At 64.7% G+C, this 55,103-nt stretch carries 58 protein-coding genes, 1 pseudogene and 1 riboswitch (1 of these 60 running past the window's edge); of the genes and pseudogenes, 27 read left to right on the plus strand and 32 right to left on the minus strand.

Going from position 1 to position 55,103, the window contains the following annotated elements; all coding sequences use genetic code 11:
* From B5M41_RS22535 to B5M41_RS22580, 10 genes are all read right to left on the minus strand, one after another.
* The coding region (locus tag B5M41_RS22535; RefSeq protein ID WP_230640298.1) for an FAD-dependent oxidoreductase at positions 1-261 on the minus strand (261 nt) is incomplete at its 3' end.
* 83 nt (positions 262-344) lie between these two features.
* On the minus strand, positions 345-605 hold the full coding sequence (locus B5M41_RS22540; protein ID WP_134652154.1) for a YdcH family protein: 261 nt from the start codon (positions 603-605) through the stop codon (positions 345-347).
* 85 nt (positions 606-690) lie between these two features.
* Entirely contained in the window at positions 691-1,332 is a 642-nt protein-coding gene (locus B5M41_RS22545; protein ID WP_134652156.1) for an SGNH/GDSL hydrolase family protein, read from the minus strand.
* A 16-nt stretch (positions 1,333-1,348) separates the two neighbouring features.
* Complete coding sequence (locus B5M41_RS22550) at positions 1,349-2,698, minus strand: pyruvate dehydrogenase complex dihydrolipoamide acetyltransferase (RefSeq protein ID WP_134652158.1); 1,350 nt, start codon at positions 2,696-2,698, stop codon at positions 1,349-1,351.
* A gap of 14 nt (positions 2,699-2,712) precedes the next feature.
* Positions 2,713-4,134 (minus strand): pyruvate dehydrogenase complex E1 component subunit beta, encoded by a 1,422-nt coding sequence (locus B5M41_RS22555; protein WP_134652160.1) that lies wholly within the window; start codon positions 4,132-4,134, stop codon positions 2,713-2,715.
* A 16-nt stretch (positions 4,135-4,150) separates the two neighbouring features.
* Entirely contained in the window at positions 4,151-5,197 is a 1,047-nt protein-coding gene (gene pdhA / locus B5M41_RS22560; protein ID WP_134652162.1) for a pyruvate dehydrogenase (acetyl-transferring) E1 component subunit alpha, read from the minus strand.
* 148 nt (positions 5,198-5,345) lie between these two features.
* On the minus strand, positions 5,346-5,654 hold the full coding sequence (locus B5M41_RS22565) for an FtsB family cell division protein (RefSeq protein ID WP_134652164.1): 309 nt from the start codon (positions 5,652-5,654) through the stop codon (positions 5,346-5,348).
* A gap of 137 nt (positions 5,655-5,791) precedes the next feature.
* The gene (eno, locus tag B5M41_RS22570) at positions 5,792-7,066 is read right to left on the minus strand and encodes a phosphopyruvate hydratase (protein ID WP_134652166.1); all 1,275 of its coding nucleotides are present in this window, start codon (positions 7,064-7,066) and stop codon (positions 5,792-5,794) included.
* Positions 7,067-7,193: 127 nt separating this feature from the next.
* Positions 7,194-8,033, minus strand: a complete 840-nt coding sequence (kdsA, locus tag B5M41_RS22575; protein WP_134652168.1) for a 3-deoxy-8-phosphooctulonate synthase — start codon at positions 8,031-8,033, stop codon at positions 7,194-7,196.
* A 1-nt stretch (position 8,034) separates the two neighbouring features.
* The gene (locus B5M41_RS22580; protein WP_134652170.1) at positions 8,035-8,928 is read right to left on the minus strand and encodes a VOC family protein; all 894 of its coding nucleotides are present in this window, start codon (positions 8,926-8,928) and stop codon (positions 8,035-8,037) included.
* A gap of 58 nt (positions 8,929-8,986) precedes the next feature.
* Between B5M41_RS22580 and B5M41_RS22585 the strand changes: the two genes are divergently transcribed.
* Together B5M41_RS22585 and B5M41_RS22590 are read left to right on the plus strand one after the other, a co-directional pair.
* Positions 8,987-10,318 (plus strand): NAD(P)/FAD-dependent oxidoreductase, encoded by a 1,332-nt coding sequence (locus tag B5M41_RS22585; RefSeq protein WP_134652172.1) that lies wholly within the window; start codon positions 8,987-8,989, stop codon positions 10,316-10,318.
* A 193-nt stretch (positions 10,319-10,511) separates the two neighbouring features.
* Complete coding sequence (locus tag B5M41_RS22590) at positions 10,512-11,663, plus strand: ceramide glucosyltransferase (RefSeq protein ID WP_134652174.1); 1,152 nt, start codon at positions 10,512-10,514, stop codon at positions 11,661-11,663.
* 6 nt (positions 11,664-11,669) lie between these two features.
* Here the strand turns inward: B5M41_RS22590 and B5M41_RS22595 are convergent, their stop codons facing one another.
* Positions 11,670-12,263 carry a TetR/AcrR family transcriptional regulator gene (locus B5M41_RS22595; protein ID WP_134652176.1) on the minus strand — a complete coding sequence of 198 codons (594 nt, stop codon included), beginning with the start codon at positions 12,261-12,263 and terminating at the stop codon, positions 11,670-11,672.
* A 115-nt stretch (positions 12,264-12,378) separates the two neighbouring features.
* On the opposite strand from B5M41_RS22595, the gene B5M41_RS22600 reads away from it, so the two are divergent.
* Both B5M41_RS22600 and B5M41_RS22605 read left to right on the plus strand, forming a co-directional pair.
* Positions 12,379-13,602, plus strand: a complete 1,224-nt coding sequence (locus B5M41_RS22600; RefSeq protein ID WP_134652178.1) for an MFS transporter — start codon at positions 12,379-12,381, stop codon at positions 13,600-13,602.
* Positions 13,603-13,819: 217 nt separating this feature from the next.
* On the plus strand, positions 13,820-15,181 hold the full coding sequence (locus B5M41_RS22605; RefSeq protein ID WP_167719431.1) for an MATE family efflux transporter: 1,362 nt from the start codon (positions 13,820-13,822) through the stop codon (positions 15,179-15,181).
* A 57-nt stretch (positions 15,182-15,238) separates the two neighbouring features.
* Here B5M41_RS22605 and B5M41_RS22610 read toward each other — a convergent pair whose 3' ends face one another.
* From B5M41_RS22610 to B5M41_RS22625, 4 genes are all read right to left on the minus strand, one after another.
* A complete protein-coding gene (locus tag B5M41_RS22610) occupies positions 15,239-16,867 on the minus strand; it encodes a CTP synthase (RefSeq protein WP_134652182.1) in 1,629 nt (542 codons plus the stop codon).
* A gap of 145 nt (positions 16,868-17,012) precedes the next feature.
* On the minus strand, positions 17,013-17,534 hold the full coding sequence (secG, locus tag B5M41_RS22615; protein WP_134652184.1) for a preprotein translocase subunit SecG: 522 nt from the start codon (positions 17,532-17,534) through the stop codon (positions 17,013-17,015).
* Between the two features lie 131 nt (positions 17,535-17,665).
* Positions 17,666-18,436: a triose-phosphate isomerase gene (gene tpiA / locus B5M41_RS22620; RefSeq protein ID WP_134652186.1), complete on the minus strand. Its 771-nt coding sequence runs from the start codon at positions 18,434-18,436 to the stop codon at positions 17,666-17,668.
* Between the two features lie 97 nt (positions 18,437-18,533).
* Positions 18,534-19,418: an alpha/beta hydrolase gene (locus tag B5M41_RS22625; protein ID WP_134652188.1), complete on the minus strand. Its 885-nt coding sequence runs from the start codon at positions 19,416-19,418 to the stop codon at positions 18,534-18,536.
* A 207-nt stretch (positions 19,419-19,625) separates the two neighbouring features.
* Here B5M41_RS22625 and parE point away from each other — a divergent pair, with 207 nt between their 5' ends.
* Together parE and B5M41_RS22635 are read left to right on the plus strand one after the other, a co-directional pair.
* Entirely contained in the window at positions 19,626-21,680 is a 2,055-nt protein-coding gene (parE, locus tag B5M41_RS22630; protein ID WP_134652190.1) for a DNA topoisomerase IV subunit B, read from the plus strand.
* 69 nt (positions 21,681-21,749) lie between these two features.
* A complete protein-coding gene (locus B5M41_RS22635; RefSeq protein ID WP_134652192.1) occupies positions 21,750-22,178 on the plus strand; it encodes a hypothetical protein in 429 nt (142 codons plus the stop codon).
* 33 nt (positions 22,179-22,211) lie between these two features.
* On the opposite strand, the gene B5M41_RS22640 is transcribed toward B5M41_RS22635, so the two are convergent.
* A complete protein-coding gene (locus B5M41_RS22640; protein WP_134652194.1) occupies positions 22,212-23,339 on the minus strand; it encodes a DUF2336 domain-containing protein in 1,128 nt (375 codons plus the stop codon).
* A gap of 127 nt (positions 23,340-23,466) precedes the next feature.
* Here B5M41_RS22640 and B5M41_RS22645 point away from each other — a divergent pair, with 127 nt between their 5' ends.
* Positions 23,467-24,090 carry a hypothetical protein gene (locus B5M41_RS22645; RefSeq protein WP_134652196.1) on the plus strand — a complete coding sequence of 208 codons (624 nt, stop codon included), beginning with the start codon at positions 23,467-23,469 and terminating at the stop codon, positions 24,088-24,090.
* 30 nt (positions 24,091-24,120) lie between these two features.
* Here B5M41_RS22645 and B5M41_RS22650 read toward each other — a convergent pair whose 3' ends face one another.
* Together B5M41_RS22650 and B5M41_RS22655 are read right to left on the minus strand one after the other, a co-directional pair.
* Positions 24,121-24,729 carry a flavin reductase family protein gene (locus B5M41_RS22650; protein ID WP_134652208.1) on the minus strand — a complete coding sequence of 203 codons (609 nt, stop codon included), beginning with the start codon at positions 24,727-24,729 and terminating at the stop codon, positions 24,121-24,123.
* 4 nt (positions 24,730-24,733) lie between these two features.
* The gene (locus tag B5M41_RS22655; RefSeq protein WP_134652198.1) at positions 24,734-25,318 is read right to left on the minus strand and encodes a nitroreductase family protein; all 585 of its coding nucleotides are present in this window, start codon (positions 25,316-25,318) and stop codon (positions 24,734-24,736) included.
* A 240-nt stretch (positions 25,319-25,558) separates the two neighbouring features.
* Here B5M41_RS22655 and B5M41_RS22660 point away from each other — a divergent pair, with 240 nt between their 5' ends.
* Positions 25,559-26,554, plus strand: a complete 996-nt coding sequence (locus B5M41_RS22660) for a hypothetical protein (protein ID WP_370359439.1) — start codon at positions 25,559-25,561, stop codon at positions 26,552-26,554.
* Here B5M41_RS22660 and B5M41_RS22665 read toward each other — a convergent pair whose 3' ends face one another.
* Positions 26,555-27,391: a lysophospholipid acyltransferase family protein gene (locus tag B5M41_RS22665; RefSeq protein ID WP_134652200.1), complete on the minus strand. Its 837-nt coding sequence runs from the start codon at positions 27,389-27,391 to the stop codon at positions 26,555-26,557.
* A 149-nt stretch (positions 27,392-27,540) separates the two neighbouring features.
* Positions 27,541-29,517 carry a threonine--tRNA ligase gene (gene thrS, locus B5M41_RS22670; protein ID WP_134652202.1) on the minus strand — a complete coding sequence of 659 codons (1,977 nt, stop codon included), beginning with the start codon at positions 29,515-29,517 and terminating at the stop codon, positions 27,541-27,543.
* Between the two features lie 269 nt (positions 29,518-29,786).
* Here thrS and B5M41_RS22675 point away from each other — a divergent pair, with 269 nt between their 5' ends.
* Positions 29,787-30,230 (plus strand): NUDIX domain-containing protein, encoded by a 444-nt coding sequence (locus tag B5M41_RS22675; protein ID WP_230640299.1) that lies wholly within the window; start codon positions 29,787-29,789, stop codon positions 30,228-30,230.
* 167 nt (positions 30,231-30,397) lie between these two features.
* Entirely contained in the window at positions 30,398-31,060 is a 663-nt protein-coding gene (locus B5M41_RS22680) for a GAD-like domain-containing protein (RefSeq protein ID WP_134652206.1), read from the plus strand.
* A 1,058-nt stretch (positions 31,061-32,118) separates the two neighbouring features.
* Here the strand turns inward: B5M41_RS22680 and B5M41_RS22685 are convergent.
* Together B5M41_RS22685 and prmB are read right to left on the minus strand one after the other, a co-directional pair.
* Positions 32,119-32,580: a hypothetical protein gene (locus tag B5M41_RS22685; protein WP_134650741.1), complete on the minus strand. Its 462-nt coding sequence runs from the start codon at positions 32,578-32,580 to the stop codon at positions 32,119-32,121.
* A 71-nt stretch (positions 32,581-32,651) separates the two neighbouring features.
* Positions 32,652-33,569: a 50S ribosomal protein L3 N(5)-glutamine methyltransferase gene (prmB, locus tag B5M41_RS22690; protein ID WP_134650742.1), complete on the minus strand. Its 918-nt coding sequence runs from the start codon at positions 33,567-33,569 to the stop codon at positions 32,652-32,654.
* Positions 33,570-33,670: 101 nt separating this feature from the next.
* Between prmB and B5M41_RS22695 the strand changes: the two genes are divergently transcribed.
* Both B5M41_RS22695 and B5M41_RS22700 read left to right on the plus strand, forming a co-directional pair.
* Positions 33,671-34,519 carry a pseudouridine synthase gene (locus tag B5M41_RS22695; protein ID WP_134650743.1) on the plus strand — a complete coding sequence of 283 codons (849 nt, stop codon included), beginning with the start codon at positions 33,671-33,673 and terminating at the stop codon, positions 34,517-34,519.
* A gap of 48 nt (positions 34,520-34,567) precedes the next feature.
* Complete coding sequence (locus B5M41_RS22700) at positions 34,568-35,014, plus strand: methyltransferase family protein (protein ID WP_134650744.1); 447 nt, start codon at positions 34,568-34,570, stop codon at positions 35,012-35,014.
* On the opposite strand, the pseudogene B5M41_RS27220 reads toward B5M41_RS22700, so the two are convergent.
* The 3 genes and pseudogenes from B5M41_RS27220 to B5M41_RS22710 all read right to left on the minus strand — a co-directional run.
* Positions 35,011-35,097: pseudogene (locus B5M41_RS27220) on the minus strand (DUF1697 domain-containing protein); the annotation flags it as partial. The gene B5M41_RS22700 and the pseudogene B5M41_RS27220 sit on opposite strands and share 4 nt — an antisense overlap.
* A complete protein-coding gene (gene yidD / locus B5M41_RS22705) occupies positions 35,098-35,472 on the minus strand; it encodes a membrane protein insertion efficiency factor YidD (RefSeq protein ID WP_134650745.1) in 375 nt (124 codons plus the stop codon).
* Between the two features lie 6 nt (positions 35,473-35,478).
* Complete coding sequence (locus B5M41_RS22710) at positions 35,479-35,925, minus strand: iron-sulfur cluster assembly scaffold protein (RefSeq protein WP_134650746.1); 447 nt, start codon at positions 35,923-35,925, stop codon at positions 35,479-35,481.
* Positions 35,926-36,267: 342 nt separating this feature from the next.
* Here B5M41_RS22710 and folE point away from each other — a divergent pair, with 342 nt between their 5' ends.
* From folE to B5M41_RS22725, 3 genes are all read left to right on the plus strand, one after another.
* Positions 36,268-36,879 carry a GTP cyclohydrolase I FolE gene (folE, locus tag B5M41_RS22715; protein WP_134650747.1) on the plus strand — a complete coding sequence of 204 codons (612 nt, stop codon included), beginning with the start codon at positions 36,268-36,270 and terminating at the stop codon, positions 36,877-36,879.
* A 36-nt stretch (positions 36,880-36,915) separates the two neighbouring features.
* Positions 36,916-37,368: a phosphoribosyl-AMP cyclohydrolase gene (hisI, locus tag B5M41_RS22720; RefSeq protein ID WP_134650748.1), complete on the plus strand. Its 453-nt coding sequence runs from the start codon at positions 36,916-36,918 to the stop codon at positions 37,366-37,368.
* 349 nt (positions 37,369-37,717) lie between these two features.
* Positions 37,718-38,683 carry a patatin-like phospholipase family protein gene (locus B5M41_RS22725; protein ID WP_134650749.1) on the plus strand — a complete coding sequence of 322 codons (966 nt, stop codon included), beginning with the start codon at positions 37,718-37,720 and terminating at the stop codon, positions 38,681-38,683.
* 109 nt (positions 38,684-38,792) lie between these two features.
* Here B5M41_RS22725 and B5M41_RS22730 read toward each other — a convergent pair whose 3' ends face one another.
* Together B5M41_RS22730 and B5M41_RS22735 are read right to left on the minus strand one after the other, a co-directional pair.
* On the minus strand, positions 38,793-39,221 hold the full coding sequence (locus tag B5M41_RS22730) for a CBS domain-containing protein (protein ID WP_134650750.1): 429 nt from the start codon (positions 39,219-39,221) through the stop codon (positions 38,793-38,795).
* A 186-nt stretch (positions 39,222-39,407) separates the two neighbouring features.
* Positions 39,408-40,151, minus strand: a complete 744-nt coding sequence (locus B5M41_RS22735; RefSeq protein ID WP_134650751.1) for a rhomboid family intramembrane serine protease — start codon at positions 40,149-40,151, stop codon at positions 39,408-39,410.
* A gap of 290 nt (positions 40,152-40,441) precedes the next feature.
* Here B5M41_RS22735 and B5M41_RS22740 point away from each other — a divergent pair, with 290 nt between their 5' ends.
* Positions 40,442-41,071, plus strand: coding sequence for a PAS domain-containing protein (locus B5M41_RS22740; RefSeq protein WP_167719311.1), 630 nt, complete (start codon positions 40,442-40,444; stop codon positions 41,069-41,071).
* A 151-nt stretch (positions 41,072-41,222) separates the two neighbouring features.
* Complete coding sequence (locus tag B5M41_RS22745; protein WP_134650753.1) at positions 41,223-41,834, plus strand: PilZ domain-containing protein; 612 nt, start codon at positions 41,223-41,225, stop codon at positions 41,832-41,834.
* On the opposite strand, the gene B5M41_RS22750 is transcribed toward B5M41_RS22745, so the two are convergent.
* The gene (locus tag B5M41_RS22750; RefSeq protein ID WP_134650754.1) at positions 41,818-42,162 is read right to left on the minus strand and encodes a hypothetical protein; all 345 of its coding nucleotides are present in this window, start codon (positions 42,160-42,162) and stop codon (positions 41,818-41,820) included. The two genes, B5M41_RS22745 and B5M41_RS22750, sit on opposite strands and share 17 nt — an antisense overlap.
* 149 nt (positions 42,163-42,311) lie before the next feature.
* Here B5M41_RS22750 and B5M41_RS22755 point away from each other — a divergent pair, with 149 nt between their 5' ends.
* The 4 genes from B5M41_RS22755 (at position 42,312) to B5M41_RS22770 (ending at position 45,907) form a co-directional block, all read left to right on the plus strand.
* On the plus strand, positions 42,312-42,911 hold the full coding sequence (locus tag B5M41_RS22755; protein ID WP_134650755.1) for a transglutaminase-like cysteine peptidase: 600 nt from the start codon (positions 42,312-42,314) through the stop codon (positions 42,909-42,911).
* 227 nt (positions 42,912-43,138) lie between these two features.
* Positions 43,139-43,897: a hypothetical protein gene (locus B5M41_RS22760; RefSeq protein ID WP_134650756.1), complete on the plus strand. Its 759-nt coding sequence runs from the start codon at positions 43,139-43,141 to the stop codon at positions 43,895-43,897.
* A 120-nt stretch (positions 43,898-44,017) separates the two neighbouring features.
* Positions 44,018-45,475, plus strand: a complete 1,458-nt coding sequence (locus B5M41_RS22765; RefSeq protein WP_134650757.1) for an SPOR domain-containing protein — start codon at positions 44,018-44,020, stop codon at positions 45,473-45,475.
* A 159-nt stretch (positions 45,476-45,634) separates the two neighbouring features.
* Positions 45,635-45,907: a hypothetical protein gene (locus tag B5M41_RS22770; RefSeq protein ID WP_134650758.1), complete on the plus strand. Its 273-nt coding sequence runs from the start codon at positions 45,635-45,637 to the stop codon at positions 45,905-45,907.
* A 60-nt stretch (positions 45,908-45,967) separates the two neighbouring features.
* Here the strand turns inward: B5M41_RS22770 and B5M41_RS22775 are convergent, their stop codons facing one another.
* The gene (locus tag B5M41_RS22775) at positions 45,968-46,405 is read right to left on the minus strand and encodes a DUF1489 family protein (RefSeq protein ID WP_134650759.1); all 438 of its coding nucleotides are present in this window, start codon (positions 46,403-46,405) and stop codon (positions 45,968-45,970) included.
* Positions 46,406-46,494: 89 nt separating this feature from the next.
* Complete coding sequence (locus B5M41_RS22780) at positions 46,495-47,895, minus strand: L-serine ammonia-lyase (protein ID WP_134650760.1); 1,401 nt, start codon at positions 47,893-47,895, stop codon at positions 46,495-46,497.
* 560 nt (positions 47,896-48,455) lie between these two features.
* On the opposite strand from B5M41_RS22780, the gene B5M41_RS22785 reads away from it, so the two are divergent.
* From B5M41_RS22785 to B5M41_RS22795, 3 genes are all read left to right on the plus strand, one after another.
* On the plus strand, positions 48,456-49,145 hold the full coding sequence (locus B5M41_RS22785; protein WP_134650761.1) for a DUF599 domain-containing protein: 690 nt from the start codon (positions 48,456-48,458) through the stop codon (positions 49,143-49,145).
* Between the two features lie 101 nt (positions 49,146-49,246).
* Positions 49,247-50,266 carry a DUF1624 domain-containing protein gene (locus B5M41_RS22790; RefSeq protein WP_134650762.1) on the plus strand — a complete coding sequence of 340 codons (1,020 nt, stop codon included), beginning with the start codon at positions 49,247-49,249 and terminating at the stop codon, positions 50,264-50,266.
* Between the two features lie 5 nt (positions 50,267-50,271).
* A complete protein-coding gene (locus B5M41_RS22795) occupies positions 50,272-50,745 on the plus strand; it encodes a methyltransferase family protein (protein ID WP_134650763.1) in 474 nt (157 codons plus the stop codon).
* A gap of 48 nt (positions 50,746-50,793) precedes the next feature.
* Here B5M41_RS22795 and B5M41_RS22800 read toward each other — a convergent pair whose 3' ends face one another.
* The gene (locus tag B5M41_RS22800; RefSeq protein WP_134650764.1) at positions 50,794-51,180 is read right to left on the minus strand and encodes a MerR family transcriptional regulator; all 387 of its coding nucleotides are present in this window, start codon (positions 51,178-51,180) and stop codon (positions 50,794-50,796) included.
* A gap of 86 nt (positions 51,181-51,266) precedes the next feature.
* Positions 51,267-52,697, minus strand: a complete 1,431-nt coding sequence (gene mgtE, locus B5M41_RS22805; RefSeq protein WP_134650765.1) for a magnesium transporter — start codon at positions 52,695-52,697, stop codon at positions 51,267-51,269.
* 302 nt (positions 52,698-52,999) lie between these two features.
* Between mgtE and B5M41_RS22810 the strand changes: the two genes are divergently transcribed.
* The 3 genes from B5M41_RS22810 to gcvT form a co-directional block, all read left to right on the plus strand.
* Positions 53,000-53,494: a peptide deformylase gene (locus B5M41_RS22810; protein ID WP_134650766.1), complete on the plus strand. Its 495-nt coding sequence runs from the start codon at positions 53,000-53,002 to the stop codon at positions 53,492-53,494.
* A 75-nt stretch (positions 53,495-53,569) separates the two neighbouring features.
* Complete coding sequence (locus B5M41_RS22815) at positions 53,570-53,803, plus strand: DUF2171 domain-containing protein (protein ID WP_134650767.1); 234 nt, start codon at positions 53,570-53,572, stop codon at positions 53,801-53,803.
* Positions 53,804-53,971: 168 nt separating this feature from the next.
* A riboswitch (glycine riboswitch) is annotated at positions 53,972-54,073 on the plus strand.
* A gap of 152 nt (positions 54,074-54,225) precedes the next feature.
* Positions 54,226-55,103 carry the 5' portion of a glycine cleavage system aminomethyltransferase GcvT gene (gcvT, locus tag B5M41_RS22820; protein ID WP_134650768.1) on the plus strand. Its footprint extends 262 nt past the window's final position, so the window shows 878 of its 1,140 coding nt (coding positions 1-878); the start codon lies at positions 54,226-54,228; the stop codon falls past the right edge of the window.

Raw genomic sequence — 55,103 nt, forward strand, 5'->3', positions numbered from 1 at the left:
GCGCGCGACAATGGCCGGAAGGTCCGGCGTCACCTTGCCTTCGATCTTCACGCCATAGTCGCCCGGATGCTGGGCATAGTGGAAGATCTCGGCCGAGCGCAGCAGCGCCTTGGTCGGAATGCAGCCCCAGTTGGAGCAGATGCCGGCGAGATGCTCGCGCTCCACGATGGCCGTCTTCAGGCCGAGCTGGGCGGCGCGGATCGCGGCAATATAGCCGCCCGGGCCCGAACCGATAACGATGACGTCGTAAGCATTCGACATGAGCGCTTCCACTCCTCTGTTGTTCTTCTGCGCCGCGCGGTTTTCACCGCTGCGGCATGACGAGAAGCGGAAGCCACCGCTCCTCAGGGATCCTGCACCACCTTTTCCGGCTGCGTCAGCATCCTGTAGATTTCATCCTTGAGCCGCATCCGCGCCTTGCGCATGTCGATCATGCTCAGGTCGGCGACGGGCTCGATATCCGCTTCTGCGCGATGAATGGCGAGATTCACCGCCTGATACTCTTCGCAGATCCGGTGGAAGTGGCCGTCGACCGCCCGCAGGTGGCGGATCGTGGCCAGATGCTCCGGAAACTCCTCTGCAAGCTGGTGCGGGGTGTTCGGCATGTCCATCTCCTTCTCGGTTGATGGTGTCAGCCTAGCCTGCCCGCACTTTCACTCCTTGATCCCTGTCAAACCCGCCGCGATACCGTCAAAGCCCGAGCATCATGCGCACGACCGGCTCGAGGCCCTTGCCGATCGCCCGGGTGTTTTCGGCATCGAGATGCACGCCGTCGAGCGGCGTCGTCTCGGCGACGGAGCCCGCATCGAAGAAGCCGCAGCCGCGCTCGTCGGCAAGATCGGCGTAAAGCGTCGCCAGCATGGCCGACTGCTCCACCCCGCCGGCAAACATCGCCGCAAAGGCCGTGTTCGCCGTCTCGCACAGCGGCGGCGGCGAGACGATCAGCACATCCGGCCCCTCGTCCGTGTCGAAGGACCAGGCGTGATGCCGCACCAGCTCCACCAGCCGCTCCATGCCCTGCACGGCCCCGAAGGCCGTTCCGCAGATGGCCGGCTTCATGTCGTTGGCGCCCAGGAACAGGATGACGAGGTCGATCGGGTCGTGGCTGTGCAGGATGGTCGGCAGGATGCGCGCGCCGTTGCGGTCGCAGTCCGCCAGATGGTCGTCATAGGCGGTGGTGCGGCCGTTGAGGCCCTCCGCGATCACGGTGACGTCGGGCCCCAGCGCCTTGGCGAGCACGCTCGGCCAGCGATCCCCGAAGGCATGCCGGTCGAGCGTTTCGGCGTTGTAACCCCAGGTCAGGCTGTCGCCGTAGCAGAGAACCGTCTTCATGGCCGCACCCCGCTTGTCAGACGAGCATCCCCATCGGGTTCTCGATATAGCGCTTGAAGGCACCGAGCAGTTCGGCGCCGAGCGCGCCGTCCACGCAGCGATGGTCGGTGGAAAGCGTGACCGTCATCGCATTGACGATGACCATCTGCTTGTTCTTCACCACCACGCGCTCCTCGCCCGCGCCGACCGCCAGGATCGTCGCATGCGGCGGGTTCACGACGGCGGCGAAGTTCTTGACGCCCATCATGCCCATGTTGGAGACCGCGGTCGTGCCGCCCTGGTATTCCTCGGGCTTCAGCTTGCGTTCCTTGGCGCGCTTGCCCAGGTCCTTCATCTCGTTGGAGATGGTCGACAGGCTCTTGGTTTCCGCCTTGCGGATGATCGGCGTGATCAGCCCGCCCGGAATGGAAACGGCGACGCCGACATCCGCGTGCTTGTGCTTGACCATGTTCGTCTCCGTCCAGGAGACGTTGGCATCCGGCACGTCGCGCAGCGCGAGCGCCAGCGCCTTGATCACCATGTCGTTGACCGAAAGCTTGTAGGCCGGACGGTCGTCCTTGCGCGGCGCGCTGTCGTTGATCTGCGCCCGCAGCGCCAGAAGCGCGTCGAGCTCGACATCGACGGAGACATAGAAATGCGGGATCGTCTGCTTGGATTCCTGCAGGCGCTTGGCGATGGTCTTGCGCATGCCGTCATGCGGCACGAGTTCGTAGGAGCCTTCGTCGAACAGCTTGAGCACGGCGTCGTCCGACATGCCCTTGGGCGCAGCGGACGCGGCGGCAGCCGGTGCAGCGGCGGCAGGCTTGGCACCACCGGTCGCAACGGCCTTCTCGACGTCGCTCTTGACGACGCGGCCATGCGGGCCGGAGCCGGAAACGGCGGAAATGTCGATGCCGGCTTCCTTGGCGATGCGGCGGGCGAGCGGCGAGGAGAACACGCGGTTGCCGTCTCGCGACGGCGCAGGACCGGCCGATGCAGTGGCCGCAGGTGCCGGAGCGGCTGCGGCGGCAGCCGGCTTTTCGGCTTCCTTCGGCGCCTCGGCCTTCGCTTCGGAAGGCTTGCTCTCCGCTGGCTTGGCGTTCGGGGCGGAGCCACCGCCAGCGGCGGCAGCCGCGACATCTTCGCCATCTGCGGCGAGAACGGCGATCAGGCTGTTGACCTTCACGCCTTCCGTACCGGCCGGCACGACGATCTTGGCGACAACGCCCTCGTCGACGGCCTCGACTTCCATCGTCGCCTTGTCGGTCTCGATCTCGGCGATGACGTCACCGGATTTCACGGTGTCGCCTTCCTTCACCAGCCACTTGGCGAGGTTGCCCTCTTCCATGGTGGGCGACAGGGCGGGCATCGTAATGTTGATCGGCATTTCGCGCCCTCCCGTTACTTGTAGCAGACGGCCTTCACCGCCTCGACGACTTCACCCACATTCGGCAGCGCCAGCTTTTCGAGATTGGCGGCGTAGGGCATGGGAACGTCCTTGCCGGCAATCGTGACGACAGGCGCATCGAGATAGTCGAAGGCTTCGCGATGGACGCGGTTGGCGATGAAATCGCCGACGGACGACTGCGGGAACCCTTCCTCGACGGTCACGAGGCGGCCGGTCTTCTTGACCGACTCGATGACGGTCGGCAGGTCCATCGGACGGATGGTGCGGAGGTCGATCAGCTCGACGTCGATGCCCTGCTTCTCCAGCTCGGCCACCGCCTTGACCGCATAGGTCATGCCGATGCCGAAGGAGACCAGCGTCGCATCCTTGCCGGGGCGGTGAATGCGCGCCTTGCCGATCGGCAGCACGAAATCGTCGAGCTTGGGAACCTCGAAGCTGTGGCCGTACAGGATCTCGTTCTCGAGGAAGATGACCGGGTTCGGATCGCGGATCGCGGCCTTCAGCAGGCCCTTGGCGTCTGCCGCCGTGTAGGGCATGACGACCTTGAGGCCCGGAATATGGCTGTACCACGCGGCATAGCACTGCGAGTGCTGGGCGCCAACGCGTGCGGCAGCGCCGCTCGGGCCGCGGAAGACGATCGGCGCGCCCATCTGGCCGCCCGACATGTAGAGCGTCTTGGCGGCCGAGTTGACGATCTGGTCGATCGCCTGCATGGCGAAGTTGAACGTCATGAACTCGACGATGGGCTTGAGGCCCGCCATGGCCGCGCCGACGCCGATGCCGGTAAAGCCGTGCTCGGTGATGGGCGTATCGATCACGCGCTTGTCGCCGAATTCCTGCAGCAGGCCCTGGGTGATCTTGTAGGCGCCCTGATATTCGGCGACTTCCTCACCCATGATGAACACGTCACCGTCGCGGCGCATTTCTTCCGCCATGGCGTCGCGCAGCGCTTCACGCACCGTCATGCTCACCATTTCGGTGCCGGCGGGGATATCCGGATCGGCGGCCACTTCCGTCTTCGGTGCGGCCGGAACCTTCTCGGATGCGACGGATGTCGGCTCGTCCGAGGATTCGCGGGCCTTGCCGCCCGCGTCGCCGGAGGTTGTTGCGGCGGGCGTGTCGGCATTGGCCGCCGGCGCCGCCTTGGGCGCGGAAATCGCGTCGGCGCTTTCGCCATCCTGCAGCAGAACGGCAATGACGGAGTTGACCTTGACGCCTTCGGAGCCGGCGGGAATGACGATCTTGCCGATCACGCCTTCATCGACGGCCTCGACTTCCATCGTCGCCTTGTCGGTCTCGATCTCGGCGATCACGTCACCGGACTTCACGGCGTCGCCTTCGTTCTTGATCCACTTGGAAAGCGTGCCCTCTTCCATCGTCGGAGAGAGCGCGGGCATAAGAATATCTACGGGCATATAAGTCTCCCCCGGATCAAAGCAGAATGTCGGTGTAGAGCTCGGATACATCCGGCTCTGCATCGTTCTGGGCGAATTCGGCGCTGTCGGCGACGATGTCGCGGACGTCCTTGTCGATCTGCTTCAGATCGTCCTCGCTCGCCCAGCCCTGCTCGAGAAGACGGGCCTTCACCTGCTCCAGCGGGTCGTGCTCGGAGCGCATCTTCTGCACTTCGTCCTTGGAGCGGTACTTCGCCGGGTCGGACATGGAGTGACCGCGATAGCGATAGGTCAGCATTTCAAGGATGTACGGGCCCTTGCCGGCGCGGCAATGGGCGATGGCCTCCTCGGCCGCGGCCTTGACCGCGCGCACATCCATGCCGTCGACCTGGACGCCGGGAATGCCGAAACCTTCGCCGCGCTTGGAGAAGTTCGACTGCGCCGTGGAGCGCACCGTCGAGGTGCCCATCGCATAGCGGTTGTTCTCGATGATGTAGACGACCGGCAGCTTCCAGAGCGCGGCCATGTTGAAGCTTTCGTAGACCTGGCCCTGGTTGGCCGCGCCGTCACCGAAATAGGTGACCGACACCTGGTCGTTGCCGCGATACTTGTTGGCGAAGGCGAGACCGGTGCCGAGCGAGACCTGGCCGCCGACGATGCCGTGGCCGCCGTAGAAGCCCTTCTCCTTGGAGAACATGTGCATCGAGCCGCCCTTGCCCTTCGACAGGCCGCCGCGACGGCCGGTCAGCTCGGCCATGACGCCGCGCGCGCTCATGCCGAGCGCGATCATGTGGCCGTGGTCGCGATAGGAGGTGATCACCTGGTCGCCGTCCTTCTGGGCCATCTGCATGCCCACGACGACCGCTTCCTGGCCGATATAGAGATGACAGAAACCGCCGATGACGCCCATGCCGTAGAGTTGGCCGGCCTTTTCCTCGAAGCGACGGATCATGAGCATCTCGCGGTAGGCGTGAAGCTCTTCTTCCTTGGTGAATGTCAGACTGTTGGAACCGATTGTCTCGTTCCGTGCAGGCTTTGCCGTCGTTTTGCGGCTGGACGTGGACGCGGTCTTACGCGGAGCCATTCGATCCTCCCTATGTTTGCCTTTTGCCGAAAACATAGGGGAGAAATTCCGCATCAGCAATGCCATAAATGCATGGCTTATATTCCCTACAAGCCACTGACAAGTAAGGAATATTTACGATTAACCAGATTTCGGTTAATCGCACTTCTCAGTGGAAGATGACGATTTCGTCGGCGCGCGACATGTTGAGGTAGGAACGCGCCTTTTCGTCGAGCATGTCGCGCTCGAGCGAGCCGTCGCTCATCAGGGCCACTTCTTTTTCCAGGATCTGGCGCTGCCGCACGAGCACGTCCAGACGCGCCTGCCGTTCGATTCGCTGCCGCTCGAAATCCTCCATTCCGCGCAGGCCGAAATCACCATGGACGGAATGATAACCGAAATAGGAAAGGAAAGCGACCGTAATCACCGGCAGAGCCAGCCGGCCGAATTTCCGCTTCTTATGATGCTTGGTCCACATGCAGGTGCCCCGATACGCAGTACAGCCAGACACTATCGGCAAGCGGTTAACCGACCATTGACCATGACGGGTGGGCCCAAGAAAAAACCCGCATCTTGCGATGCGGGTTTCGTCATTCCGGAAAAACTGTTTTCCTGTCAGCCGCGCAGGATGCCGCGGCCGGCATATTTCGCCGCCGCGCCCAGCTGCTCCTCGATGCGGATGAGCTGGTTGTACTTGGCGGTACGGTCGGAGCGGGCAAGCGAGCCGGTCTTGATCTGCCCGCAGTTGGTGGCGACCGCGAGGTCGGCGATCGTCGAATCCTCGGTCTCGCCCGAACGATGCGACATGACGGCCGTGTAGCTCGCCTTGTGCGCGGTCTCGACGGCGTCGAGCGTTTCGGAGAGCGAGCCGATCTGGTTGACCTTGACGAGGATCGAGTTGCCGACGCCCATCTTGATACCGTCGCGCAGGCGGGCCGAGTTGGTGACGAACAGGTCGTCGCCGACCAGCTGCACCGACTTGCCGATCTTGTCGGTCAGCGTCTTCCAGCCGTCCCAGTCGTCTTCGGCCATGCCGTCCTCGATCGAGAAGATCGGGTACTTGGCGGCGAGTTCGGCCAGGTACTCAGCCATGGCGCCGGGCTCCAGCGTGCGGCCCTCGCCTTCCAGCACGTACTTGCCGTCCTTGAAGAATTCCGTCGAGGCGCAGTCGAGCGCGATGAACATGTCCTCGCCCGGACGGTAGCCGGCCTTCTCGATGGACTTCATGATGAAGTCGAGCGCGGCGGGCGCGGATGCGAGGCCCGGCGCAAAGCCGCCTTCGTCACCGACATTGGTGTTGTGGCCGTCGGCGGCGAGTTGCTTCTTCAGCGTATGGAACACTTCCGAACCCATGCGCACGGCGTCGCGGATGTTGTCGGCGCCGACGGGAACGATCATGAACTCCTGGAAGTCGATCGGGTTGTCGGCATGCGCGCCGCCATTGATGATGTTCATCATCGGAACCGGCAGGATACGGGCGTTCGGGCCGCCGACATAGCGATAGAGCGGGAGGTTGGCGGCTTCGGCGGCGGCCTTGGCGACGGCCAGCGAAACGCCGAGGATGGCGTTGGCGCCCAGCCGCGCCTTGTTCGGCGTGCCGTCCAGCTCGATCATCGTCTGGTCGACGGCGATCTGGTCTTCGGCGTCGAGGCCGCCGATGGCTTCGAAGATCTCGCCGTTGACGGCAGCAACGGCATTTTCGACGCCCTTGCCAAGGTAGCGCTTGCCACCGTCGCGCAGTTCGACGGCTTCATGCGCGCCGGTCGAGGCGCCCGACGGAACCGCCGCGCGGCCGAAACTGCCATCCTCGAGATAGACGTCCACTTCAACGGTGGGATTGCCGCGGCTGTCGAGGATCTCGCGGCCGATGATGTCGATGATAGCAGTCATGATATCGTCCTGGTTCGGGTTTATTAATCGATTAAAATCCACTTTTAATCGACCATGCGGAAATTACAATGGCGCTCGGCGCCGGAAGAACGGATGCCACGTCTTCATGTCATCCGTTTGATGGCGCTCACGCCTTGGCGATGTCGTCGAAGGCCAGAAGCTTTTCGAGAAGCCGCGGCATGTCCTTGAGATAGACCATGTTCGGACCGTCGGAGGGTGCGTGGTCCGGATCCTCATGCGTCTCGACGAACACGCCGGCCACACCGACGGCGATGGCCGCCCGCGCCAGCGTTTCGACGAATTCGCGCTGGCCGCCGGAGGAGCCGCCCTGCCCGCCGGGCTGCTGCACCGAATGGGTCGCGTCGAACACGACGGGCGCGCCGAGCGAGGCCATGATCGGCAGCGAGCGCATGTCGGAGACGAGCGTGTTGTAGCCGAAGGAGGCGCCGCGCTCGCACAGAAGCACGTTCGGGTTGCCGCTCTCGGTGAACTTGGCCAGCACGTTCTTCATGTCCCAGGGCGCCAGGAACTGGCCCTTCTTGACATTGATCGTGCGCCCGGTCTTGGCGGCGGCGACGAGAAGGTCGGTCTGGCGCGACAGGAAGGCCGGGATCTGCAGGATATCGACCGTCTGGGCGACGACCGCGCACTGCTCTTCGGTGTGAATGTCGGTCAGGACGGGAAAGCCGAAATCCTTCTTCAGGTCGGCGAAGATCTCCATGGCGCTGTCCAGCCCGATGCCGCGCTTGCCGGAAAGCGAAGTGCGGTTGGCCTTGTCGAACGACGACTTGTAGACGAGGCCGATGCCGAGCTTGTCGGTCAGTTCGACGAGCGTTCCGGCGACCATGTAGGCGTGGTCGCGGCTTTCCATCTGGCAGGGGCCGGCAATCAGCGAGAAGCGCTTGTCCTGCGCGAAGGTAACCTTTTTGGCGCCGTCGCCGACGACGACGGTGGAATTGGTTTTCATGTCATTCTCCAAAGACGAAGAGGGCGCCCTGGCCCGGCGCCGGCGGCACCGTGAGCCGGCCGTCGCGTTCGGTAAAGACGACGCCGCGCTCGGCGAGCAGGCGGCGGCAATCCGGCAGGCTGGCAACGGTGAAGACGACCGCCCGGCCCTTCAGCCCGCGGTCCGTGCCGGTCTCAGGCGCGATGCCGTAAAAACCCTCCAGCCCGGCATCGTTGAGCACGGTGATGCGGCCGCGCGGCGTCGCGACCGACATGCCGAAGGACATGGCCTCGATCTCGCGCTCGTCGGCGGCTTCCTGCACGAGATACTGGAAATCCGTCGGGTTCTGTTCCGACAGCACGACCTCTGAAAGCGCGGTCACGCCGTTTTCATGCGCCTCCAGTGCCTTCCGGTCGGCCGGCAGCGGCAGGATGCGCTGCGAGGCGAAGAAGAAGAAATCGGGACTGCGCAGATCGGCGGCGAAAGCCAGCCGGAAGCTGCCGGTCGCGGACGTCCCGTCGGGCAGAAGCATTTCGCGCGAGAACTCCAGCATATCGCCACCGGAAAGGCCGGCAGCCGTATAGCGCCGGTCGTCGCGCTGCGCATCGCTCGTCGCCATGGCGATGCCGGAGAAGCCGTCCAGCCCGCGACGGAAGCGGAACGCCTGGTCGCGCGCGACGAAGGCATTGCCCTCGCGTGCTGCCTCTTCGCATTCCTCACGATTGGCGATGCCGAGCGGCTCCAGATAGCTGCCGTCGGACAGGAACACGCAACAGTTCTCGGTGCCGAAGGGGTGGCGCGCATCCTTGGCGACGGTAAATCCCAGCGCGGTCAGTCGTTCGCGGGCGATTGCGAGGTCGGACACCGGCAGCACCAGATGGTCGATCGGGCGGGGCGTTCTCGAACTCACGGTCATGGGCAGGTAATCCGGTCGTGTTTCAGGCGCCCCGTGCTTTGCATGCTTTCGGCCCGCAATGCAAGCGCCGGCACAAGGGCTGCCGCGCATCGGGAACTTTTCCGTCGCCGCGACATTCCAACGGCGCATTCCAGCATCGGAGCCCGCCATTTCCACGCCCCGCGACATCACGAAGCAGCGCAAGCTGCACGAATCCCGGCCGCTCTGGGCCGAAACGCCACGCATCGGCGTCCGCGCCGCGCACACCCCGTCGAGGAGCGACTACGACGTGATCGTCGTCGGCGCCGGCATTTCCGGCGCGCTCGCCGCGCATGCCCTCACCGATGGGCGGCGCTCGGTTCTGATCGTGGATCGCCGCGCGCCCGTGCGCGGCAGCACGCTTGCCAGCACCGCGATGATCCAGCACGAGATCGACATTCCCCTGCACAAGCTGGCCGGCCTGATCGGCGTGAAGAAGGCCAATCGCGCCTGGTGCCGTTCGGCCCGCGCTGTCGAGCAATTGACGCACATCGTTGCCGATCTCGACATTTCCTGCGCCTTCGAGCGCAAGAAGACGCTGTTCCTGGCGGGCGACGAATATGGCAGCCGCGCGCTGCGCAGCGAGGTCGAAGCGCGGCATGCCGCCGGCATCGCGGCCGATTTCGTGGATGCCGCCACGCTGGAGCAGCAGTTCGGCATCGACCGTACCGGCGCCATTCTCAGCGATATCTCCGCGTCCGCAAACCCGGCCCAGATGGCGGCAGGCATTCTGCGCGCGGCGGTCGAACGCGGGGCGGAGCTGGTGAGCCCGCTCGAAATAACCGACCTGCGCTCCACCGGTGACCGCGCCTTTCTCGCCACGGCCGAGGGAAAGATCCTGTCTGCCGGGCATGTCGTGTTCTGCTCGGGTTACGAGTTCCTCAAGTCCCTGGCGCAGGAGGGGCATTCGGTCGTCTCCACCTGGGCGCTCGCCACCCCGCCCGGCACCGCCCTGCCCGGCTGGCTGAAGGACTGCATCGTCTGGGAAGGTGCTGATCCCTACCTCTATCTCCGCAGTTCGCGCGACGGCCGGCTGATCGTCGGTGGCGAGGACGAGGAAAGCGAAACCGCCTACGCCTCGCCGAAAAAACTCGCCAGCAAGGCGAAGGTCATCCGCCGAAAGGCGGAGGCATTGCTCGGCATGTCCCTGCCCGATCCCGAATTCGTCTGGGCCGCCCCCTTCGGCACCACGCGCACAGGCCTGCCGCTCATCGGCGCCGTGCCCGGCCTCGACCGCGTCTTCGCCGTCATGGGCTTCGGCGGCAACGGCATCACCTTCAGCCAGATCGCCGCTGAAATCGTCTCCGCCGCCATCAGCGGCCATGCCGATCCCGACGCCGACATCTTCGCCTTCGGCAACGGCACACGCTGACCGCCGATTCGCCCCGCCCATCCAATAGGGGTCCGCATGCCGGGCCGCAACGCCGGCATGCCTTGATCTGCGGTGCATGGCGGCTTGCCGCACGCCACCGTCATTCCCGTGTCATGTGACAGTGATGTTTCTTCGCGCGTGACTGAACCCCGGCAGCCGCCAGCCGATGCGGCGCCCACAGGAGTTTGCGTGAATGGACATGGCTCAGGCCTTCGCCCTTGCCTCGGGCGCCCTCGTTGCGACCAACCTCGCCAGCATTCTCATCGCCGGCAAGCGGCTCAAGGCAACGGGCTTTCCGCCGCCGGACCTGCGCAAGAAACCGCCCGTCTCCATCGTCATCCCCGTTCGCGGCATCGAGAATTTCACGGCCGAGACACTGTCGCACGCCTTCCGCCTGAGCTGGCCGAATTACGAACTCCTGTTCTGCGTCGCCCACGGCAACGACCCGGTCATCGCCGAAATCGAGAGGACGGCGGCCGAACACCCGTCCGTGGCGTCGCGAATCCTTGTCGGCGACGACCGCATCAGCGCCAACCCCAAGCTCAACAATTGCGTGAAGGGCTGGCAGGCGGCGCGGCACGACTGGGTCGTCCTCGCCGATTCCAACGTGCTGATGCCGGAGGATTACGTGCAGCATCTGATGGGCGGCTGGCGCAGCGATTCGGGCCTTGTCTGCTCGACGCCGCTCGGCTCGCGGCCGGACGGCTTCTGGGCGGAGGTGGAGTGCACCTTCCTCAACACCCAGCAGGCCCGCTGGCAATATGCCGGCGAAGCGCTCGGCCTCGGTTTCGCGCAGGGCAAGAGCATGCTCTGGTACAAGCCGATGCTGGATGCCAATGGCGGCATCCACGCCCTCAATGCCGAGATCGCCGAGGATGCCGCCTCCACCAAGCTGGTCAACCGCCTCGGCCTCAAGGTGCATCTCGTGTCGTCGCCGTTCGAACAACCGCTCGGCCGCCGCACCGGCCACGACATCTGGTCGCGCCAGTGCCGCTGGTCGCGCCTGCGCCGCGTCACCTTTCCGGGCTTCTTCGCGCCGGAAATCCTGCTCGGCCTGTTGCCGCCCTTGTCACTTGCCCTGAGCGCCGTGGCGCTCGGCGCCGGCACCCTGCCCTCGGCCATGCTGCTGGTGCTTGCAGGCATCTACCTGCCGGAACTCGCGCTCGCTTTCGCCAAGGGCTGGCGCCTGTCGCGCTGGTCGGTGCCGGCCATGATCGTGCGCGACCTCATGCTGCCGGCCATCTGGCTGCGCGCCTGGCTCGGCGGCACCATCGACTGGCGCGGCAACACCATGACCATCGGCACCACCGCCTGCGAACTGGAGGAAGCGCCGGCAGGCCCCTGAACGGGCTCACGCCACGCGGGCGCGCAATCCGTCCAGCAACCTCCTGAACGCGTCGACGGCCTGCCGCGACGTGGCCTCGGGCGTCTGCGAATTGGCGATCCATAGCGCGGCATGGCTGCTTGCGCCGTTGATCAGCCGGGCCGCCGCCTCCGTATCGATGTCCACCATCAGGCCATCCGCCTTCAAACGTTCGATGCTGCGGCTGAGCGCGGCGATGCAGCCGTTGCTCGTCGGCCATTGCGAGACGTCGCCCAGCACCGCCGGACCGTCGCGGAACATGATGCGCTGTATCTCCGGCTCCAGCGCCATTTCGATATAGGCGACGCATTCGTCGACAAAGCCTTGCCAGCGGTTCGGCGCGGCAGCGGAAATGCGGTTGAGCCGCGTCGTCATCTCCGCATCGATCTGCTGGATGACGGCCTGGAGAAGCCCCGTCTTGTCGCCGAAATGGTGGTAGAGCGCGCCGCGCGTCAGCCCCGCCGCCGCCGTGAAGTCATCCATCGAGGCACCCGCATAACCGACCGTCCCGAAGGCATGGCGGCCGGAGGCGATGAGCTTTGCCCGGGTTTCGGCGATCATTTCTTCGCGCGGCTTGCGCATGGCGTCCCCTTTTACATACGTCGCGTATTTTATTTGACATACGTTGCGTATGCAATTACCAATTCACATACGCAACGTATGTAGGCACTCATTCATCGATAGGCAGGAGCAGGCCATGGCCAACCCCTACAAAGAGATTTTCAGCGTGCCTGGCACGATAGGTTTTTCCACTGCCGGCTTTTTCGCGCGCCTGCCCATCGCCATGGCGCCCATCGGCATTGTCGCCATGCTGTCGCAGGCGCATGGCGAATATTGGCTCGCGGGTGCTGTCTCCGCCACCTTCGCGCTCACCAATGCGCTGATCGCACCGCAGGTGTCCCGGCTTGTCGATCGCTACGGCCAGTCCGCGGTGCTCACGCCCGCAACGATCATCTCCGTCATGGCTTTTCTGACGCTGATTGCGGCTACCAACCAGGCCTGGCCGGTCTGGACGCTCTTCGCCTCGGCCTTCTTCGCCGCCACCATGCCCAGCATGCCGGCCATGCTGCGCGCCCGCTGGACCGGACTTTTCCGCGACCGGCCGGAGATGAACACCGCCTTCGCCTTCGAATCGGCGGCCGATGAACTCGTCTATATCGCCGGAGCCTCGCTGTCGGTCGGTCTCGCCGTCGCGCTCTTCCCCGAGGCCGGCATGCTGGTCAGCACCCTATGCCTCGCCCTCGGCACCCTCGCCTTCGTCCTGCAACGCGCGACGGAGCCCGCGATCCGCACGGCCGGCAGCGGCAGCCCGCAAACGTCGGCCATCCGCCTGCCCGCGGTGCAGATCATCACGCTCGCGCTCGTCTTCGTCGGCGCCACCTTTGCCACCGCCGAGGTCAGCGCGGTCGCCATCACCAAGGATCTCGGGCAGCCCAACGCGGCAAGTCTCGTCATCGGCGTCTACGGCGTCGGCTCCTTCATCGTCGGCCTCCTGCTCGGCGCGATCAACCCCTCCATGCCCTTGCAGAAGCAGATGATGATCGCCGTGACGGTGCTCGGCCTCACCGCCCTGCCGCTGCCCTTTGCCGGCACGGTGCCGCTCCTGGCGATCGCCCTCTTCATCAGCGGCGTCGCGATCTCGCCGACCTTCATCACCGCCTTCGGACTGGTTGAACGCCGCGTGCCGGCGGCGATGCTGACGGAAGGCGTCACATGGGTCACAACGGGCATCGGCATCGGCATGGCGCTGGGCGCCTTCGTGGCCGGCTGGGCTGTGGATACGTTCGGCCCGCAGAACGGCTTCTGGGTGTCCGTCGCCGCCTGCCTGGGTGCCCTGCTGACGGTCGCGCTCGGTCAGCGCACATTGGCCGGCGAAGACTGTGACGACGGCGTCTGCCCGACGCCGCAAGCCGCCGAATAAGGCAGCAAGGCCCGGCCACCGCGCCGGGCCTTCACGCCCACCGCTTGACGCCATCGCGCCACACCACTAACAAGCGCATCAGGTTTCAGATACCTGCCGCTCGCAGACGAAAGTCCCGGTGAAATCTGATCTTGGACGAACCCGACCCTCGAAGCATTTCGTGCGGCAGGCAATGCGAGCCCCTCCCTCTCATCGAAATGCACATGAGGAGAGCGGGATGTCGCAAGACCTTTCCAATCCATTTCTGACCGCGCCGCTCGGCGCGCTTTTCGCCAGAACGGCAGCGCCCATCGTCTTTGTCATGAGCATGAACGGGCTTTTGACCGTCATGGATGCCGTGATGCTCGGCCTCTATGCCGGGCCGGAGGCCGTCGCCGCCGTCACGGCGGTCTTTCCCATCTTCATGCTGCTGGTGGCGCTCGCCACCCTCGTCGGCAGCGGCATGGCGAGCCTGCTCGCGCGCCGCCTCGGCGCAGGCGACCTGCCGGCAGCCCGCAACGCCTTCGCCGCCGCCCACGGGCTGGCACTGGCCATCGGCGCGGCCTTCATCCTGGCGTTTCTCGCCTTCGGCCTCACGCTCATCGCCGCCATCGCCAACGGCGCGCCGCTGCTCGAAACGCTGGCCTATCGCTACATCGCGATCGTCATGTTCTTCTCGCCGCTCCAGCTGCTGCTGGCCGTCAATGTCGATGCGCTTCGTTGCGAGGGGCGTGTCGGGCTGATGGCGCTGGCGAGCCTCTTCGTCTCGCTCGCCAACCTTGCCTTCAACTATATCCTGATCGCGGGGTTCGATCTCGGCGTCACCGGCTCCGCGCTCGGGACCGTATTGGCGCAACTTTTGGCGCTCGGCTTTCTGGCGGTGTTCAGGACTGTCGGGAAAACCAACCTGCGCCTCGTGGACATCATGGCCAAACCGTCCGACCTGTCCAGTTCGACACGAGACATCCTGGCGCTCGGCGCGCCGCAAAGCCTCGGCTTCATCGGCCTTGCGCTCGTCTCCGCCGCAGTCATAGCCGCCCTGCAAATCTCTGCCGGAGGCGCATACGAAACCCTGGTCACCGCCTACGGCATCGTCACGCGCATCCTCACCTTCGCCTATCTGCCGCTGCTCGGCATGAGCCAGGCCGTGCAGACGATCCTGGGCAACAACCATGGTGCCGGCCTCACGCAGCGCGCCACCAAGGTGCTGCGCCTCGGCCTCGCCGCCGTTTTCATCTATTGCCTCGGCATCGAAATCCTGCTCGTCACCGTGCCCGGCCGGATCGCCGGCCTGTTCGTCGCGGATGCGTCCGTCATCGCCGCCGTCACGCGCATCATGCCGATCATGGCCGCGCTCTACATCCTTTCCGGCCCGCTCATGGTCATCGCCGGTTCCTTTCAGGCAATCGGCGATGCCAGACGCGCGGCCCTGCTGAGCCTCGCAAAGCCCTATCTCTTCACCATGCCGCTGGTGCTGGTCCTGACCACGCTGCTGGGGGAAAAAGGCATCTGGTTCGCCACGCCCGCGGCGGATGCGCTGCTGCTTGCCCTTACGGCCATCACGTTACGGCAGGTGAGGTGCCGCACCGTCAGCCCATAAAAAAACCGCCCGGTGCTTGGCGCGCGCCGGGCGGTTTTCAAAAGTGCATTGCGACACTCAGACGAGGCGGCTCTGTTCCAGGGCCGCTTCGATGAAGCTCGCAAACAGCGGATGGGGATCGAGCGGGCGGCTCTTCAGTTCCGGGTGGTACTGAACGCCGATGAACCACGGATGATCGGGGTATTCCACCGTTTCCGGCAGCACGCCATCCGGCGACATGCCGGAGAAGACGAGGCCGCAGCTCTCCAGCTTGTCCTTGTAATCGACGTTCACCTCGTAGCGGTGACGGTGACGCTCGGAAATGTCGGTGGAGCCGTAGATATCGGCAATCTTCGTGCCGCCCTTGAGCGACGCGCGATAGGCGCCAAGCCGCATCGTGCCGCCGAGATCGCCCGACGCCGAACGCTTCTCCAGCTCGTTGCCCTTCACCCACTCCGTCATCAGGCCGACGACCGGCTCGGCCGTCTTGCCGAATTCGGTCGAGGACGCCTTCTCGATGCCGGCGAGGTTGCGCGCGGCCTCCACGACGGCCATCTGCATGCCGAAGCAGATGCCGAAATACGGCACCTTGCGCTCGCGGGCAAAGCGCGCCGCATTGATCTTGCCCTCGGAGCCGCGTTCGCCGAAGCCGCCGGGCACGAGAATGCCGTGCACCTTCTCCAGATAGGGCGCCGGATCCTCCTTCTCGAAGACCTCCGACTCGATCCATTCGAGCTTGACCTTGATGTGGTTTGCGATGCCGCCGTGATAGAGCGCCTCGATCAGCGACTTATAGGCATCCTTGAGGCCGGTATACTTGCCGACGATGGCGATCGTCACTTCGCCTTCCGGCGTGCTGATGCGGTCGGAAACGGTCTGCCAGGCTTCCAGGCGCGGCTTCGGCGCCGGCTCGATGCCGAAAGCGGCCAGAACCTCGTCGTCGAGGCCTTCCTTGTGATAGGCGAGCGGCACGTCGTAGATCGAGGCCACGTCGAGCGCCTGGATGACGGCGGTCGGACGCACATTGCAGAACAGCGAGAGCTTGCGGCGCTCGGCTTCCGGGATTTCGCGGTCGGCGCGCACCAAGAGGATATCGGGGTGGATGCCCATGGCCTGCAGTTCCTTGACGGAATGCTGCGTCGGCTTGGTCTTCAGCTCGCCGGCGGCCGGGATATAGGGCATCAGCGTCAGGTGGACATAGACGGCCGTGCCGCGCGGCAGGTCGTTGCCGAGCTGGCGGATCGCCTCCATGAAGGGCATCGCCTCGATATCGCCCACCGTGCCGCCGATCTCGCACAGCACGAAGTCGTAATCGTCATTGCCTTCGGTGACGAAGTTCTTGATCTCGTTGGTGACGTGCGGAATGACCTGCACGGTCGCGCCGAGATAGTCGCCGCGGCGTTCCTTGTCGATGATGTTCTTGTAGATGCGGCCGGTGGTGATGTTGTCGGTCTTGGTGGCCGAGCGGCCGGTGAAGCGCTCGTAATGGCCAAGGTCGAGGTCGGTCTCCGCGCCATCGTCGGTGACGAAGACCTCGCCGTGCTGCGTCGGGCTCATGGTGCCCGGATCGACGTTGAGATAAGGGTCCAGCTTGCGAAGGCGAACGCGGTAACCGCGGGCCTGAAGAAGGGCTCCCAGTGCTGCTGCGGCGATGCCTTTTCCAAGGGAAGAAACCACGCCGCCTGTGATGAATACATATCGCGCCATGGGAGTCACCGGATACCTTTTCAAAATCGATTCCGCCACCGAAAAATCACCTTGGGCGTGATTTCGGAAGTCGCAATCGGCGTTTTACACAGAAGAAGGCCGGTTGGTTTTGCCAACCGGCCGGTTTGTTTTTGTTTGCTTCGGCTTACTGGCCGCTCGGGACGCCGGTGTTGCCGCCGGTCTCCGCTGCGCCACCCGTCGTGGCGGGCGTCTGGCCCGCGCCGGTGGTGGCGTTGCCGCCCTCGGTCGGAACGGCGTCGGTGCCGGTCGCCGCGGGCGTCTGGTTGGTGGTGTTGCCGGTGCCCTGGCCCTGCGTGCCCTGGTTTTGAGTGCCCTGGTTCTGCTGGGTGCCGCCGTTCTGCTGGCTCTGGCCGCCGCCGAGCGCGTCGAGAACGCCGCCGGTGCCGGTCGTGCCGGGAATACGGTCGAGAATGTCGGTCGGACGCGTCTCGTAGCGGGCATAGATGCCCATGCCGAGCGCAAGCACGAAGAACAGCGTGGCGAGGATCGCCGTGGTGCGCGTCAGGGCATTGGCCGTGCCGCGCGCCGACATGAAGCCGGAGCCGCCGCCAATGCCGAGGCCGCCGCCTTCCGAGCGCTGGATCAGCACGACGCCGATCAGCGCGACGACGACCATGAGATAAATGACGAGCAAGATGGTCTGCATGTTTAGCTATCCCGGCCAAGCGGCCAAATTTCAGGTTTGCGGCTCAATATACCAAGCCGTGCGCCATTCCAAGCCCCAGCGATCAATCCGCCTGCCCTTTTGCAGGCAGACGGAAGAGGCTGCAAAAGGGCTTACGCCGTCAGCGCTTCATAGGCCCGGTAGATGGCGAGGAAATCGTCGGATTTCAAGCTCGCCCCGCCGATCAGCGCACCGTCGACATTGGCGACGCCCATCAATTCCTTCGCATTGCCCGGCTTGACGGAACCGCCGTAGAGAATGCGCATCTTCGCGCCCTCGCCGGCAAAGCGCGCCGAAAGTTCCGCGCGCATGAAGGCATGCGCCTCTTCCACGTCCGTGGCCGTCGGTGTCAGCCCCGTGCCGATCGCCCAGACCGGTTCATAGGCGATGACGGTGTTCTGCGCCGTCGCGCCATCCGGCACCGAGGCCGCAAGCTGGCTTTTCAGCACGCCCAGCGTCTTGCCCGCCTTGCGCTCCTCGCCCGTCTCGCCGATGCAGACGATGGCGACGAGGTCGTTTTCATGGGCGATTTCCGCCTTGGTGCGCACCAGCGCGTCGCTTTCCTTGTGGTCGGTGCGGCGCTCGGAATGGCCGACGATCACATGGGTGCCGAAGCAGTCGGCGATCATCTCGGCGGAAATGTCGCCGGTATGCGCGCCGGAGGCCTTTTCATGGCAGTCCTGCGCGCCGATCAGGAGCGGGCTGTCGTCGCAAAGCGCCGTCGCCACGTAGAGAAGGGTCGCCGGCGGGCAGATCAGCGCCTCCACCTTTTCGGAAAGCGGCCCCTTCACGCCTTCGGCCATCGCCTTGATCTGGTCGAGCGATGCGCGCGTGCCGTTCATCTTCCAGTTCCCGGCGACGAGCGGTGTTACATCCGGTGTCATGAGGCCTCCCTGTCCTTGAATTCTCGGGTCGCATGGGGCGTAGCAAATCGGCGCGGCCAAGGAAAGGCATGGCGAAAGTCTTCGCCCCCTATCCGCTTCAGCGCGCCAGCAGGAAATTCAGCGTCTCGCGCCAGTCGGTCATGCGCACCGGCGTGCCGTGGCCGCCGGTCTGGAACAGCACGAAGCGGGTGGGAATGCCGGCCTTGCGCAGCTTGCGGAACACCGCGATCTGGTCGTTGGCCGCATAGACCTTGTCGCTGTCGCCATGCGTGAAATAGACCGGCAGCTTGGCCTTGAAGGCCGGCGTCTTGGCATAGTCTCCATCCGCCGCCCCGCCCATCAGCACCATGCCGGACAGGCTTTTCACCGCCGTGGCGTCGCGCACCACGCGCGCGCAGATGAAACTGCCCATTGACGCACAGGCAAGAATGACGGGCGCATCGGGCGAGAGCGCCTTGGCCCGCAGGATCAGGCCGGAAATGCGCGCAGCGCCCGCATCGTCGAACGACGGCACGCTCGGTGCGTAATAGACGCCGCCGTTCTGCACCGCGAGGTTCTTCAGGCGGTTGAAATTGCCGCCGAAGGTCCAGTCGTTGTTGCCGAGGCGCCGGTCGCCGCCGCGGCCGTGGATGAAGATCACGGTGAAGGCCGCCCCCTCGCCCTTGCCGGTCATGGCGACGTCGAGCTTGCCGGCCGGCGTGTCCACCGTGAGCGCCTGCGTCGCCTTCTTCACCGCCGTCGAGACATAGGCGGATTTCACGCGCCGCTCGGGCACCTGGTCGCGCCCGTTGATGTCGCGCATCTCCTCGTAGTCGACGACGCGCAGCGCTCCGTCATCGGCCGTCTCGACCACGGTGCCATAGGCGAACAGCTCGTCCTTCCACGGCTTGAGCGTGAGTGCCGACGCCTGATGGGCGGCCAGGCCGGTGAAAACGGCGGCCAGAACGAACCGGCGAAGGCAATCAACTGTGGACTGAGCCATGAACACGCACTCCCTTGGGGTGGCGATACTTGCCATTCACCCGGATGCAAAGCAATCCTCGTGGCGCGGCGGTGCAGCCGGCGTTCGCGAAAACCCGCAGAATCTGGCAGAGTCGCAAGTGATTCGCCGCCCACCTCATTCCGCCACGCCGCGCTCCGCAGGGAGCGACGGCTGAAAGCGGCAGACGGAACAAACTCTGAACGGCCCATGCAAGACGACAGCAACGACCTTTTCGCCAGCCTGCAATCCCAGCCCGCCCCCGAACCCGTGGCGCGGGAGGAAAAGCCCGTGCCGCGCGCCACCGCACCGGTCCCGGCCCCGCCGGCTGCCGGCGGCGATTACGACGCCTCGGCGATCCGCGTGCTGGAAGGGCTGGAGCCCGTGCGCATGCGTCCCGGCATGTATATCGGAGGCACGGACGAGAAGGCGCTGCACCACCTCTTCGCCGAAGTCATCGACAACTCGATGGACGAAGCGGTCGCCGGCCACGCCAACTTCATCGAGGTCAATCTCGACGCCGAAGGCTTTTTGACCGTCACCGACAACGGCCGCGGCATCCCGGTCGAGAACCACCCGCAGATGCCGGGAAAATCAACGCTGGAGGTCATCCTCACCGTGCTGCATGCCGGCGGCAAGTTCGACGGCAAGGCCTACGAGACATCGGGCGGCCTGCACGGCGTCGGCGTGTCCGTCGTCAATGCGCTGTCGGATCATCTCGAGGTCGAGGTCGCCCGCAACAAGAAGCTCTATCGCCAGCGCTTTTCGCGCGGCAAACCCGTCGGCGGGCTGGAAGAGCTCGGCGACGTGCACAACCGGCGCGGCACGAAGGTCCGCTTCCATCCGGATCCGGAGATTTTCGGCGCGCATGCGCGCTTCGATCCCGGCCGCGTCTTCCGCATGGCGCGCTCCAAGGCCTATCTCTTCGGCGGCGTCGAAATCCGCTGGAGCTGCGATCCGGCCCTTCTGCCCGAGGGATCCGAGACGCCGGAAAAGGCGGTGTTCCACTTCCCCGGCGGCCTGAAGGACTATCTGCAGGCCACGCTCGGCAAGGACTACACCGTCACGCGCGAAATCTTCGCCGGCAAGAGCGAGAAGTCGGGCGGCCACGGCTCGCTGGAATGGGCCGTCACCTGGTACGGCGGCGATTCGCTCATCCACTCCTATTGCAACACCATCCCGACCGCCGATGGCGGCACGCATGAGGCGGGCCTGCGCATCGCGCTCACCAAGGGCCTGAAGAACTATGCCGAGCTGACGCAGAACAAGCGCGCCAGGGACATCACCACCGACGACGTGATGATCTCGGCGGTCGGCATGCTCTCCGTCTTCATCCGCGAGCCGGAATTCGTCGGCCAGACCAAGGACAAGCTCGCCACCGTCGAGGCCCAGCGCATCGTCGAGAACGCGCTGCGCGACCCCTTCGACCACTACCTTGCCGACAACCCCGCCGAAGCCGCCAAGCTGCTCGACTGGGTCATCGAGCGCGCCGAAGAGCGCATGCGCCGCCGCAAGGAAAAGGAAGTCTCGCGCAAGACGGCCGTGCGCAAGCTGCGCCTGCCCGGCAAGCTCGCCGACTGCTCGCAGAATTCCGCCGAGGGTGCGGAACTCTTCATCGTCGAGGGCGATTCGGCCGGCGGCTCGGCCAAGCAGGCGCGAAACCGCGCCAACCAGGCCATCCTGCCGCTGCGCGGAAAAATCCTCAACGTCGCAAGCGCCGGCCGCGAGAAGCTCGGCGCCAACCAGCAGATTTCCGATCTGGTGCAGGCGCTCGGCTGCGGCACGCGCTCGAAATACCGCGACGAGGACCTGCGCTACGACCGCGTCATCGTCATGACCGATGCCGATGTCGACGGCGCGCATATCGCCTCGCTGCTCATCACCTTCTTCTATCAGGAGATGCCGGATCTGATCCGTGGCGGTCACCTCTATCTCGCCGTCCCGCCGCTCTACCGCCTGACCCAGGGCGGCAAGACGCTCTATGCCCGCGACGATGCGCACCGCGAGGAGCTGATGCGCACCGAATTCAACGGGCGCGGCAAGGTCGAGATCGGCCGCTTCAAGGGTCTGGGCGAAATGCTGCCGGCGCAGCTCAAGGAAACGACGATGGATCCGAAGAAGCGCACGCTCCTCAAGGTCGCCATCGACGACGTCGATTTCGAGGGCACCCGCACCGCCGTGGACGACCTGATGGGCACGAAGCCGGAGGCGCGTTTCCGCTTCATCCAGGAGCGTGCGGTCTTTGCCGACAACCTCGATATCTGAGGAAGGAATGCCTTACTTTCGCGCCATTGCCGGCCTCTAACCGGCGGCATCGATCCCGGAGAAACGGCCATGAAAGCTGCGCTCATCGTCATGACGCTCATGGGCTGCGACGACAGCGCGACCCAGTGCCACTATATCGATACGGTCGACCGCTCCTGGCAGACGGTCGCGCTGTGCGATGCGCAGGCGGAAACCTATATCAACCGCCATCAGGACAAGAATTATCCTGTCATCGTGGCGGTCTGCGAAACCGCAAGCGACCGCATGACGGCGGAGGTCACGCCGACGCCCGATCCCGCGCCCGCCGACACGACCGCCCAGACCCCGCTGCCATTGCCGGCGGAAACGGTCGAGGCCCGTCAGGGCCTTGCGGCGCGCACGCTGGGTTTCCTGAAGAAAGCCATTCCGGACCGGCAGTCGCTGAAGGCCGCCGTCACCACGCCGATCCGCTATGCCGAGGACGGCTATTCCTGGGTCGCCAAGCGCTTCGCCGACTGATCACCGAACGACGGACGGCCAGGCGCCTTCCCTTCACGCCGCCTCGCGCGTGGCGATCAGCGCGTAGCTGCGCGCGGTCTGGCGCTGTTCGGCAATGGCAAGGCGCTCGACCAGTTCGAGCATCGCCTGGCAGGCGGCATTGCCCATGGCGCGGCTGCGCGCCAGAAGCATTTCCGAAACGGAATGCAGCCCGTCCCCGCCCTTGGCCTCGCGCCGCCAGAGCATCGTCGCCTCGGCAAAGAGCGCGCTGATATCGACGCCGAGCCCGGTCGTTTCGTAGAGCGCCCGCACGGCCGCCTCGCGCCCGTCCGACAGGATGGAGCGAACCCGCCGCTCCTCCTGCCCCGAAAGGTTCGCGATGGCGGCGACGAAGAATTCCGCGCGGCCCGTGCAGAGCGCATGCATCAGGAAGACCGGCGTCAGGCGGCCCGTCACGCGAAGATGCTCGACCAGCGTCGGCATCTCCGTGGGGGCAACGTCCGCCACCATGCCGATCGTCGCGACGTCGCAGGCTTCACGCGTGATGCGCTCGACCCGGCCTGTGCCCACCGCCGCCTGGATGAGGCCGAAGCCTGCCAGCGCCGTGCCGACCTTCTCCACCAGCGCATGGCGGGCATCGCTCGGCAGGTCCTCGCGGTCGAGCAGCAGCGCGCGGATATCCGCGTCATGGCCCAGTCGCTCGGCAATGCGCGCCAGGCTGCGGCGCGACAGCATCGCACCCTCGTTTTCCAGCAGCGCCAGCACGTCCTCCACATCCCCCACTTCCGCAAGGGCAGCGGACACCACCCGCGAGACATGGCTGCGGTTGGCAATCAGCATGCGCGTCACGTCGCTGCCCTTGGCGGCGAGATCGACCAGGTCGGCATCCGTCAGCAGGCACGAACACAGGATGATATGGGCGGCGATCTCGGGCTGGTCTTCGGCCAGCGGCAGAATGACCGCGCGCGGCGCGTCCGCGCAGGAGGCAAGTGCCTCGGCCAGCGCCAGCCGCACCTTGGGCGCGGGATCGTCGAGCAGGAAGATCATCGCCATCTCGGCGGCGCGGCGGTCGTCGGGCGCGATGCGCGCCTTCGCATAGGCCCGCGCCAGAACGCTGGCCGCCTTCGCCCTGTCGGCTGCCCGCGCGGTCTCGATCCAACGGAGGAATGCATGAACGATCAATGGACGCCCCAAACGCCTGCGACTTCTAGTGAAAGGACCCTATCGGCAAAGTGTTTAAGATTGGTTCACCATATCCGTTAACGCGCCGGTCATTGCCAGATCGCCGTCCGCCCTCTTAAGAAGAAGCATGACGATGCTGCCCCGCGCCCTCTTCCTTATGCCCCCCGCCGAACGCGCTCCGATGGGCCGCCGTGAGGCCCCGCCCGCGACGAGCGGGCATGCCTGCCCCGTCGTGGACGACGAATCGACCGTGGACGAACTCCAGGCCATCGTCGCCGCCGGAACGCCGGTGATCGGGCTTGCCGGCTGCCGCAAGGGCGCCGACATCCAGCGCCTCGCCACCCTGCTTTCGGTCGCCGAGGCGCAGGCCGGCTGCGCGGACGGCGAAACGCGCATCCTCGCGCTGACGGACGGAATCCTGCCCGCGCCCGGCGCACCCGAGGGGTTCGCCGGAAAGTCCCCACGGCTCGCCGCGCTGGTCTGGAATCGTTTGGCGCTGGAAAACGCGCTCGCGACGGCCGCGCCACGCGCGCAGGACGGCACATGGACCGTCGCCTTCGCGGCCGCCCGCTCGGCCGTGCTGCTCGCCGCAGCCGCCGCCGGCATCCCCGCCTATGACTGCGCCTGCGATCTCGACGGCAACAGCTTTCAGCGCGGCTGCGAAACCTCGCGCGACGAAGGGTTTTACGGCCGAATCGCAACGGACGCCGCGCAGGCCGCCATCATCGAAGCGACCTATCCCCGCGGATGACGCAACGTCAGTCCCGCGGCTGACGCCACGTTAGTCCGCCCTGGGGCGAGCCATGGTGAAAACGCCCGTGCCGCCGTCGGTGTAATCCAGGTAGCCCATGCGCCCGAGCGGCCGCGCCACCGCCATGTCGATCATGCCGTCGCGCAGGATGTCCGGGCTGATATGGATGCCGACCACCTGGCCGAACACGACCCAGTTGTCCGTCTCGCGCCCGTCGAGATCGAGCGGCCGCAGGATCTGGGTCGTGCGGCATTCGAGCGCCGCATAGGCCTCACCCACATAGGGCGCATCGACGAGGCGCCCGCCGACCGGCGTCAGCCCCGCGATCTCGAACTCGTCGACCCCGCGCGGCACGGCGACCGAACTCGCATTCATCTCCTTGGCGAGGTGCTGGCCGGCGAGCGAGCAGGTGAAGACACCCGTCTCCTCGATATTCGTCACGCTGTCCTTGTGGCCGCTGGAGGAGAACATCACCAGCTTCGGCCGGTCGGCCACCGCATTGAAGAACGAATAGGGCGAAAGGTTCCGCCGTCCGTCCGCCGCCTTGGTGCCGATCCAGCCGATCGGGCGCGGCGCGACGATCGCCTTGAAGGGATCGTGCCGCAGCCCGTGCGCGTTCTGCGCCGTCTCGTAGAACAGGGCGTCAGGCATCGTCGCCCACCCATGTCACGATGTCCGAAAGCGCGGGGCGCGGCCGTTCCGTCGGCGGCACGGTCGGCGTGCCGATATGGATGAAACCGGCGACCTTCTCGCCTTCGTTGACGCCGAGGATCGGATAGGCCCGGGCGTCGAAGGCATACCATTCGGTCAGCCAGTTGGAGGCATAGCCATGGGCATTCGCCGCCATCACGAGGTTGAGGCAGACCGCACCGGCCGACATCACCTGCTCCCATTCCGGAACCTTGAAATGCGGCGCGGCGCGGCTGATGACGGCGACCACGACGGGCGCGCGGGTCAGCCGCGTGTTCTCCACCTTCACCATTTCTTCGGAGAGATCGGGCTTGTCCGCCATCGCGATCTTGGCCAGCGCCTCGCTGATGCGCTTGCGCTCCGCGCCCCGGTAGACGATGAAACGCCACGGCGCGAGCTTGCCGTGATCGGGCACGCGCGAAGCAAGCGTCAGCATCGCCTCGACCTCCTCTCTGGAGGGGCCGGGCTCGCCCATCTGGAAGGCGGGAATGGACCGGCGGGTCGAAAGGTAGTCGATCAGCTTGATTTCGGTTTTCATCGGGAGCGAGTTCCAATACCTTGGCGCGCGAAAGCGGCCTTGAAAATGCCATTCGGGACTGTTTGGAAATGCGTCAGGGTCCGGCGAAGACGGGGATGCCGAGCATCGGAGCGCAGCGTACGCAAGTCCGCCCGCACCGGAAGCGCGGAAATCGCCATTTGCAGCCCGTCATCAAGCATTCACAACAGTCCCTGTGCCGGCTCTCAAGTGGAGCCTTACAGTCAGGAAGTCAACCGGTCCATGCGCATGCCTCTCCATCCTGTCGCCGTCGTAAGTCTCGCCCTGGCGAGCCTTGCCTCCTCCCTTGCGCCGGTTTTCGCGCAGGACACGGTCGAGAGCTTTTCGCAGGTCAGCAAGCCCGCCGTGAAGGGTGGCAAGCTCACCTCCTTCAACCCGATCGTGACGGGCGAAGCGACGCCGAACAACCTGCGTGACGTGACCTGCGAGGCGCTGCTGACCAAGGACGGCCAGCCGATGCGCGACGGCCTGACCTGGCGCGTGTTCTCGCCCATCCCGGCGGCCGATGGCAAGCTGCCGCTGGTCGCGACCTCCGAGGGCGGCACGGCGGCCTTCCAGCTCGTGCCCGGCGAATATTTCGTCAACGTCGCCTTCGGCCGCGCCGGCGTGACCAAGAAGCTTGTCGTTCCCGATCAGGGCAAGGTCGACAAGCAGGTGATGGTGCTCGATGCCGGCGGCATCATGCTGAACGCCGTCTCCGGCTCGGACGTGCGCATTCCGCCGAAGGAGCTGAGCTTTTCCGTCTATTCGTCCGAGGTCCGCGAGGATGGCGAGCGCAACCTCGTCGTCGCCGATGTGAAGCCGAACTCGGTCGTGCGGCTCAATGCCGGCACCTACCACGTCGTTTCCGATTACGGCACGGTCAACGCGGTCATCCGCGCCGATATCCAGGTGGAGGCCGGCAAGCTGACGCGCGCCACCATCCAGCACCGCGCCGCCAAGCTGACGCTGAAGCTCGTCTCCGAGCCCGGCGGCGAGGCGATCGCCGACACGGCCTGGTCGATCCTCACGTCCTCGGGCGACACGGTCTCCGAAAGCGTCGGCGCCTTCCCGACGCTCGTTCTGGCGGAAGGCAGCTACATCGCCGTCGCCCGCAACAAGAACCACATCTACCAGCGCGATTTCAACGTGCAGGCCGGCGTCAACACCGATGTCGAGGTGCTGCTCGACGAGAACGCAAACGACCAGAAGGCCGCCGCCCAGGACGTCGTCGACTGATCAGCCCGCCCGCTTGCGTAACGAACGGCGCGCCGGCGCCATGGCGAAGACGGCATCGTACAGCCGCGCCATGATGCCCTTGCGGTCACTGGCCGCAAGGGCTGCCCACGGGATGGTCGCCCCGATGCGCGCCGTGATGGTCGAACCCGAGAGCCTGCGGAATTCACGGATCAGCAGCGACAATCTCAGCGTCAGCGACACCTTGCTGGCGAGATGGAAGAGCGGCCCGTTCTGCCCCTCGAAATAGACCGGAATGACATGCGCCCCGGCCGCCTGCACCAGCTTGGCAGGAAACATCTTCCACGGCAGGTCCTGCGCGCGGCCGAACACGTTCTTCGCCGTCGCCACCCCGCCCGCCGGAAACACCACGATAGTGGTGCCGGCCTTCAGAAGCCGCACCGCTTCGGCGCGCGTCGCCATGTTGAGCGCCAGCGCCGCCTTCGTCTCCTCGAAGGAGACCGGCAGCGCATAGGGCTGCATTTCCGGCACCTTGAGCAGATCGTTGTGGATCATCACGCGGAAGGGACGGCCGAGCTGTTCGGCGAGCGCCAGCACCGCGATGCCGTCGCCGATGCCGAAGGGATGGTTGGCGACGATGACCAGCGGCCCCTCTGGCAGGTCGGCCGGCGGCCAGGCGCCGCGCACGGCGAGCCGCACGTCGATGAGGTCGAGCATGTCGCCGAAGACGCGCGCGCTGGTGCCGACGATGGAGGTGCGCCAGATATCGTAGAGCCGCGCATAGCGGTCCCGCCCGGCGAGCCCCTCCATGGAGCGGATGAACCACCGCTTGAGCCGCGGATCGTTCTCGTTGGCATAGGACAGCTGCCTGAACCGCACGGGCATTGCTCAATAATCCCCAACCTCTCCTCCGTCATCCTCGTCCTCGGCCTTGAGCCGAGGACGAGGATGACGAGGGTGGGTACAAAAAAATGATCCCGCACTGTTAGCACGGGATCATGAAGGTTTTCAGACAGATGGCAGGGCGCTTACGCGACCCGGTCGCGCTTGCGCTTGAGGTCCGGCGGCATCGCCTCGTCGGCAAGCGATGCGATCGCCTCGTCGAGCGTCATCGACGTCTGGTTCTGCGAGCCGAGACGGCGGATGTTGACCGTGCGCTCCTCCGCCTCGCGCTTGCCGCACACGACGATAACGGGAACCTTGGTCACCGAATGCTCACGGACCTTGTAGTTGATCTTCTCGTTGCGGAAGTCGGTCTCGACCGTCAGCCCCGCCTCGCGCAGCTTCTCGGCCACCTCGCGGCCATAGTCGTCGGCCTCCGAGGTGATGGTGGCGACCACCACCTGCTGCGGGGCGATCCACAGCGGCATGTGGCCGGCGAAGTTCTCGATCAGGATGCCGAGGAAGCGTTCCATCGAGCCGCAGATGGCGCGGTGGATCATCACCGGCTGCTTCTTGTCGGAATTCTGGTCGATATAGAAGGCGCCGAAGCGTTCCGGCAGGTTGAAGTCGACCTGCGTCGTGCCGCACTGCCATTCGCGGCCGATGGCGTCCTTCAGCGTATATTCGAACTTCGGCCCGTAGAACGCGCCCTCGCCCGGCAGGATGCCGGTCTTGATGCGCCCGCCGGACTGCGCCTCGATCTGCTTCAAGACATCCATCATGACGCTTTCGGCCCGGTCCCACAGTTCGTCGGAACCGACGCGCTTTTCCGGACGGGTCGAAAGCTTCACGACCACCTCGTCGAAGCCGAAATCCTTGTAGACCGAAAGGATGAGGTCGTTGATGCGCAGGCATTCCGCCGCCATCTGCTCGTCGGTGCAGAAGACATGCGCATCGTCCTGCGTGAAGCCGCGCACGCGCATCAGCCCGTGCAGCGCGCCCGAGGGCTCATAGCGATGCACGTTGCCGAATTCCGCAAGGCGAACAGGCAGTTCGCGATAGGACTTCAAGCCATGCTTGAAGATCTGCACATGACCCGGGCAGTTCATCGGCTTCAGCGCGAAGACGCGCTCGTCGTCGGTCTCGTCGCCGGCGACGGTCACCTTGAACATGTTGTCGCGATACCAGCCCCAGTGGCCGGAGGTTTCCCACAGCGACTTGTCGAGCACCTGCGGCGCGTTCACCTCTTCATAGGTGCCGGCCAAGCGACGACGCATATAGGCGACGAGCGTCTGGAACATGCGCCAGCCCTTGCCGTGCCAGAACACGACGCCCGGCCCTTCCTCCTGGAAATGGAACAGGTCCATTTCGCGGCCGAGGCGACGGTGGTCGCGCTTCTCGGCCTCGGCGAGGATGTTGAGATAGGTGTCGAGCTCCTCCTGCGTGCGCCAGGCGGTGCCGTAGATGCGCGTCAGCATCGGGTTGTTACTGTCGCCGCGCCAATAGGCGCCGGCCACCTTCATCAGCTTGAAGGCCGTGCCGATCTGGCCGGTCGAGGCCATGTGCGGGCCGCGACACAGGTCGAACCAGTCGCCCTGGTAATAGATCTTGAGGTCCTGCCCCGCCGGGATCGCATCGACCAGCTCGACCTTGTAGGCCTCGCCCTTGTCGGCAAACACCTGGCGCGCCTTGTCGCGCGACCAGATTTCCCGCGTGAACGGCTTGTTACGCTGGATGATCTCCTTCATGCGCTTTTCGATCTTGGGCAGATCGTCCGGCGTGAAGGGCTCGTTCTTGGCGAAGTCGTAATAGAAGCCGTTGTCGATGACCGGGCCGATGGTCACCTGCGTGCCGGGCCACAGCTCCTGCACGGCCTCGGCCATGACGTGGGCGGCATCGTGACGGATCAGCTCCAGCGCGCGGTCGTCCTCGCGCGTGACGATCTCGATCCGCCCGTTCGAAACGGGATCGGAGAGATCGCGCAACTCGCCGTCGAGCGCAATGGCAACCGCCTTCTTGGCCAGCGACTTGGAAATCGCCTCCGCCACATCACGCCCCGTCGAGCCCGCGGGATATTCGCGAACGGAGCCATCGGGAAATGTCAGGGAAACAGGTGCAGACATGAAATTCTCCTATCCAGTCCCGCCAACGAATGCGGGTGGTATGCGAAGGGAAGAGGCCGGATGCCCCGGCGCGTGCGTCGCGCGGTATACGGGGATTTTGGGGGGATTGGAAGGGGTAGGCCCTATGATCGATCTCGGGCCCAAGTATTCATTGATTATGGTGCCCCGTCCGCTCAACGGCGGCGTCGCGCCAACAGCGGCCATTGCAGCTCCGCGCAGCTTTAGGGTATGCGTAGCTGCAGCAACTCCATTATTGGATGATCAGCCCTTTGAACTATATTCAGTCCCTCCGCGCAAAGATCGGTCGCGACCTCATTATGCTGCCAAGCGTTGCAGCGGTCATTTCCGACGCCGAAGGGCGGTTGCTTCTCCAGCGCAAGGGCCAAGGCGAAGGCTGGAGCCTTCCTGCCGGTGCAATCGAGTTGGGTGAGACGCCACAACAGGCAGTGGCTCGCGAAGTCTTGGAAGAGACCGGGCTGACGGTCATCGAAGCGGAAGTCTTGGGGGTATTTGGCGGCAAGGATTTTCGATACGTGTATCCAAACGGGGATCAGGTCGAGTATTTTGTCGTGCTGTTCAGATGTCTGACCAAGGGCGAGCCAGGTGGTTTCTCTGATCCCGAAACCGTTAGCCTCAAATACACGCCCTTGAACGAGATGCCGAGACTTGCCGTTCCCTATCCGATGGAACTTCTGTTCTCCAAGGCAACATGACTGCTCTGCAAGTGATGTGAGGCGAAGCAGTCGTAGTGGCTCAGAGGCGCCAACACCGGTCATTCGGCGATGGCGGCATGCTCTGGGAAGTGTTGACTCTCAGGGTTCCCAAATCACGGTCGTTCTGATTCATTGCTGCTCTCTGAAAGCAGTGATGGAAGCGCCATATGAACGAATACCAGGTCAGACTTGCTTCGATCGTGGAAGACTTCGGCGTTCCCAAGGGTGGAGAAGCGGTCGATATAGAGCGCCATAGAGGTCAAGTCCCGGACGCCGTGATCGAGTTCTGGGCGCAGTACGGCACCGGGATCGTATTGGATGGATATTTTCAGTTTTGCGATCCCGCTCGATATGCTTCGATCATGCAGGTTGTTTTCGATGGCGATAACGAGATCAGACCCGAACAGACACATGCCCTCGGCTTCGGTGCGTTTGGAACGATCGTCGCATGGAATGAAGTGTATCAGGACGTCGCCATCAACCTCGTGAACGGCCAGGTGTCGTGCCCTTCTCTTGTGAGCGGCAAGACCTTCGATCCCGATATGGCCGTCACCAGCCAATTGATGATGATCGACGATCCGACCCTCGATGAATATGATGCAAAGGTCAAAAAGCTTTTCAAGCCGGCATCTGCCAAGCTGGGAAAGCTGGGCGTCGGGCAGATCTATGGTTTCAAACCGATTCTGGCACTTGGCGGCAACAGAGTGCTGGAAAACCTGACGATCTACGACGCGTTGCCGCATATGGCGATCCTGGCGCAGGCGCATGAGATGCAGTTGATGGACAACGCCGCTTTCCCGCCTCGGCCGGTGCGGGTGATTGGTTCATGAACTCGACCCAATAACCGCATTGGGCCAATAGCCGTCATTCATTCAGGCTGCAAGATTCCAACGAAACCGAGCCGACTTAGCCAAAAACTGTCCCACTTCTTTTCTTCGCCTCTAAAGCCTGCCGTGTCCTGAATATCTTCCCCCCGCCGAACGGATCGCATAACGTGTCGATGCCGACCGAGGAGGCGCGTTCTTGTTCTGCCGAAATCCGCAGCATGGGCGAAAGAAGAATAAATCCACCGCTCACCTCCATAGGCCCAGACCACAGCCGTGCCCTCTCCTTCGTCATCCTTATCTGCCCTCTCCTCCGTCATCCTCGGGCTCGACCCGAGGATTTGACCACGCAATACGTCATTTCCGTCAATGGTTTGGAGAAGGCCGGCAGATCCTCGGGTCAAGCCCGAGGATGACGTCGGTGGGTGTGGCCTGGCGAGTACGGCGGTTGTGGGTGTAGCCCGGCGCGTGCGGCGACCGTGGGTGTAGCCCGGTGAGTGCCGCGGCTGTCGGTGTGGCAACGGCAGGTGTGGTGGCGGTTGATATAATGACGACCGCAACCACCCGTGAAACACGGGGACGCCGTCACCGAAAAAACCCAATCATTCCAGTCCAAGCCGCCCTTTTCACGCGCAAATCATCCCCGCCTTCCGCACATCGCCTATCCTGAACGTCCTTCCGCCGCCGGACGGATCGCGTAACGTGTCGATGCGGGCGGGAGGAGGCGCTTTCGTTGTCTGCCGTAACGTGCGGCGGGGGCGAGAGAGGTTTGGAGCGACGAGGGGGTGACGCCCTTCGCCGTGCGGGGCTTCCCCCTTCCCCGGGTCGCGGGGTCGGTTTGGGTCCGCCATGCAGGCAGGATGGCAGCCCATGCCCCCGGAAAGTGCGGAACGCGGTTTCCGGACAAGGCGCATGGGCCAGCCAGAATGCGCAGCGAAGCCCTGCCATGCCTGAAGGAGGACAAGACCGCCTCCGAAGAACGCCTGGGCCGCGCGAAAGCGAAGCCACCACACACACCCTTTCCAGAGGCAACGCTTTCGCGCGGTTCTCCGGTCCCAACATTTTCAACCCGATGGGAAACCTGCGGGCCGTTCCGGCTGCGCGCAATCCGCCAGAGACCCCAGGAGAGAGCGATGGCACCAGACAGGCACAGCACCACCGCACCGCCCGATGGCGACGATGACCACCGGCTGGTCATCCATCAGTTCGGGGCGACCGAGGCCGGCTTCTTCCGCACCTGCCGCCTGCCGCGCTGCCGGCGGGCGCGGCGCTGCGCCGGCTGCCCTCGCCCGGGTGGTGAAGCGGACGCATTGCCCGACAGCGCCATACTTCCGCCCTGCATCGTCACCGGCGCGGATATCCGGCGCCTGATCGACGGCGTCATGGACGTCGACCGCATAATCCGGGAGGCCTGGGGGCTGGTCCCCGGCGAAGAGGACGGCGATACGGCGGCGGACGGCGCAGGCGACCCCCTCGCCTTTCCGCCACCCGAAGGCCTGCCGCGCGCCCGCGAGCCGGGCCGGCACAATGGCCGGCGTGCCCGGCGCGGCCGGGCGAAGGCTCAGGAGACGTATAACGCTCAGGAGACGCGCAGCGCTCAGGAGACGCCGAGCGCCTCGGCGGAAATCCAGAACACGGCGTCCTGCGACTCGGCCGTTTCCAGCCAGACGAAATCGAGATGCGGGAATTCCTCTTCCAGGATTTCCCGGCCCGAGCCGATCTCGCAGATCATGCCGCCCTCGGGGTTGAGATAGGCGGGCGCGTCGGCAAGGATGCGGCGCACCAGATCGAGCCCGTCCACGCCGCCGTCATGGGCCATTTCCGGCTCGGCGCGGAATTCCGGCGGATAGCCCGAGAGCGCCTCGTGGTCGACATAGGGCGGATTGGTGATGATGAGGTCGTAGGTGCGGCCTTCCAGCGGTTCGAAGAGGTCGCCCTGGAACAGCGTCACCTGTTCCTCGACATCGTGTTCGTCGAGATTGATCTTCGCCACCTCCAGCGCATCGGCCGAGAGGTCGACGGCATCGACCGCGGCATGCGGGAAGAACTTTGCCGCCAGCACCGCCAGGCAGCCCGAGCCCGTGCAGATGTCGACGGCGCTCGTCACCGTCATCGGATCGGGCAGGAAGGCCGAGCCGTTCTCGCCGAGATATTCGGCAAACAGGATCTCGCCGATATGCGAGCGCGGCACGATCACCCGCTCGTCGACATGGAAGCGCACGCCCTGGATATAGGCGCGCCCGGTAATGTAGGACGAGGGCTTGCGCGTCGTCACCCGCGTCTCGATGCGCTCGGCGAGCAGCCGGCGCTCGTCGGGCAGCAGGCGGGCATCGAGGAAGGGATCGAGCGCATCGATCGGCAGTTCCAGCGTGTCGAGCAGCAGATAGGCCGCGTCGTCGCTCGCCGTCGTCGTGCCGTGGCCGTAGCTGAGATCGGCGGCGTTGAAGCGCGAGATCGCATAGCGCCAGTAGTCGCGCAGCGTCACGAGTTCGGTTGTGATGTCTTGCTGTGTCAACGGTGGCCTCGTGTGCGCTATAGTATTCTCTGGACTGACCCGGCTTTAGAATGGCAAGGGCGGAGCGGTCAATCATAACCATAGAGGCTTTCCGCGACAGCATGGCGAAGGATACGCGCAACAGGCAGAAACCGGCTCCCTCCCGCAAGGCAGGCGCGGTAGCGCGTGCGCCCGTCGTCGCCAAGCCGCGCCTGCCCGCAAAGCCGAAAGCGGCACCGGATGGCAAGCGCGTCACCCTGCCCCGTGCGCTCTCCAAGCTCGGCTTCTGCTCGCGCAGCCAGGCGGAAGCGCTGATCGCGGAGGGCCGCGTCACGGTCGCCGGCCGCGTCGTCACCGATCCCGAGACGTGGATCGACCTTGCCGAAACCGCGCTCGCCGTCGATGGCCGGCCGGTGGTCGCCGAGGCGCCGGTCTATCTCATGCTCAACAAGCCGCGCGGCCTCGTCACCACCCGCCACGACCCGGAGGGCCGCCCGACGGTCTATGATTGCCTCGCGGGCGTCGAGCACGCCCATCTTTCGCCCGTCGGCCGGCTAGACAAGGCAAGCGAGGGCCTGCTGCTCTTCACCAACGACACGCAGTTCGCCAACGCGCTGCTCGATCCCGGGACCCATGTGGCCAAGACCTACCACGTCCAGATCGACCGCCAGGCCGACGCTCCCTTGCTCGAGACGATGGCGCGCGGCGTCATCCATGACGGCGACGTCCTGAAGGCGCGCCGGGTGCGGCAGCTGCGGGCGGGCGAAAAGAACGCCTGGCTCGAAATCGAGCTCGACGAGGGCCGCAACCGCCATATCCGCCGCATGCTCGAAGCGCTCGGCGTGGAATGCCTGCGCCTCGTGCGCGTCGCCATCGGCAACCTGCCGCTCGGCGATCTCGAAAAGGGCGCGGTACGCCCGCTGAGCGAGACGGAAGTGCGCAACCTGCGCAGCCTCACCCGCCGCCGATAGAATAGGTGAGCGGTCGGCGACATCCCCGCCGGAAAGGTCCGTGGCATAATGATCGGAAAGGGGCTTGATCCTCTAGTCACTGGAGGAATTATCTTCGAAGGACGATCATCATGGAGTTCCGCATGCCCGCCCTCTCCCCGCTGTCCGGCCACGCTGCGGGTCGCGGGGCTTGCCATCGCCGGCCTCGGCGCGCTGTTTGCAGCCCATGCCCAGCACTATGTGGGCGCCTCCTGGCGCATCGGCTCGGCGGAAGGCCAATCCGGCGCCATCGTCGATACCGGGCCGTTCCGCCGGTCGCGCAATCCGGTCTTCGTCGGTCAGGTCGCGCTGTTTACGGGTTTCGTCGTCGCCCGGCCGGATATCGTCCAACTCGCGCTGGCCGCGGCCGTGGTGCTGGCCGTGTGGTTGCAGGTCCGGGTCGAGGAAAAGGTGCTGGAACGGGATCTCCGCGAGCCCTACGCGGCCTACCGTGAACGGGTACGCCGATGGCTCTAGGATCCGCCGAGCATCCTGGCGAGACCGTTGACGGTGTTGGCATTGCGCAGCGTGCCGATGCCGAGCTTGCGGGTCGTCACGGCTCAGCCCCTGCCGGCGCGCGACACGCGCCACAGCCGCCACGGCGCCCACCAGGAAAACCGGCGCTCCAGCGCCTCGGGCACGGGATCGAAACCATGCGTGCCGCCCGGGCCGCAGCGCGCGACGCGAAACAGCGTCATGAAGCCGCCCCGCCACAGGCCGTGGCGTGCGACCGCCTCATAGCCGTATTCCGAGCAGGTCGGCAGATGCCGGCAGGAATTGCCGATGAAGCCGGACAGCGTGAGCTGGTAGAGGCGGATGAGGCCCATGCCGAGAAGCCGGCCCGGTGTCTTGCGGAACGGTCCCGACCAGTTGCGGCCCTTAGAAGCCGAAGCCGAAGCCGGCGCGGCATGCCGGCAGTCCGGACCGTCGCACATCGCGCTTCACCCGGCTTTTTCGAGCCGCTTCGCCTCGATCTGGCCGATGGCATCCACCACCGCATCGAAGGTCAGCATGGTGGAGGCGTGGCGCGCCTTGTAGTCCTTGACGGGCTTGAGGAAGCGCATTTCCTCGAAACGTCCGCCCGGGCCCTCGCCGTCGGCCTTCAGCATGGCCAGCATGTCCTCGCGCGCCCGGCGAATGTCCTCGACGGTGGCGCCGATCACGTGGCGCGCCATGATGGAGGACGACGCCTGCCCCAGCGCGCAGGCCTTCACCTCGTGCGCGAAATCGCTGACCCGGTCGCCGTCGAGCTTGATATAGACCTTCACGCGGGAGCCGCAGAGCTTGGAATGGGCGCCTGCCTCGGCATCCGCGTCGTCAAGCGTGCCGATCCGCGGAATGTTGCCGGCAAATTCGAGAATGCGGCTGTTATAGATATCGTCCATCATGACCTGCTTTTCGCACTTTTTGCGAAATCTTCAATGATCCGGGGATATTATTCCGATCGGGTCGGGAAAAAAGCACGACGTGTCGCCTCCTGCCTCTTTCGCGACCAGTGATCCATACTATATGATAGCTCGTATTGGGGTGCGTGTTTTGCAAGAAGCGAAATGGCGGAAAGCGGACACCACCTGTTGTTTGGGAAACCGTGCCGGACGGTCAGCGCACTGTTAAGCGAGACCTGAAAGCCCCGGAGCCCGCCAACGGAACCCAAGCCTGCAGGGTTAGGCGAATGGCCAGTGGCGAGTCCGAATACACGTCAGATAACCTGCAGAAAGGTCTCCACGACCATGGACGCCATCGTAACGAATTTTCCGCGCCCCGAAGACCAGACGGATCGCCCCTCCCAGAAAGAAGCGGAGGATGCCGTTCGCGTCCTGCTTCGCTGGGCCGGTGACGACCCGGAACGCGAAGGCCTGCTGGACACGCCCAAGCGCGTGGCCAAGGCATACCGTGAGCTGTTCTCCGGATACGACCTCGCCGCCGAGGACGTGCTGGGCCGCACCTTCGAGGAAGTCGCCGGCTACGACGACATGGTGCTGGTGCGCGATATCCCGTTCTTCTCGCATTGCGAACACCATATGGTGCCGATCATCGGCAAGGCGCATGTCGCCTATCTGCCGAACGGCCGGGTGCTCGGCCTGTCCAAGATCGCCCGCGTGGTGGAAATCTACGGCCGCCGCCTGCAGACGCAGGAAACCATGACGGCGCAGATCGCCAAGTCGATCGACGAGACGCTCAATCCGCGCGGCGTGGCCGTGATGATCGAGGCCGAGCATATGTGCATGGCGATGCGGGGCATCCAGAAACAGGGCTCGACAACGCTGACCACCACCTTTACCGGTGCCTTCAAGACCGAGCCGACCGAACAGGTCCGGTTCATGACCATGATACGAAGCTAGGCGAAACGGCCGGCTTCGGAAGACGGAGCCGCCGCCATGCCGATCACCTTCGACGCCCCTTCGAAAGACAAGGCCGAACTCGAGACCGGAACCGCGTTCACCCCGCGTTTCGACGAAAGCGGGCTTGTGACCGCCGTCGTGACGGATGCGAAGGACGGCGAGCTGCTGATGGTGGCGCACATGAACGCCCAGTCGCTGGCGCTGACCATCGAGACCGGCATCGCGCACTACTGGAGCCGCTCGCGCAACGCGCTCTGGAAGAAGGGCGAGACCTCGGGCAATCTCCAGACGGTGGTGGAACTGCGCACGGATTGCGATCAGGATGCCGTCTGGCTGAAAGTGTCCGTGGCCGGCCATGACGCGACCTGCCACACCGGCCGCCGCTCCTGCTTCTACCGCACGGTCTCGAACGGACCCGACGGCGCGGTGCTCACAATCACCGGCGGCGAGCCGCAGTTCGATCCGGCTGCCGTCTACAGCAAAAATTAAGCATCTGCGCGATTTTCGTCCAGATTCGAGACGTTTTCACCAATTGGAAACCGTTCGAATTGCCTAATGGCTCGCATGGCGGCTTTTACCCCCGCCATGCGGATCACGAGATGGAAGCGCAACGCACTCCTGCATCAAGACCGGTCTCCAGCGCCACCCCGTGGATGACAGCGTCCCTGCAGGCACAGGCAAGCCCCCGGAAAATCGCGCATCCGCATCTTTTTTTCACGTTGAAAGTTCCCCGCGATACGCATCGCCCTTATCCTGCCCTATATCCTGTATTCGCAGGTGTTGAAGCGGCGGAACCGGTCGCGTCACCGAGAGTTCCTTTGGGGAATGGAGGTCCGGAATGCTGAACTGGAGTTTCAACCGCAGCCTGATGCCATCGGACGCATCCAATCCCGGCGACCCTACCCTCGACTCGCTCCCGCCCATGCCTGCACCCGCCCCGCCCCGCAAGTCCAAGATCGCACTCGCACTCGGCGGCGGCGCTGCCCGCGGCTGGGCCCATATCGGCGTCCTCAGGGCACTGGAGGAAGAGGGCATCGAAGTCGGCATGATCGCCGGCACCTCGATCGGCGCCCTCGTCGGCGGCTGCTACTTGGCCGGCAAGCTCGATGAGCTTGAAAGTTTCGCACGCTCGCTCACCATGCGCCGCATCGCCAGCCTCCTGGATTTCACCATTCGCGGCTCTGGCCTGTTCGGCGGCATGCGGCTGACAAAGCGCATGCAGGAGCATCTCGAAGACCTCGCGATCGAAGACCTCGACCGCCCCTTCGTAGCGGTGGCGACGGAAGTCAACAGCGGCCATGAAGTGTGGATCAACGGCGGCTCGCTGATCACGGCGTTGCGCGCGTCCTACGCCCTGCCCGGCATTTTCGAACCGATCAAATGCAACAACCGCACGCTGGTCGATGGCGCCCTCGTCAATCCGGTGCCTGTCTCGGTCTGCCGCGCCTATGAAGAGCCGCTCGTCGTCGCGGTCAATCTCAACTACGACCTCTACGGCCGCTCGGCGGTGATCAAGCACAGCGCCAGCCAGCAGAAGATCGACGAGCACAGGCAGGAAGACAGTGCTGCGCGGCTCGGCCTGACCGGCGTGATGGTGCAGTCGTTCAACATCATCCAGGACCGCATTTCCCGCGCGCGCCTTGCCGGCGACCCGCCGGATCTGGCGCTGCATCCAAAGCTCGCCGATATCGGCCTTTCGGAGTTCCACCGCGCCGGCGAAGCCATCGACCGCGGCTATCAGGAAGCCAAGGCGCGCATCGCCGAAATCCAGCGCATGCAGGAAGCGGTGCGAGCCGTGCGCTGAGGCGCGGCGATATCAGGGAAAGCCTGCAGGAAGCTACATGACTAAAGGCGGGCGGAACGGCTAGGATCGTTCCGCCCGAAACCGTTTCACCGGGCCGGTCGCGATTCGGTCAGCTCGCGATATAGGCCTTGATCGCCTCGGCCTCGTGCTTGATCGCGCGGATATGGGCTTTCACCACGTCGCCGATGGAGATGATGCCGACCAGCCGCCCGTCTTTCTCCACGGGAATATGGCGTGCGCGCAGCTTGCTCATCATTTCCATGATGTCTTCGACGGATTGCGCCTCGCCGCAGCGATGGACATTGCCCCACATGATGGAGGAAATCGGCTTTTCCAGGCATTCCGCACCGTTGCGGGCCACGGCGGCAACGATGTCGCGCTCGGTCAGAATGCCGGAGATGCGGTCGTTGCGATCCACGATGACGATGGCGCCGATGTGATTTTCATGAAGATAGACGGCAGCCTGCCTGACGGTAAGCTGTGGGCCGCCGGTCACGACGTTGCGGCCCTTCTCGTCCAGTATCGACTTTACATACATGCGTACCTCCCGTGTGCGTCATGACAGAGAGGCGGGGCACCCTTGCAGGAATGCCCTGCCAGTATGGTGAGACAGGCGTCGCTTCCTCCGTGCGTGTGCCGGTCCCTTCCGGTCTGCATGTGCGAACCGGAACTGCCTTATGGTGCGCCACGAAAACGGCGATTGCAAGACTGCTTGTGGATTGCGTCAATCCCGCCGGGCTTCGCTGTCCAGCCGGTCGAAGATCGGGAAGAACAGGAACCCGAAGAGGAAGCCGCCGATATGGGCCTCCCAGGCGATGGCCCCGCCGCCGCCGACCGAGCCGAAGACCTGGCCGACGCCGACGAGAAAGTTCGTGAGGAACCAGATGCCCGAGAAGACCAGCACCGAACGGTTCGACAGCGCCTCGGGGATCGAAAGCCGCCGGTTGAGATGGGCGAACTGCCGGCTGATGCGGCCGCTCGGCGAGAACACGAAGCGCGCCGCAGCGCCCATCAGGCCGGAGACGACGCCGGAGGCGCCGACGACGAGGATCATCTCGCCCCAGTGCAGCGCCGTGTGGAAGGCGACCGCCGCGATGGCGGATAGGCACCAGAACAGGAAGAAGCGCGTGACGCCAATGCGCCGCACCACCGGCGCGCCGAAGGCGACCATCCAGAAGCCGTTGAACAGCAGATGCTCCCAACTGCCGTGCAGCAGCGAATAGGTGATCGGGCTCCACAGCCAGCTCAGGTCCTGATCGGCAAGCGGCACGGCATAGCGTGCGGGTATGAAGGCGAAGCGCAGGAGCACGCTCTCGTCGGCGGGCACCGACAGCACATAGGTTCGCACGGCATGGACGAGCGTCAGCAGGCCGAGCACGAAGACGAGACTTCCGGGAAGATTGAAGGCGGGCTCGCGCCTGCGCACGCCGTTCTCCTCATCATGCATTTCCACGCCGTCGTCACGCATTGCGAACCACCAACTCATACAAAAGGAATCGCGCTTATATAGATAAAAGAAAGGCCGTGCAGCTTTCGCCGACGGCCCGCGCCCCCAATCCCCGGAGCTTGAAAGATGTGCACTTAACCACCCCTCGTGAAGGGATGCCCCGACTTTTCCCGAAGCGGGCCGGCCGCGCAATCGAAACCGTTTGTTAACCTTAATCGCGCGGTGGCACGAAACTCGCTCCTCTCACCTCAGACGCCCCGTCAGCCCCGGAATCCGTTCCGGAACAGGACAGAAGTGATTGGATGACGTGCATGCAGACCAGGGCCGCGACGACACTTTACGATTACTGGACGCGCCAGCGCGGCCGGCAGGCCTTGCCCCTGCGCAGCGCAATCGAGCCGGCCGACATCGCCGGCATCCTGCCGGACGTCTTCATCCTGGAACACGCCGAGGCGCAGGCCCCGCTGTTCCGGCTTGCCGGAACGCGCATCTGCGCGCAATTCGCCCGCGAGCTGAAGGGCACCGGCTTCGACCGGCTGTTTGCGCCGGACCTGCACGAACGGGTCGGACGGATCGCCGAGAATGTCATGGCCCAGACCGCGCCCGCCATCCTGCTCATCCAGCTCGTCGACGGTGCGCTGGACACCACGCAGGCCGAGATCACGCTGCTGCCGCTCGCCACGCAGGGCCGGACGGCCGACCGGATCATCGGCGCCTTTGCACCCCTGCCCGGCCAGCGCCAGCCGCTTTCGGCCTTCCGCTACGCCACGATCGATACGCTGACGGTGATCGACCCGGACCGCACGGATACGCTGGCCGCCCCGCGGCCATCCATTCCCGTGCCGACCTCCATCATGACGATGCGGCCGGCCGGGATCGGCCAGGCGATGAGCCGCGTCATGCATCTGCGCATCTTCGAAGGCGGGCGCAAGACGGAGTGACTGACAAGGCTCTACCGTCAATGCAACCGGCAACCCCCATAAGTTGTCAAAACACTCGACGGATACGAGATTTCCGGGCTGCGGCAAACCTTCTGTTAACCCAGAAAGATTAAAGGTTGGAAAGAGATAGGATCATCAGGCACCCGCGCTCATGTACTCTTTCCAACAGGCATCGCCTGCCGCACGGCAGCCCCAGAGCGACCAGCGCAACTTCCAGCGCGTCTCGGTCAACCTGTCGGGCCGGCTGATGACCGCCAATCACGACGAGTATGACTGCACGGTGCTCGACATGTCGCCGGGCGATGCGAATTTCATATGCGCGGCGCGGCCCCGCATGGGCGAGCGGATCATCGCCTATATCGATCACCTCGGCCGCATCGAAGGCAATGTCGCGCTGCTCAACGACACCGGCTTCGCGATCCAGCTGACCGCGACCGACAGGAAGCGCGAGAAGCTCGCGGCCCAGCTGACCTGGATCGCCAATAAGCACGAGCTCGGCCTGCCGGAAGACCGCCGCCACGACCGCCTGACGCCGCGCAACACCCGCACGGAACTGACCCTCGACGACGGCCGGCGCTATCCCTGCCGGATCATCGACCTGTCGCTGTCGGGCGCGGCAATCGATATCGAAGTGCGCCCGGCGCTCGGAACCCCCGTGCAGCTCGGCAGCATGAAGGGCCGCGTGGTGCGCCACTTCCAGGAAGGTGTCGCCATCGAGTTCTCCTCGGTGCAGTCGAAGGAAGCGCTCACGTCGTTCCTGTAGCATTCCGCGACACCACGCGGCATGGACTGTACGAAAAAGGGCCCGGCGGGCCCTTTTCTGTTTCAGAACGATGCACCTCTTCACCAGAAAAAACGCAAAAAAATTTCGGGCTGACATCGGCGCAAAGTGCAAGTCGACGCCACGCGCCCTGGCCGCGAGTGAAAATCCGGCGACCATAGCCGGGCATGAAGTGCCCCATCGGATGGCGCGCAACCGGCCCGCAGAACCATTTCCGTTGAAAAAAATCCGGAAATTCAAATGGAATCAGATAATTATCGCGGAATAGCCGGAAGCCGGCGAGCGGCAAATTCGTTACAATTTTAATCAAATTCGCCTCAAATACAGATAAAATAAAACTCGAATTTTGTTTTTATTTTATACTTATGCGATCTTGATTTGAACTAACTTATACTTCGGGTTTTCGCGCAAGATCAAAACATGCCTGTCATTGTAACCCCATCAAACGGGGACGACACAATGACAAAAACACTCAAGACAGGGACATTTGCATTCCTCTTCTCGCTGGCCGCCGCACAGGTCGCGCTGGCCCTGCCGGCCAACATTCCGCTCGCCGGCGCCACCAACCAGCCGATCGGCCACTACGAATTCTGCAAGCGCTACAGCGATGAATGCGGCCCGACCGGCAAGGATGCCGGTCCGCTGAAGCTGACGCCGGAAAGCTGGAAGACGATCCTCAATGTCAACTACACGGCCAATACCGAATTCGTGCCGATGACCGACATGGAAATCTACGGCGTCGAAGAGCACTGGGCCTATCCCGAAGCTGCGGCCGACTGCGAGGATTACGTCCTGATCAAGCGCAAGCGCCTGATGGAAGCCGGCATCGCGCCCTCCAACCTGCTCATCACCGTCGTTCTCCAGCCGAACGGCGAAGGCCATGCCGTCCTGACCGTGCGCACCGACCGCGGCGACTTCGTGCTCGACAACATGCGCAACAAGGTCATGCTCTGGTCGGAAACCGAATACCGCTTCCTCAAGCGCCAGTCGTCGGTCCATGCCGGCAAGTGGGTCAAGCTGCAGGATGGCCGCGCCGAGGCTGTCGGTAGCGTCAAGTAACACCGCCGCCGGTAACGGCGCAGCGCGACAATGAGCCCGGCAGCCCTGCCGGGTGCAGGAAAGGGCCCGGTCCGTCCCCAATCCCCGTCCGACCATGGCCCTGCGGCCGGTTCCGTTGTCCCCGGAACCGGCCGCTTTCTTTTCACCATCGTCCACAATCAACCGAAAATTAACCCTGTTGGCCGACGCTCCCCGCAGGTTCGACCTCTGGGAATCGCGAGGGAAAGATGGCTGCGGCAACGACGGGCGGGGAAACGCATGCGCCGCTGATTTCCAATCGCCTGCTGACGCGCCTGACCATCGGCGTCGCCGCACTCGCGGCGCTGACGGTCGCGATCAGCCTGGGCGGCCGCCTGATGGGCGAGCGCATCGCGCTGGCCGGCCACACCGAAAGCACCGACGTGCTCGACATCATCGTCGGCCAGGACCATGTCCGCCTTCCCGCCAACACCATCCGCTTCGAGGAACAGCGCAGGATCGGCCGCGCCGAGCGGATCGACCTCTACCTCACATGGCCGGAAATGGCCGGCTACTCGAATGCCGAACGGCTTCGCTTCAACGATGCCGGCCGGCCGGAAAGCCTTGTCTTCCTCAACCTGTCGCAAAGCACGATGTCGAAGGACATGTCGGGGCGGCTCGGCCCGATCTACAGCCAGCTTTTCGACGAACGTTCGCAACCGGGCCCGGCCGGGCTCGTGCTGCGCCGCCTCAAGGGCAATTCGGCCTATGGCGACGAGGTCTTCTTTACAGGCACCCTGCCCGACGGCGCGGATTACGCGGTGCGCTGCATGATGCCGGCAGACGAAAAACAGTCGACCAGCGCCGATTGCCAGCGCGATATCCACATCGGCCGCGATCTTTCTGTGCTTTATCGCTTCTCGAGCAGACTTTTGCCGCAGTGGCAGGCCATCGAGGCCCGCATGCGCGATTATGTCGGCCGCGCCCTCGTCGAGGACGGTCGCGTCCCCACCACCAGAGCCCGATAAAAAAGTACAGGCATCGGCAACCAATGATTCATCATAAACCGATTGGTAACGCTGTGCCGCTACTGTGCCGGGATCAGTCGTCCGGAAACCTCCCGTCCGGGCCACATGTGCAATCCGAGAATGAAGAGTAGCCTAGTGTCCCCTACCGTGTTCCTCGATTTTCTGCCTCGCTCCGTCCAGGCATTTGCCAAAGCGGCGAAAAGTCTGGTGATGGTCGGAATGGTCGCCGCTACTGCGGCCGTCGCTACGCCGGCTCAGGCTAATCCGAAATATGCCGGTATCGTCATCGACGCCAAGACGGGCAAGGTGCTCTACAGCGATAGCGCGGACGAACTGCGCTTTCCCGCGTCCCTCACCAAGATGATGACGCTGTACCTGACCTTCGAAGCCCTCGAAGCCGGCAAGATCAAGCTCAACACCCGCGTCCCCTTCTCCAAGAACGCCGCAAGCGAGCCGCCGACCAAGCTCGGCGTCGGCGTCGGCAACTCGATCACGGTCGAACAGGCCATGCTCGGCCTCATCACCCGCTCCGCCAACGATGCCTCCACCGCACTGGCCGAGATGCTGGGCGGCTCGGAAGAGCGCTTCGCACGCATGATGACGCAGAAGGCCCGCGCACTCGGCATGACGCGCACCGTCTACCGCAATGCCAACGGCCTTCCCAATTCGGCGCAGGTGACCACTGCCCGCGACCAGGCCCGCCTTGGCATCGCGCTGCGCCAGCACTTCCCGCAATATTACGATTATTTCTCGGTCCGCAGCTTCCGCTTCGGCAAGCAGACCATCAACGGCCATAACCGCCTGCTCGGCAGCGTGCGCGGCGTCGATGGCATCAAGACCGGCTATACCCGCGCTTCCGGCTACAACCTCGTCACGTCCGCCCAGGCCGATGGCCGCAGCGTCGTCGGCGTCGTGATCGGCGGCCGTTCGGGTGCTGCCCGCGACCAGCAGATGCGCAAGCTCATCGCCACCTACATGCCGCAGGCCTCCCGTCGCGGCAACGGCGAGCTGATCGCCCAGACCAAGGCCGCGCCGACCCTGACCGCCGAAGTCGCGTCCACGGCCGCAACGGCCTCGGTCGCCGGTGGCCTGGACCTGCCGGAAAACGGCCCTGTGCCGTCCTACCGCTACGAGGAAAGCCGCATCGAGACGGCTTACGCCGCCACGACGGAGCGCAGCTCCGAAGTCGTCGGCAAGCGCGCCCTGGCCGCCACGCTGAAGGTACAGCGCGACGCCGTCCTGCCGCCCGAGGACCTCGCCGGACAGGGCGATGGCGGCGCCGTCGACCAGCTGACGACCTCGGCCGTCGCCAAGGCGACCCAGGCCCTGCCCGCCGGCTGGGTCATCCAGATCGGCGCCACGCCGGACCAGGACCAGGCCCAGAAGCTTCTGGCGAAGGCCAAGGACCAGGGCGGCCGGGCGCTGTCCGCGGCAACCCCCTTCACGGTGGCGGTCAACAGCGGCAGCGCGCAGCTCTACCGCGCACGCTTCGGCGGCTTCGACAATCAGGACCGCGCGGCAGCCGCCTGCAAGGCCCTGAAAAGGAAGGGCTTCGCCTGCTGGGCGAGCCAACAGTAACGAACAGGGGCCGCATCCCTGCGATGCGGTCCGCAAACAAAGCATTCATGCCGCACCGGCCCCGGACAGGTATTGCGTACCGGCGGCTGCGGATGAAGGCAGGTCGAGGCCGCGTACCGGCCCGGCCATCCTCGATAGGTATTGCGTACGAGGCAGATCATGGCGATGAACGAAAACCTCTTCGATGTCCCCTCCGCAGCGCGTGACGGAAAGCGCCGGCCGCTGAAGGGCACGCTCCACCCGCTGCACGAGGCAGCGATGCGGATCGCGGATATCGGGCTCGGCCGTTCCCGCAACAAGACGAAGGACCTGGTCGGGATGCTGCTCGCGCATGGCGCGCGGGCCTGGCGCTCCGGCCAGCCCTCCGCCGGCATCCACCTGCATGTCGGCGTCAACGAGCGCCGCCATCCGGTGCGCCTCCGGCTCCGCTGAGCTTTCGACCATAGCCTATCGGCCCGCCCCCAAGGACGGGCCGTTACTTTATGTGGACGTTCACAGAAGGCCGAGTTCGGCGAGTTCGCGCCGCAGTTCCATCGGCAGGTCGGCGGTGCCCTCGCCCATGTTCTTGAGATCGCGCGGGGCGTCCTCGGCGGTCAGATAGCGCCAGCCCTGGAAGGCGCGGCGCGGCTGGAACTCGGTTTCGATCACTTCGGGCCCCAGCACCAGTTCACAGCGCGAGATGCCGTCGACATCGGTGAAGGTCTTGATGTCGAGGAGGCGCTGCCGCGCCTGCACCTGCCCCTTGATGACCCAATAGAGCGAGCCGCCGTCGAGCAATTCCTGGTCCCGTTTGGGGATCATGCGGGTGATGTGGCTGGAATGCGCCTCCATGCCCGCCGCCATCGCGATCAGCGAGCGTTCGGACACCCATTCGCGCAGGTCGTCGATCGTATCGGCACCGACACAGAGTTTGATGAGATGAAGCGCCATGATGTCTTGAACGCCCTTGCGGCGGCCGGGTCAAGGGGCCGCCGTGTCGCATTCACAGGCAAGAACGGGCCACAGGCAAGCGCGGACGCTCAGCACTCCACGACATTGACGGCAAGGCCGCCGGTCGAGGTTTCCTTGTACTTCTCGTTCATGTCGACGCCGGTCTGGCGCATCGTCTCGATACAGGCGTCGAGCGGCACGAAATGCGTGCCGTCGCCCTTGATGGCAAGTGAGGCGGCCGTCACCGCCTTGACGGCGCCCAGCGCGTTGCGCTCGATGCACGGCACCTGCACCAGGCCGGCAATCGGGTCGCAGGTCATGCCGAGGTGATGCTCCAGCGCGATCTCGGCGGCATTCTCGACCTGTTCGGGCGTGCCGCCCATCACGGCGGCAAGACCGGCGGCGGCCATGGCGGAGGCGGACCCCACCTCGCCCTGACAGCCGACCTCGGCGCCCGAAATCGAGGCATTGTGCTTGATGATCCCGCCGATGGCGGCAGCCGTCAGCAGATAGTCGCGAATGCCGTCCTGGTCGGCATCCTCGTGGAAATGCAGGTAGTAGCGGATGGTGGCGGGCACGACGCCGGCCGCACCGTTCGTCGGCGACGTCACGACGCGGCCGCCGGCGGCGTTCTCCTCGTTGACGGCCATGGCGTAGACGGACAGCCAGTCGTTGGCCAGAAGCGGGTTCACCTTGTTGGAGCGCCACTCTTCCTGCAGCTTGTCGTGGATCGAGCGCGCGCGGCGGCGGACCTTGAGCCCGCCCGGCATGATGCCCTCGTTCTTCAGGCCGCGGTCGATGCAGTTCTTCATCGCCTCCCAGATGCGGTCGAGGCCGGCATTCAGCTCCTCGCGCGACATCGCGGTTTCCTCGTTCGCGCGTTTCATCTGTGCGATCGTCATGTTGGCGCGCTCGGCCATGTCAAGCATCTGCCTTGCGGAAGCGAAGGGGAACGGCACCTTCCTGTCGCTGGAGCGCGCCTTGCTGGAGCGCATCTGCTCCAGTTCCGTATCGGTCACGACGAAACCGCCGCCGACGGAATAATAGACGCGCTTGAGCAGCAGCCGGTCGTCTCGGTCGTAGGCGGAGAAGGTCATGCCGTTGGCATGGCCCGGCAGCGGGTTCTTCTTGTCGAAGATCAGGTCGGTCTTCGGCTGGAAGGCGTAAGCGGGATGGCCGGGCGGCGTGATGCGGCCGGTCCGCTCGACCTCCTCGACGATGGCTTCCATCCGGTCGGGATCGACGCTATCGGGCTTCTCGCCCATCAGCCCGAGAATGACGGCGCGGTCCGAACCGTGGCCGACGCCGGTATAGGCGAGCGAGCCGTGCAGGCTCATGCGGATCGCCGCGACCTGCGCGCCCGAGGGGCGCGGCCAGTCGCTGGAGAGAACCAGATCCAGAAAGCGGTTCGCCGCGGACATCGGGCCCATCGTGTGCGAGCTCGACGGACCGATACCGATCTTGAAGACATCAAAAACCGAAAGGAACATTCCCGGACTTCTCCTTGCCGCGGCAGGCTGTGCTGTGACCGCCGAAGCTACGTTATCACGCGTTGCGTTCATGGCGATCGCCCGACATCGGGTTTTACGGCTGCGACATGCCCCAAAACAAAAACAGCGCGTCCTGGAGGAGCGCGCTGTTTATATAGGGGTTATGGCCCGGTCTTTTCAGATGCCGCCGAAGAGATGGGCGATGACCAGAATGATGCCAAAACCGAGAACTGCACGGACGGTGATGCCCCAGCAGGACTTCTGAGCGGTACTTTCCATGATTTCCCCAAGTGGAAGATGTCGAGCGGCAGCCGTCATCGGCGCCGACGGGCCCTGTTTAATGAAGATTTCATGAAGACGCAATCGGCAAAGATGGCGAAAGCGAGGCGCGCGCCGCATACGAGCCCCGCGCCTGATGCATGACCTGTCGCAAAATCAGACGCTTGCGCGCGGCGCGGCACTTTATGCACCCGCCGCAATCCCGCCGCAGGTCTGAACAACGTGACGGCGGCGTTCGCAGTCGCTTGCAAAATGCAAAAACCGTGGCACAACGCTTTGACATGAGCACCCCGGATCTCGTCGCCCTCGCCCTCTTCATCGTCCTGTGGATCGGGTATTCCTCGATCACCGACCGCAAGCGGCTGTTCAACCGCGTCAGCCTCACCCGCGCGATGAGTTCGCAGCGCGCGCGCTGGATCCGAAACGCCATGCACCGCGACCTGCGCATGATCGACACGCAGATCATGGCGGGCCTTCAGAACGGCACGGCCTTCTTCGCCTCCACGTCGCTGCTGGCCCTCGGCAGCTGCTTTGCGCTGCTCGGCGCCACCGAGCAGGTCTTCGCGATCTTCAACGACCTGCCCGGCGTCTTTCGCGCGAGCCGCGCCGGCTTCGAGATGAAGGTCGGCGGGCTCGCCGTGATCTTCGGCTACGCCTTCTTCAAGTTCGGCTGGTCCTACCGGCTGTTCAACTATTGCACCATCCTCCTGGGCGCCATTCCGATGAGCGGCGAGATCCACAAGGATCCGGCCGGCGCCGACCTCGCCGCCGACCGCGTCATCCGCATGAACATCCTCGCGGCCAAGCACTTCAACATGGGGCTCAGGGCCATCTTCCTGTCGATCGGCTATCTCGGCTGGTTCGTCAGCCCCTATCTCTTCATCCTCACGACCATCGGCATCATCATCGTGCTCGTGCGCCGGCAGTTCTATTCGGAAGCCCGGCTGGCGGTGCTCGAAAGCCTCGACTGAGGCCTTGTCCTCCCCCGATTTGCCACCTTTCGGCCATCCGCCCGGCGCAAGCTTGGCGTGACATTCTATAGTGGATCCATGCAATGCGGCGACCCCGACCCATGACGACGACGGTGATTGACGGAGATGCGCAGGAAACAGGCACGGCGATCCGCCCGCTGCCGCGCATTCCGCTGATCGACCAGGCCCGCGGCGTCGCGCTGATCGCCATGGCGATCTACCATTTCACCTGGGACCTCGGCTATTTCGGCTATATCGACGCGGAAACCGCGACCACCGGCGGCTGGCGCATCTTCGCGCGCCTCATTGCCGGAAGCTTCCTGTTCCTGGTCGGCTTCAGCCTCGTGCTCGGCCACGCCAACGGGTTCCGGCCGAAGCCGTACTTCATCCGGCTGGGAAAGATCGCGCTCGCCGCTGCCGCCATCAGCGTGGCGACGTGGTTCGCCTTTCCCGACACGTTCATCTTCTTCGGCATCCTGCATGCCATCGTCGCGTCGAGCCTGATCGGCCTTCTCTTCGTCCGGTTGCCCGTCGTCGTCACGCTGCTGGCCGCCGCTGCCGCCGTCGCCGCGCCGCTTTACCTGCGCGCGCCGCTGTTCGACCATCCCGCGCTGTGGTGGGTCGGGCTCTCGGTCGACATCCCGCGCTCGAACGACTATGTGCCGCTCCTGCCGTGGATCGCGCCCGTACTGCTCGGCATAGCACTCGCCAGACTGTTCGTCGCAAGCGCACTTCCCGCACGTCTGGCCGGCTTCGGCGACACCACGAAACGCTGGTGGAAAACCCTGCTGGGGCAGGCCGGCCGCCACAGTCTTGCCATCTACCTTGTTCATCAGCCCGTGCTGATCGCGCTCGTCTATGGCGCCTTTCTCGTCAGTCCGCCCGTTGCGGCGAATCCGATGGAAGCGTATACCAAGAGTTGCGCGAAAACCTGCGAGAGCGACCGCAGCGCCGGCTTCTGCCAGAGCTTCTGCAGTTGCACGCTGGACAGTCTGGTGAATGAGAACATGTTCGCGGACCTCAACCGGGGCGCGATAGACGTGACGACGGACGAGCGGATCACCCGCATGTCGTCGCAATGCACGGCAGCAGCCGAGGCGACGACCGACCTGAAGGAGTAGGAATCATGAATGCCTATCGCATGAAACCGCTCGCCTTTCCCTGGCCGCCCTTCATCTATGGCGCGGCCATCGCGGCAGCCTTCCTGCTTCAGGCGTATTTCCCGCTTTCGGTGGCAGAGACCAATATCTGGATCGCGCGCGCGGCCGGCGGCGTGCTGATCGCCACGGCGGTCATCCTCGATGTCTGGGCGATGCGCACGCTGGTCGACTGTCACACGACGATCCTGCCGAACCGTTGCTCCACCCACCTCGTGACGTCGGGCCCCTATCGCTTCACCCGCAACCCAATCTATCTCGGCTATACGCTGGCGACGGCCGGCATCGGTCTTGCGGTGCTCAATCCCTGGTTCATCGTGACGGCCATGGTCGCCGCGGCGCTGACCAGCCTCGTCGCCATCAAGCGCGAGGAACTGCATCTGCTCTCCCGCTTCGGTGTGGATTTCGAGCGCTATTGCCACGACACGACGCGCTGGATCTGAGCCGCGCAGCCCGCCGGGATCCGCCTGTGACGGACTTGCCGACGACGATTACGTGCCCACGCCGATCTCGGCGAGACGCGTCAGACAGGCTTCCTCGACATTGTCGAGCTCGGCCAGGGTCTCCTCGATATCACGCCGCTTCTGGCGCAGCTCTTCCCGCTTTTCGCTGACCTTGGTCATCAGCAGTTCGAGCTGGCCGATCTCGCCCGGCGGATCCTTGTAGACACGGATGATGTCGCGGATTTCGGCGATGGTGAAGCCGATGCGCCGGCCGCGCAGGATTTCCTGGATGAGGCGGCGGTCGGCGGGGCGGAAAAGACGGGTCCGGCCACGGCGCTCGGGATTGATCAGCCCCTCGTCCTCGTAGAAGCGCAGGGTCCGGGTGGATACACCGAATTCACGCGTCAACTCGGTTATGGTATAGTATTTGTCCACGCCTGCTCCGATCCTCTGTGGGTCGGCATTCTATTGACTTTTACGTATAAGTCAATTTTTCCGTCCCTCCGACGCCACTGTGCCCGCTAGCGGACGGCGAACCACCAGGTCGCCAGCCCCAGAAAGGCGAGAAAGCCGACAATGTCGGTGACGGCGGTGACGAAGACGCTGGAGGAGACGGCGGGGTCGGCGCCGGCGCGATCGAGCAGCATGGGGATCATGATGCCGGCAAGGGCGGCGGCGCACATGTTGATCAGCATGGCGGCGGCGATCACGCCGCCGATGTTGAGATCGTGGAACCAGAAGGCCGCCACCGAACCGATGGCAAGGCCGAACGCCAGGCCGTGCAGCACGCCGACGCCCGCCTCGCGCCGCACGACGCGCCAGGCATTGTGAATATCGAGGTCGCGGGTGGCGAGCGCGCGCACCGTGACCGTCATGGTCTGCGAGGCCGCATTGCCGCCCATGCCGGCGACGATCGGCATCAGCACGGCAAGGGCCACGATCTCCTCGATGGTCGCCTCGAACATGGAGATGACGGAGGCCGCAAGGAAGGCGGTGAGCAGGTTGACCAGCAGCCAGGGCGCTCGCGACCGCACGGTGTCGATGGTGGTGTCCGACAGCTCTTCGTCGCCCACGCCGCCGAGGCGCATCAGGTCTTCCTCCGCCTCTTCCTGGATGACGTCCACCACGTCGTCGATGGTGAGGACGCCGACCAGACGGCCGTTCTCGTCTACCACGGCGGCGGAGAGAAGGTCGTACTGCTCGAAAAGCTGGGCCGCCTCTTCCTGGTCCATGTCGGCCGGGATGGGGTGGTTCGTCTCGCGCATGACCGTCTCGATCTTCGCACTGCGCGGCGTGCGCAGAATGCGGTCGAGATCGATGGCGCCGAGCAGGCGGAAGGTGGGGTCGATGACGAAGATCTGCGAGAAGCTCTCCGGCAGGTCGGCATCCTCGCGCAGGTAATCGATGGTCTGGCCGATGGTCCAGAACGGCGGTACGGCGACGAACTCCGTCTGCATGCGCCGGCCCGCGGTGCTCTCCGGGTAATCCAGCGAACGGCGCAGGCGGATGCGCTCGGTAAACGGCAGCTTCGACAGGATCTCGTCCTGGTCGGCCTCGTCGAGGTCTTCCAGAATGTAGACGGCGTCGTCCGAATCCATCTCGCCGATGGCCGCGGCGATCTGCTCGTTGGGCATGTGCTCGACGATGTCGAGACGGATCGCCTCGTCGACCTCCGTCAGCGCGGACAGGTCGAAGTCGTCGCCCAGAAGCGAGACGAGCTGGTGGCGCTGCTCCGGCTGGATGGCCTCCAGAAGATCGCCCAGTTCCGATTCATGCAGCCGCAGGACATGGCGGCGCAGGAACAGGAGGTCGCGGTCGGCAATCGCCGCGCCGACATGCATGAGGAAATCCGAGCGGATCGAACCATCCTCGGCATAGATATCCTCGGGCGGGAAATTGGCCTGCTCGGTCTGCCCCGCGCGGATACGGTCGTCGTCACCGGTGTTTTCCATCGGGGCGCTCCTTGTATCGGCTTGTCCCGCGCGGCAGGTTTGCGAAGCGGGAACGATTGGGATTGCTGGGCAGGGCTCGGCGCGAAGCACCGGTCGGGAGAGCCTCGCTTTCCATCGTGCTAAAGCAAAGCGCCCGGCCGGTCCATTGTCGAACACGGCAAATGGTAGGGCGGCGAAAGAATTTAACAAGCTGTTGCAAATCAACGCTAATCACGCCGCTTCGACCGCCGCGCGATGGCGGGCATTTCTCGCATGGCGCAAACACGCTAGGAACACGCCAGCAACATATCAGCGGAGCAATCATGGCGATCCTGCCCATCCTGCGCTTTCCGGATCCGGGCCTGCGCACGGCCTGCCGGCCCGTCACCATCTTCGACAGCCGTCTGGCGGCGCTTGCCGGCGACCTTGCCGATACGATGCGCGCGGCACCCGGCATCGGCATCACGGCGGCCCATGTCGGCATTTTGGAACGCCTCACGGTGATCGAGCTCGACGGCCCGGCCTCGCAGCGCGTCTATGTCAATCCGCAGGTCACCTGGTCCTCGCCGGACATGCAGCGCCACATGGAGGGAAGCGTCTCCATGCCCGGCGTGACGGACGAGGTGGAGCGCCCTGCCCGCATCCGCGTCTCCTGGCAGGACCTCGAAGGCCAAAACCATGAGGAGGAGGCGGACGGCCTTCTCGCCGTCTGCCTGCAGCACGAGATCGACCAGCTCGACGGTATTTTCTGGATCGACCGCCTCTCGCGGCTGAAACGCGAGCGCATCGTCAAGAAGTTCCGGAAGGCCGGCGCCTGACGCGCAGAAAGGTCGGAACCACACGCGGGTCAACACGTTTTGGGTCTATCCATCCCCGTGAAAAGGAGAAGACCGATGGTCACCGCAAACCAGATTCGCGAACATATGGAAGTCAAGGCTGCCGACGGCCGCCATGTCGGCACGGTCGACCACATGGAAGGCGACAGCCGTATCAAGCTGACCCGCAGCGATTCCGACGACGGCCAGCACCACCTCATCCCGCTCGACTGGGTCGATCACGTCGATTCCCACGTGCACCTCAACAGGGATGCCGACGACGTGAAGCGCGAATGGTCGTCCATCAACTGACCGCATCTGTCACGAACCACCAGGGAAGCCCGCCGAAAGGCGGGTTTTCCGTATCCGGACGACGCGGCACCCCTCGCCCCGATCGCGCCGCTTTCCCTCAACGACAAAAAATTGTTCGAGAGCGACGCGCCGCTCTTGCCAAAACCCGGGCAAGGCCGTTATCTGGAATCGACCTCGCTGGGAGAAACCGGCTGCCTCGATGAAGGTAGCGCCGGTGCCGAAGGAGCAACCGCCCCGGAAACTCTCAGGCAAAAGGACCAGCAAGGTGCCGTCGAAACTCTGGAGAGAAGCGCGCGAGCGCTCGCCGAAGGGATAACAATCTCAGGCGAAGGGACAGAGGGGGCTCAGGAGAACGGCGCAGCTGCGCCTGAATTGTGAGCCGGCGCCTGAAGGATCAGGCGCCCAACGACCGGAGGGCGCCTTTGGACGGATCGTCTGAACTCAAGAAAACCCCGCTTCACGCGCTGAACGTCTCGCTCGGCGGCCGCATGGTGCCGTTTGCCGGCTATGACATGCCTGTGCAATATCCCGCCGGCGTGATGAAGGAGCACCTTCACACACGCGCCGCCGCCGGCCTGTTCGACGTGTCCCATATGGGCCAGGTCACGGTGCGCGCCCGCTCCGGCGACAACACGGATGCGGCCCGCGCGCTGGAAACGCTGGTGCCGGTCGATATCGTCGGCCTTCCCGAAGGCCGCCAGCGCTACGCGCTCTTCACCAACGACCAGGGCGGCATCCGCGACGACCTGATGATCGCCAACCGCGGCGACCACTTCTACGTGGTGGTCAACGCCGCCTGCAAGGACGCCGACTTCGCCTATATGCAGGAGAAGATCGGCGACGTCTGCGACCTGACGCTGCACGACGACCGCGCGCTGGTCGCCTTGCAGGGGCCGCATGCCGAGGCCGTGCTGGCGGAACTGTGGGCGGACGTGTCGGCCATGCGCTTCATGGATGTGCGCGCCTGCGACCTGCACGACGCCCACTGCATCGTTTCGCGGTCCGGTTACACCGGCGAGGACGGGTTCGAAATCTCGATTCCCGCCGCCCTCGCCGAGACGGTGTGCCGGCGCCTGCTCGATCATCCCGACGTGCTGCCCGTCGGCCTCGGCGCGCGCGATTCGCTCCGCCTCGAAGCCGGCCTCTGCCTCTACGGCAACGACATCGACACCGGCACGACGCCGGTCGAAGCCGGGCTGGAATGGGCGATCCAGAAGGTCCGCCGCACGGGCGGTGAACGCGCTGGGGGCTTTCCGGGCGCCGACGTCATTCTCGACCAGCTTGAAAACGGCGCCGCGCG

The sequence above is a fragment of the Shinella sumterensis genome (genome assembly GCF_004514425.2).
Taxonomy (GTDB): Bacteria; Pseudomonadota; Alphaproteobacteria; order Rhizobiales; family Rhizobiaceae; genus Shinella; species Shinella sumterensis.

Bases quoted from the DNA above. Each gene is read 5' to 3' on its own strand.
- B5M41_RS22595 (WP_134652176.1), bottom strand. From the start codon at position 12,263: ATGCGCAAGCCGCGCGAAGAAATGATCGCCGAAACCCGGGCAAAGCTC.
- parE (WP_134652190.1), top strand. From the start codon at position 19,626: ATGCAAGACGACAGCAACGACCTTTTCGCCAGCCTGCAATCCCAGCCC.
- B5M41_RS22700 (WP_134650744.1), top strand. From the start codon at position 34,568: ATGATCGGAAAGGGGCTTGATCCTCTAGTCACTGGAGGAATTATCTTC.
- pdhA (WP_134652162.1), bottom strand. From the start codon at position 5,197: ATGGCTCCGCGTAAGACCGCGTCCACGTCCAGCCGCAAAACGACGGCA.
- B5M41_RS22545 (WP_134652156.1), bottom strand. From the start codon at position 1,332: ATGAAGACGGTTCTCTGCTACGGCGACAGCCTGACCTGGGGTTACAAC.
- B5M41_RS22725 (WP_134650749.1), top strand. From the start codon at position 37,718: ATGCTGAACTGGAGTTTCAACCGCAGCCTGATGCCATCGGACGCATCC.
- kdsA (WP_134652168.1), bottom strand. From the start codon at position 8,033: ATGAAAACCAATTCCACCGTCGTCGTCGGCGACGGCGCCAAAAAGGTT.
- B5M41_RS22550 (WP_134652158.1), bottom strand. From the start codon at position 2,698: ATGCCGATCAACATTACGATGCCCGCCCTGTCGCCCACCATGGAAGAG.
- B5M41_RS22745 (WP_134650753.1), top strand. From the start codon at position 41,223: ATGTACTCTTTCCAACAGGCATCGCCTGCCGCACGGCAGCCCCAGAGC.
- thrS (WP_134652202.1), bottom strand. From the start codon at position 29,517: ATGTCTGCACCTGTTTCCCTGACATTTCCCGATGGCTCCGTTCGCGAA.
- hisI (WP_134650748.1), top strand. From the start codon at position 36,916: ATGCCGATCACCTTCGACGCCCCTTCGAAAGACAAGGCCGAACTCGAG.
- B5M41_RS22585 (WP_134652172.1), top strand. From the start codon at position 8,987: ATGCAAGCGCCGGCACAAGGGCTGCCGCGCATCGGGAACTTTTCCGTC.
- B5M41_RS22635 (WP_134652192.1), top strand. From the start codon at position 21,750: ATGAAAGCTGCGCTCATCGTCATGACGCTCATGGGCTGCGACGACAGC.
- yidD (WP_134650745.1), bottom strand. From the start codon at position 35,472: ATGTGCGACGGTCCGGACTGCCGGCATGCCGCGCCGGCTTCGGCTTCG.
- B5M41_RS22815 (WP_134650767.1), top strand. From the start codon at position 53,570: ATGGTCACCGCAAACCAGATTCGCGAACATATGGAAGTCAAGGCTGCC.
- B5M41_RS22655 (WP_134652198.1), bottom strand. From the start codon at position 25,318: ATGAAAACCGAAATCAAGCTGATCGACTACCTTTCGACCCGCCGGTCC.
- B5M41_RS22775 (WP_134650759.1), bottom strand. From the start codon at position 46,405: ATGGCGCTTCATCTCATCAAACTCTGTGTCGGTGCCGATACGATCGAC.
- B5M41_RS22755 (WP_134650755.1), top strand. From the start codon at position 42,312: ATGACAAAAACACTCAAGACAGGGACATTTGCATTCCTCTTCTCGCTG.
- B5M41_RS22580 (WP_134652170.1), bottom strand. From the start codon at position 8,928: ATGACCGTGAGTTCGAGAACGCCCCGCCCGATCGACCATCTGGTGCTG.
- B5M41_RS22765 (WP_134650757.1), top strand. From the start codon at position 44,018: ATGAAGAGTAGCCTAGTGTCCCCTACCGTGTTCCTCGATTTTCTGCCT.
- B5M41_RS22785 (WP_134650761.1), top strand. From the start codon at position 48,456: ATGAGCACCCCGGATCTCGTCGCCCTCGCCCTCTTCATCGTCCTGTGG.
- B5M41_RS22680 (WP_134652206.1), top strand. From the start codon at position 30,398: ATGAACGAATACCAGGTCAGACTTGCTTCGATCGTGGAAGACTTCGGC.
- B5M41_RS22590 (WP_134652174.1), top strand. From the start codon at position 10,512: ATGGACATGGCTCAGGCCTTCGCCCTTGCCTCGGGCGCCCTCGTTGCG.
- folE (WP_134650747.1), top strand. From the start codon at position 36,268: ATGGACGCCATCGTAACGAATTTTCCGCGCCCCGAAGACCAGACGGAT.
- B5M41_RS22795 (WP_134650763.1), top strand. From the start codon at position 50,272: ATGAATGCCTATCGCATGAAACCGCTCGCCTTTCCCTGGCCGCCCTTC.
- B5M41_RS22605 (WP_167719431.1), top strand. From the start codon at position 13,820: ATGTCGCAAGACCTTTCCAATCCATTTCTGACCGCGCCGCTCGGCGCG.
- B5M41_RS22780 (WP_134650760.1), bottom strand. From the start codon at position 47,895: ATGTTCCTTTCGGTTTTTGATGTCTTCAAGATCGGTATCGGTCCGTCG.
- B5M41_RS22660 (WP_370359439.1), top strand. From the start codon at position 25,559: ATGCGCATGCCTCTCCATCCTGTCGCCGTCGTAAGTCTCGCCCTGGCG.
- B5M41_RS22610 (WP_134652182.1), bottom strand. From the start codon at position 16,867: ATGGCGCGATATGTATTCATCACAGGCGGCGTGGTTTCTTCCCTTGGA.
- tpiA (WP_134652186.1), bottom strand. From the start codon at position 18,436: ATGACACCGGATGTAACACCGCTCGTCGCCGGGAACTGGAAGATGAAC.
- B5M41_RS22625 (WP_134652188.1), bottom strand. From the start codon at position 19,418: ATGGCTCAGTCCACAGTTGATTGCCTTCGCCGGTTCGTTCTGGCCGCC.
- eno (WP_134652166.1), bottom strand. From the start codon at position 7,066: ATGACTGCTATCATCGACATCATCGGCCGCGAGATCCTCGACAGCCGC.
- B5M41_RS22565 (WP_134652164.1), bottom strand. From the start codon at position 5,654: ATGTGGACCAAGCATCATAAGAAGCGGAAATTCGGCCGGCTGGCTCTG.
- B5M41_RS22600 (WP_134652178.1), top strand. From the start codon at position 12,379: ATGGCCAACCCCTACAAAGAGATTTTCAGCGTGCCTGGCACGATAGGT.
- B5M41_RS22760 (WP_134650756.1), top strand. From the start codon at position 43,139: ATGGCTGCGGCAACGACGGGCGGGGAAACGCATGCGCCGCTGATTTCC.
- B5M41_RS22790 (WP_134650762.1), top strand. From the start codon at position 49,247: ATGACGACGACGGTGATTGACGGAGATGCGCAGGAAACAGGCACGGCG.
- B5M41_RS22770 (WP_134650758.1), top strand. From the start codon at position 45,635: ATGGCGATGAACGAAAACCTCTTCGATGTCCCCTCCGCAGCGCGTGAC.
- B5M41_RS22695 (WP_134650743.1), top strand. From the start codon at position 33,671: ATGGCGAAGGATACGCGCAACAGGCAGAAACCGGCTCCCTCCCGCAAG.
- B5M41_RS22645 (WP_134652196.1), top strand. From the start codon at position 23,467: ATGACGATGCTGCCCCGCGCCCTCTTCCTTATGCCCCCCGCCGAACGC.
- B5M41_RS22540 (WP_134652154.1), bottom strand. From the start codon at position 605: ATGCCGAACACCCCGCACCAGCTTGCAGAGGAGTTTCCGGAGCATCTG.
- B5M41_RS22740 (WP_167719311.1), top strand. From the start codon at position 40,442: ATGCAGACCAGGGCCGCGACGACACTTTACGATTACTGGACGCGCCAG.
- mgtE (WP_134650765.1), bottom strand. From the start codon at position 52,697: ATGGAAAACACCGGTGACGACGACCGTATCCGCGCGGGGCAGACCGAG.
- B5M41_RS22810 (WP_134650766.1), top strand. From the start codon at position 53,000: ATGGCGATCCTGCCCATCCTGCGCTTTCCGGATCCGGGCCTGCGCACG.
- B5M41_RS22735 (WP_134650751.1), bottom strand. From the start codon at position 40,151: ATGCGTGACGACGGCGTGGAAATGCATGATGAGGAGAACGGCGTGCGC.
- B5M41_RS22730 (WP_134650750.1), bottom strand. From the start codon at position 39,221: ATGTATGTAAAGTCGATACTGGACGAGAAGGGCCGCAACGTCGTGACC.
- B5M41_RS22555 (WP_134652160.1), bottom strand. From the start codon at position 4,134: ATGCCCGTAGATATTCTTATGCCCGCGCTCTCTCCGACGATGGAAGAG.
- B5M41_RS22710 (WP_134650746.1), bottom strand. From the start codon at position 35,925: ATGATGGACGATATCTATAACAGCCGCATTCTCGAATTTGCCGGCAAC.
- secG (WP_134652184.1), bottom strand. From the start codon at position 17,534: ATGCAGACCATCTTGCTCGTCATTTATCTCATGGTCGTCGTCGCGCTG.